Consider the following 56,581-nt stretch of genomic DNA (forward strand, 5'->3'; position numbering starts at 1 on the left):
TGTTTATGAATAGAGAGGCGCTTAGACTGTATCTAGTAACCAATCGCTACCAAGATTCCTTGGAAAGTTTTCTTGAAAAGATTGAGACGGCTTGCCGTTCAGGGGTTACCATAGTTCAATTACGGGAAAAAAATCTTACAACCAATCAATATTATCAACTGGCAAAACAAGTCAAGGAAATAACAGATGCCTATCAGGTACCCTTGATCATCGATGATCGGTTGGATGTTTGTCTTGCGGTTGATGCTGCTGGTCTGCATATCGGAGACGATGAACTACCAGTTTCGGTTGCCCGACAAGTCTTGGGACCTGAAAAAATCCTCGGTGTAACTGCTAAAACAATAAAAAGAGCTCTGGAAGCAGAAACATCAGGTGCAGATTACTTGGGGACAGGAGCCATTTTCCCAACCACCACCAAGGAAAATGCGCCCATTACTCTGATATCGACCTTGAAAACAATTTGCCAAACGGTTGACATTCCAGTAGTTGCTATCGGAGGCTTGACTTCAGAGAACATTGACCAACTTATGGGCACGGGCATAGCTGGAGTAGCTGTAGTGCGTGATTTGATGCAGGCAGAAGATATAGAGGCAAAAACGCAAGTCTTTTTAACAAAGTTGCATGACATTATTTCCTAACTAATACTCAATGAAAATCAAAGAGCAAACTAGGAANNTCGAAGAGTATAAAAACTCTCTAATTCCCTTAAAGTGGGAACTAGAGAGTTTTTTTCTTAATCTTTAAAAGTTGTATGGTTGACTGGGCCAGAACCATGACCAAGTTGAGGAGCGTCTTGAATAGCTTTTGTGATAAAGGCCTTGGCCTTATCAACTGCCTGATAAAGGCTTTTTCCCTTGGCTAGTTCAGCCGTAATGACTGCAGCAAAGGTACATCCAGTACCATGGGTGTGACAGGTTTGAATTCGTGGACTTTCCCAGACAAATTGCTCATCCTTGGTAAAGAGGAAATCCTTGGCACCACCTTCGAGATGGCCGCCTTTGATAACAACAGACTGAGGACCAAACTCTTTTAAAATCAGGTGACCGGCACGCTGCATGTCTTCGGGGTCATGGATTGAAAAACCAACAATCTCTTCTGCCTCAGGAAGATTTGGCGTAATAATCGTTGCTAGAGGTAGTAAGTTTGTTTTGAGATAGTCTCTAGCACTTGAGTCGATCAAGGCATCTCCACTAGTCGCTACCATAACTGGATCTAAAACATAGGGACAATCCAGCTTTTTAAGATAGGGCTGGATGATTTCCATAATTTCGGTAGTTGCCAACATTCCAGTTTTTACAGCCTGAGGTGGAATATCCGAAAAGACACTGTCCAATTGGGCTTTCAACATTTGAGGAGAAACGTGCTCGATTAATTGAACGCCTCTGGTATTTTGAGCGACAAGACTGGTCACAACGGCCATTCCATAGACATCTCTCGCTTGGAATGACTTTAAATCAGCCATAATGCCAGCACCGCCACTTGGGTCAGTTCCTGCAATGGTCAAAGCAACGGGTAAATAAGTCATCTAAAACCTCCCAACCAACTGAAGTTTGTATTCTTAAGAACAAGCTAATCTGTTTCAGGAAGGTAATAGAAGACTGCTAGTCCCCATTATCATTTCCACTTCCATCAGCTAGCATTACCTAGATTGAGTCAGAGGGATCTAACGGTCGTTAATCTCAGCTTTACGCACCCCTAGTGGTTGTTTTCTTTTTTCTTTAGTATAGCATATTTTTATAGTTTATATAGTAAAATTTGATTGAAAATCCTTTATCATAGGGTTAAAATTCTATTTTTCAAAGAAAAGATTGATTTTATAGTTGACAAATGTAGATTTTAGAAGTATACTAATAACTGTAATTGACAAATGTAGATTTAGGAGGTGTGATTATGCAGATTTCAGATGCAGAATGGCAGGTCATGAAGATTATTTGGATGCAAGGAGAGCAGACCAGTACGGATTTGATCAGGGTTCTGGCGGAGAGGTTTGACTGGTCCAAGTCGACCATTCAGACTCTTTTGGCTCGTTTGGTTGAGAAAGAGTGTCTGACAAGGAAAAAAGAAGGCAAGTTCTTTGTCTATTCAGCCCTTTTAACTTTGGACCAAAGTCGGGATTTACTTGTTCAAGATATCAAGGACAAGGTTTGTTCTCGTAGGATTAAGAACTTGTTGGCTGATTTGATTGCTGAATGTGATTTTACTCAGGCTGACTTGGAATACTTGGAAGCTGTGATTTCTGAGAAGAAATCAAGCGCTGTAACAAAAGTAAAATGTAATTGTATGTAAAGGAGACGTCATGTTAAATAGTATTGTAACCATTATTTGTATTGCCCTTATCGCGTTTATCTTGTTTTGGTTTTTCAAAAAGCCTGAAAAATCTGGACAAAAGGCCCAGCAAAAAAAGGGCTACCAAGAGATTCGAGTGGAAGTCATGGGAGGCTATACGCCTGAGTTGATTATCCTCAAGAAATCAGTGCCAGCCCGTATTGTCTTTGACCGTAAGGACCCTTCACCCTGTCTAGACCAAATTGTTTTTCCAGACTTTGGTGTGCATGCGGACCTGCCTATGGGGGAAGAGTATGTAGTGGAAATCACACCTGAGCAGGCTGGAGAGTATGGTTTCTCTTGTGGCATGAATATGATGCACGGTAAGATGATTGTAGAATAGGAGAATGATATGACTGAAATTATAAAAGCAAATCTTGAAAATGGTGTTCAAAAAATCCGTATCACGGCAGACAAAGGCTACCATCCAGCCCACATTCAACTGCAAAAAGGAGTTCCTGCTGAGATCACCTTTCACCGTGTGACACCTTCAAACTGTTATAAGGAAATTCTGTTTGAAGAAGAAGGCATCTTGGAACCAATCGGCGTAGATGAGGAGAAAGTCATTCGTTTTACACCTCAAGAATTAGGTCAACATGAATTTTCTTGTGGCATGAAGATGCAAAAGGGGAGTTATACCGTAGTTGAGAAGACTCGAAAATCTCTATCACTTTTACAGCGTTTTTGGATTACCAGTATCTTCACTGTGCCTCTTGTGATTCTCATGATTGGAATGTCGACAGGAGGAATTAGTCACCAAGTCCTGCGTTGGGGCACCTTTTTAGCCACAACACCGATTATGCTAGTAGCAGGTGGTCCTTATATCCAAAGTGCTTGGGCTAGTTTTAAAAAGCACAATGCCAACATGGATACCTTGGTTGCTCTGGGAACCCTAGTGGCCTATTTCTATAGCTTAGTTGCCCTCTTTGCTGGTCTCCCCGTTTACTTTGAAAGTGCTGCATTTATCTTCTTCTTCGTTCTTATGGGAGCCGTTTTTGAGGAGAAAATGCGGAAAAATACTTCCCAAGCTGTGGAGAAATTACTTGATTTGCAGGCTAAAACTGCAGAAGTCTTGCGTGAGGATAACTATGTTCAAGTCCCTTTGGAGCAAGTCAAGGTAGGTGACCTGGTTCGAGTGCGTCCCGGTGAAAAGATTGCGGTTGATGGTGTCGTAGTGGAAGGTGTGTCCAGTATTGATGAATCCATGGTGACAGGTGAGAGTCTGCCTGTGGACAAGACAGTTGGAGATACCGTCATTGGTTCAACCATCAATAATAGTGGAACTCTTGTCTTTAGAGCAGAAAAAGTTGGTTCAGAGACTGTTTTGGCTCAGATTGTGGATTTTGTGAAGAAAGCTCAGACAAGTCGTGCGCCGATTCAGGACTTGACGGATAAGATTTCAGGGATTTTTGTCCCAGCAGTTGTCATTTTAGGGATTGTGACCTTTTGGGTTTGGTTCGTCTTGCTCAGGGATAGTGTAGTTGTGCTTGGAGCGAGCTTTGTGTCTTCGCTTCTCTATGGAGTAGCAGTTCTGATTATTGCCTGCCCTTGTGCATTGGGACTTGCAACACCGACAGCCCTTATGGTGGGGACAGGTCGCAGTGCCAAGATGGGGGTTCTCCTCAAAAATGGAACGGTTCTACAGGAAATCCAGAAAGTTCAAACTATTGTCTTTGATAAGACCGGGACTTTGACAGAAGGGAAACCTGTGGTAACAGATATCATCGGCGACGAAGCAGAAGTACTTGGATTGGCAGCTTCCTTGGAAGCAACTTCTCAACACCCACTGGCTGAGGCTATTGTTAAGCGAGCGAGTGAAGCTGGATTTGAGCTTCACACTGTTGAAAATTTCCAAGCCTCGCACGGAAAAGGTGTTTCAGGGAAAATCAATGGAAAACAAGTTTTACTTGGAAATGCTAAAATGCTGGATGGCATGAACATTTCTAGCACTTATCAAGATAAACTAGAAGAACTAGAAAAAGAAGCTAAGACAGTTGTGTTCTTAGCTGTTGACAATGAAATCAAAGGCTTGCTTGCTTTGCAAGATATTCCCAAGGAAAATGCCAAGCTTGCCATCAGTCAGTTGAAAAAACGTGGTCTTAAAACAGTCATGCTGACAGGAGATAATGTCGGTGTGGCGCGTGCTATTGCAGATCAGATTGGAATCGAAGAGGTCATTGCAGGTGTCTTACCAGAAGAAAAAGCCCATGAAATCCATAAACTACAAGCGGCTGGCAAAGTAGCCTTTGTTGGGGACGGTATCAATGATGCCCCTGCCCTCAGTGTAGCAGATGTGGGAATTGCTATGGGTGCTGGAACAGATATTGCCATCGAGTCAGCAGATTTGGTGTTGACAACTAATAACCTCCTAGGAGTGGTACGTGCCTTTGACATGAGTAAGAAAACCTTTAATCGAATTCTGCTCAATCTTTTCTGGGCCTTTATCTACAATGTCGCCGGAATTCCGATTGCAGCAGGAGTCTTTTCAGGTGTTGGACTGGCCCTCAATCCAGAACTAGCTGGTCTAGCCATGGCCTTTAGTTCTGTATCTGTTCTGACTAGTTCACTCTTACTAAACTTTAGTAAAATAGACTAAAAGTAATGACTAGATTTCTTTGTTATAAAACAGGAATGGCAGCATTTTCAAAACTGTATTAGAATAGAGAATAGAGAGTTTTGAGCAGATTTTTAGAAAAGTCAACATAAATATGATACAGTGGAATAGTAAAAGTTTGGAGAACGTTTCCAATTCTATGTAATCGTATTCTCCAAGTCTAAAAAAATTGAAGGAGAGTTATCACTATGACTCAAGGGAAAATTACTGCATCTGCAGCAATGCTTAACGTATTGAAAACATGGGGCGTAGACACAATCTACGGTATCCCATCAGGAACACTCAGCTCATTGATGGACGCTTTGGCTGAAGAAAAAGATATCCGCTTCTTGCAAGTTCGCCACGAAGAAACAGGTGCTCTTGCAGCGGTTATGCAAGCTAAATTCGGTGGCTCAATCGGGGTTGCAGTTGGTTCAGGTGGTCCAGGTGCGACTCACTTGATTAACGGTGTTTACGATGCAGCTATGGATAACACTCCATTCCTAGCGATCCTTGGATCACGTCCAGTTAACGAACTCAACATGGATGCTTTCCAAGAATTGAACCAAAACCCAATGTACAACGGTATCGCTGTATACAACAAACGTGTAGCTTACGCTGAGCAATTGCCAAAAGTTATTGACGAAGCTTGCCGTGCTGCAGTTTCTAAAAAAGGTCCAGCTGTTGTTGAAATCCCAGTAAACTTTGGTTTCCAAGAAATCGACGAAAACTCATACTATGGATCAGGTTCATACGAGCGTTCATTCATTGCTCCTGCCTTGAACGAAGTTGAAATCGACAAAGCTGTTGAAATCTTGAACAACGCTGAACGTCCAGTTATCTATGCTGGTTACGGTGGTGTTAAAGCTGGTGAAGTGATTACTGAATTGTCACGTAAAATCAAAGCACCAATCATCACAACTGGTAAAAACTTTGAAGCCTTTGAATGGAACTATGAAGGTTTGACAGGTTCTGCTTACCGTGTTGGTTGGAAACCAGCCAACGAAGTGGTCTTTGAAGCAGACACAGTTCTTTTCCTTGGTTCAAACTTCCCATTTGCTGAAGTTTACGAAGCATTCAAGAACACTGAAAAATTCATCCAAGTTGATATTGACCCTTACAAACTTGGTAAACGTCACGCCCTTGACGCTTCAATCCTTGGTGACGCAGGTCAAGCAGCTAAAGCTATCCTTGACAAAGTGAACCCAGTTGAATCTACTCCATGGTGGCGTGCAAACGTTAAGAACAACCAAAACTGGCGTGATTACATGAACAAACTCGAAGGTAAAACTGAGGGTGAATTGCAATTGTACCAAGTTTACAATGCAATCAACAAACATGCTGATCAAGATGCTATCTACTCAATCGACGTAGGTGACACTACTCAAACATCTACTCGTCACCTTCACATGACACCTAAGAACATGTGGCGTACATCTCCACTCTTTGCGACAATGGGTATTGCCCTTCCTGGTGGTATCGCTGCTAAGAAAGACAATCCAGATCGCCAAGTATGGAACATCATGGGTGACGGTGCATTCAATATGTGCTACCCAGACGTTATCACAAACGTTCAATACGACCTTCCAGTTATCAACGTTGTCTTCTCAAATGGTAAATATGCCTTCATCAAGGACAAATACGAAGACACAAACAAACACTTGTTTGGTTGTGACTTCTCTAATGCTGACTATGCGAAAATCGCTGAAGCGCAAGGTGCTGTAGGATTTACAGTTGACCGTATCGAAGACATCGATGCAGTTGTTGCAGAAGCTGTTAAATTGAACAAAGAAGGTAAAACTGTTGTGATCGATGCTCGCATCACTCCACACCGTCCACTTCCAGTAGAAGTACTTGAGTTGGATCCAAAACAACACTCAGAAGAAGCAATCAAAGCCTTCAAGGAAAAATACGAAGCAGAAGAACTCGTACCATTCCGTCTCTTCTTGGAAGAAGAAGGATTGCAATCACGCGCAATTAAATAATTTCTCTCGTCGAAAATCAAGTGTAAACTGTGTTATCTTCACCTCGCCGTACTCCAGTACTGCCTGCGGTTCGATACCTTGTTTATTCTTTGATTTTCATAGAGAGAAACTTGAAAAGATCGGAGCAATCCGGTCTTTTTATGGAGGAGAGTAAATGGATTTAAATCAATTAGATATTATCGTTTCAGATGTTCCCCAAGTCTGTGCTGACTTGGAGCATATCTTGGATAAAAAGGCAGATTATGCTGATGATGGTTTTGCTCAGTTTACTATTGGCAGTCACTGTTTGATGTTGTCCCAAAATCATTTGGTTCCTTTGGAAAATTTTCAGTCAGGAATCATTCTTCATATCGAGGTTGAGGATGTAGACCAGAATTACCAACGGTTGAAAGAGCTTGGTATCCAGATTGTAAACGGTCCAGCTGTAACCGATTGGGGAACAGAGTCCTTATTAGTTAAAGGTCCAGCTGGTCTAGTGCTTGATTTTTATCGTATGAAATAAGGTGCTTAGTCGTTTGACGTTAACCTTAGCTATTTTTAAAACAGAAATTGAGAATATGAACTATTGAAAAGATCGGAGCAATCCGGTCTTTTTAATATAAAGAAATTGCATATAAATAGTTGACAGCGTTTTCCTAAAATCTTATAATAAAAATATAACAGCAGAAAATAAGACTGATATGGAAAGGAGAAATATGATTAAACAGCTGTAGTAAGTGAATTTTCTTAATTCGTTAGGAGGAAAGAGATGCAAAAAAAGGATGTTTATCTAATCTGTATGACCATGATTATCTGTTCAATTATTATAGGTTTGATTGTAGGAAGTTTTATTTTGCATGGTCTTGAAGATATTGCAGCAATCATTAACCACGGCTTGCTGACAATCAATCAATCTATCCATTGATTGACAAGAGCTATTCATTTTTACATTTTATGGATTAAACAGATCGGAGTCATCCGGTCTGTTTCTTATCACAAGCTTGTGATAGTTCACATTTTTATAATAAAACTCTTAAAGTCTTGCTTATTTTTGTATTAAATTATAAAATAGAAAGTATAAAAGAATAAAAGAGGTTTTGAAAATGTCTGAAAAACAAATGAAAGTGTTGGGCTGGGCAGCGACCTTTATGTCTGTTATGATGTATGTATCATATTTCCCACAAATCATGAATAATCTTGCCGGTCAAAAAGGCAACTTCATTCAACCCCTAGTCGCAGCTATCAACTGTAGTCTCTGGGTTTACTATGGTCTTTTCAAGAAGGAAAGAGATATTCCACTTGCAGCTGCTAATGCACCAGGTATCGTTTTTGGCCTTGTGACGGCTATTACAGCTTTGATTTAAAAAGAAGACTGGTTTCAGTTTTGTTCGTTTATGAAAATAGATGCTTCATTAAAGTAATTTTTGAATGAGAGTTGAGGAAAAAAGTCCAGTGACAGCTAGCTTTACGAGAGTCTTTTATGTTCGTCTCTATCAAAGAAAAAAGTATATCGTTACTATTTTTACAAAATCTTCTCCCTACTTTATAAGATAGGAAAAAGAGTTCAATTCGAACTCTTTTTTTGCTATAATGAGGGGAGAAAAATCAGACAGGAGATCAAGATGTCAGAACCATTATTTTTACAATCAGTTATGCAAGAAAAAATCTGGGGTGGTACCAAGCTACGTGATGAGTTTGGCTACGATATCCCAAGTGAAAAAATCGGAGAATACTGGGCTATCTCAGCCCATCCAAATGGTGTCTCTAAAGTTGCCAATGGTCGTTTCGAGGGAACAGACCTGGCTACTTTATATGCAGAGCACCGTGAATTGTTTGGCAACCGTCCAGAGCCTGTATTTCCACTTTTGACCAAAATTCTCGATGCCAATGACTGGCTCAGTGTTCAAGTTCATCCAGATGATGCTTATGGACTCGAGCATGAAGGCGAGCTTGGAAAAACAGAGTGCTGGTACATCATCGCTGCGGATGAAGGTTCAGAGATTATCTACGGGCATAATGCCAAGTCAAAAGAAGAACTCCGCCAGCAAATCGAAGATAAAAACTGGGATGCCTTGCTGACAAAAGTACCAGTTAAGGCTGGAGATTTCTTCTATGTGCCAAGTGGAACTATGCACGCTATCGGTGCAGGCATCTTGATTCTTGAAACCCAACAGTCTAGTGATACTACCTATCGCGTTTATGACTTTGATCGCAAGGACGACAAGGGCAACTTGCGTGAACTTCACCTTGAAAAATCCATTGATGTCTTGAATATTGGTGAGCCTGCAAATAGCCGTCCTGTAACTGTTAAAGCAGATGATTTGCGTTCCACTCTCCTTGTATCCAATGATTTCTTTGCAGTTTACAAGTGGGAAATTACTGGAGAAGTTGACTTTGAAAAGACAGCTGACTACAGCTTGTTTAGTGTCTTAGCTGGTCAAGGTCAACTGACTGTTGACGGAAAAAACTATCCAATCCAAAAAGGCAGCCACTTTATCCTACCAAGTGATGTTGAAGCTTGGACTCTGGAAGGGCAAGATTTGGAATTGATTGTTAGCCATCCATAAAAAAGAAAGGGCCTGAGTTTACTACTCAAGTCCTTTTTGATTACATAAATTGGGCGATGAAGACCACGATGATGATGATTGGAATGATGAAACGAAGAAGGAAGAGCCAGACTTGGAAAAGTCCTTGTTTCCATGCCGTTTCATCAAGATGGAGTTCCTCCATAGCAAGAGCCTTCTTGAAGATGTAGCCTGTAAAAAGTGAAAGGCAGAGAGCTCCAAATGGCATGAGGAGATTGGAAACCAAGAAGTCCATAGCGTCAAAGAAGGTCTTCCCAAAGATGTGAGCATCCGCCATAACACCGTAAGATAGGGCTGAAGGAATGCCAAAGACAAAGGTCAAAATTCCTAAAATCACACTCCATTTAGCACGCTTGCTGTTGTCCTGGTTGGTGATATTGCCTACATTGATTTCCAGCATCACGACAGAAGAAGTGACCGTCGCAAAGAGGAAGAGCAAGAGGAAAAGGATGTAGAAAATGGTTCCAAAAGGCATCTTGTCAAAGAGTTGAGGCAAGACGATAAAGAGCAGGCTTGGTCCCCCTTCAGACTGGATGTTGAAGGCTGACATGGCTGGGAAAATGGCTAGTCCTGCCATGATGGACACCGAGATGTTCATGGCTACGATGGAGATTCCTGACTGAACTAGATTGGTTTTCTTGTCCAAGTAGGACGCATAGGTCAGCATGGCTGTCACCCCTAGTGAGAGGGCAAAGAAAGATTGTCCCAGAGCATAGAGGAGACCAGCACTTGTCAGTTTTGAAAAGTCTGGTTTGAGGAAGTAAAGAACCCCTTCCATGGCATTTGGCAAACTGAGAGAGCGCCCAATGATGACAACAAAGATGATAAAGAGCAGGGGCATCATAACTTTCGAAGCTCTTTCAATCCCTTTTTGAACACCACGTGATACAATAAAGATATTCAATAAGATAAAGGCTGCTTGAGCTCCAAGGGCAATGGCTGGATTGGAAATAATATCGGTAAAGAGCTGAGCATAGTCACCCGTTCCGCTAAGCTGGAACAATTTTCCAAACTCGATGCCTAGATAAACCAGAATCCATCCTCCGATAACACTGTAGAAAGATAAGAGGATAAAGAGGGCAAAGGCACCAATCCAACCGATAAAGTTGTACTTACTATTCTTGCCTAGTTTTCCAAAGGTTTTGATAGCTGAAACACCAGCACTTCGGCCGAGGGTAAACTCAGCTAGCAAAAGGGGAAAACCGATTAGAATAGTGGAGATGAGAAAGACTAGTAAAAAGCCACCTCCACCGTTAGCAGCAGTCATATAGGGGAATTTCCAAACGGCACCAAGTCCGATGGCTGAACCAGCAGATGCTAGGATAAAGCCCAGTTTAGAACCCCATTGCGATTTTTCAGACATAGTTAAACTCCTAAAATTAGTGTTACAAAAGAAAAAGCTACTGCCCTTGGCAAATAGCCTCATCAGTACTTAAAGTGAGCGTTTCTTTTGATTGATAGACTTGACTATCCTATCATGTTTTCTAAGGTCTGTCAAGAAAACCATTTTCATGTTATGATAAAGTAAAAAAATTTCGCAAAAATGCTTGACTCTGACCTAAGGGGAGGGGTTATACTATCAATGTAGGAGGAAATCATGTACCATATAAAAGAAGCTGCCCAGCTTTCAGGTGTCTCTGTTAAGACCCTACACCACTACGATAAGATAGGACTCTTAGTCCCCTTAAAGTCAGGAAACGGCTATCGAATCTACAGTAAAGAGGATTTGGAACGTCTTCAGGTCATTCTTTACTATAAATATCTAGGCTTTTCTTTAGAAAAAATAGCAGAGCTATTAAAGGAAGAAAGGACAGGTTTATTGTCTCATTTGACCAGGCAGTTGGACTATTTGACTCGAGAAAGGCAACATCTGGATAGCTTGATTTCAACCTTGCAAAAAACCATTCAAGAACAAAAAGGAGAAAGAGAAATGAGCATTCAAGAGAAATTTGCTGGATTTAACTATCAAGACCATCAAAAATACCACCAAGAGGCGGTAGAGAAATATGGACAAGAAGTCATGGACCAAGCGTTAGAGCGCCAAAAAGGTCACGAAGACGAAGCTACGGCTGCTTTCAACCAAGTTTTTCAAGCATTGGCACAAAATCTTCAAGCTGGTCTACCTGTAACAGCAACCGAAAATCAAGAAGAAGCTGCTAAACTCTTGCAAGCCATTCGTACTTATGGATTCGACTGTACTATTGAAGTCTTCGGTCATATCGGTAAAGGCTACGTCTACAACCCAGAGTTTAAGGAAAACATTGACAAATTTGGAATTGGAACAGCTCAGTACACATCAGATGTCATTGCCCATTATGTCCAAACTCAGACAAAATAAAATCGGAGGAGTGATCTTCCGATTTTTACTAAATTCAAGCACTACTTGCTTAATAATTTTTCTACTACATTTAGTTTTCGCATTGTCAAATCTACATTAAAAAGCTTTTCAAGATAGTTGGTATGGAGTTTCTTTTGTTTTGCAGTTCTAGGGAGATAGAGGTAAAGACAATGGTTACCGATACAAATTTCTTCTTCACCGTAATCAATTTTCAATTTTTCTAAAGGGAGACTTTGAATAGATTCTTGATAAAAAATCACGTGTATACGGTCATAAAGATAGTGTTCTCCAAACGGGTTTTCTTGGACAATTTTTTTAAAATCACTTTTATTCTTGATAACCATTTTTAAGTCGGCCCCAATTTTTTCCTTTATCAGAGTATGAACACGTTCTCGTATTTCTTCGAGAGCTAAGTTACTTTCAAGAATAATATTTCCACTTTGAATATAAGTTCGAACTTGTTGAAAACCAGCTTCTGTCAAGATATCTACTAGATAAGACATTTTAGGGATAGCATTTTTTCCATTAGGAGTAACTCCCCTTAACAAGATAATATGTTCCAAAGGACTTCCTTTCTTTTGGGGCTGATTTAGCCATTGAATAATTTAGATTTAGATTGGGTTTGATCCCGCCACCCAGCCGGTACAGAGGGCTGAAGTGATATTAAACCCACCCGTGTGGGCATTGATATCCATGACCTCGCCAGCAAAGTGGAGGCCAGGTACCAGCTTACTTTCAAGGGTTTTAGGGTTGATTTCCTTAAGACTGACGCCACCCTTGGTGACAAAGGACTTGGCAAGGGACATTTTTCCGGTCACAGGGATTTTGAGGGCCTTAATAGACTGGAGAAGTTGTTCTCGTTCCTTTTCAGTCAGTTGTTTGACTTTTTCAGGATAGCTTTGCACAAAAAATTCTGCCAAGCGTTCTGGAAGCAAAGTTTTTAAGGCATTTTTTAGAGATTTTTCCCTATTTTCTTCTAGAAATGCAACCAAGTCATTTTCAGAAAGTTGAGGCAAAACATCGAGTGAGAGAACCTCTCCGCCCTTGACAAAGCTAGACATACGCAGAGCAGCAGGGCCTGACAAACCAAAGTGGGTAAAGAGCAAATCGTGAGTGATGACATGCTTACCATAGCTTAGGGTCACATCGTCCAGCGAAATACCCTGCAAAGCCTTGTGTGGAAAATCTGTCAACAAAGGACTTTCAGCTGCCTCAAGCTCGGTAATGGTGTGCTTAAAATGACGGGCAATCTCATGACCAAAACCAGTCGAACCAGTAGAAGGATAGGATTTACCACCTGTTGTGACAATGAGTTTCTCACAAGTGAAGGTTTGGTCTGCGGACTTAAGGACAAACTGGTTGTCGATTTTTTTAACCGAAACAATTTCGGTTTGAGTGGCAACTTGGCCGCCTAGCTCAGTGATTTTCTTTTCTAAAGCCTCGATAATGGTTCGTGATTTGTCACTGGCCGGAAAGACGCGTCCGTGGTCTTCGACCTTAAGTTTAACACCATTTTCTGTAAAAAAGTTAATGATATCATGGTTATCAAACTGGGAGAAGACACTGTAGAGAAAGCGCCCATTTCCAGGGATGCCAGCTAGCAGGTCGTCCAAGCTACCATTGTTGGTTACATTGCAACGACCACCACCAGTACCAGCTAATTTTTTTCCGAGTTTCCGATTTTTTTCGATGAGGAGGGTTTTCTGTCCATAAAAGCTACTGGAAATCGTAGCCATCATACCAGCAGGTCCCCCACCGATAACAATAGTATCAAAATGTTTCATAGCTCTATTGTACCACAAAAAAACAAGAGATGAAGGTCACCTCTTGTCAAGAATGCAATTAATCAATTTCATATCCCATCAGCAAACCACCATCTTCTGCATAGAAACTGCAGAGACCAGAGGTTGGTAGAATTTTAATATCCGCCTGTGGGAAATTTTCACGAATTCGCTCTGAAAGCTGTTGGCAACATTTCTCGTTATTGCGTTGGGCCATGACAATACGGCCACCAGCATAACCAGCTTTTATTAACTCTTCATAGGCTGCCTGAATCGATTTCTTTGGTCCTCTTGCTTTTTGTAGCAATTCGAGAGTTCCAGTTTCACTAGCTTCTCCGACCATACGGATATTTAGAAGGCCAACGACTGTACCGATAAGCTTGCTCAAACGGCCGTTTTTTACCAAGTTATCGACCTTTGCTAGAACAAAGAGCAACTTGGTTTTTTCTTGATAGGCAGTGATAGTTTCAACCACTTCTTCAAAAGATAGGCCCTGGTCAATCAAGTCATTTAATTTTTCTACAAGCAAGTCAACTTCACCGCCAGCAGACAAACTATCAATTACATGAATTTTAGTGTCAGGATGTTCTTCCAGATAAATATTCTTGGCCAGTTGCGCACTATTGTGACTACCAGAAAGAGTACCTGTGATGGTTACTAGGAAAATGTTTTTGGCACCTTCAAATGCCCGCAAATAATCATCTGGGCTTGGACAAGCTGATTTTGAAGCTTCTGCGGTTGCATACATGGTTTCCATCATTTGGTCAATATCAAGACAGGCATCATCAACAAAGACCTGATCAGCTACTTGAATGGTTAAGGGGACGCTTACAAAGGTTGTGTCAATAGCTGGTGTTGCCAGCTGACGATAATCACAACCAGAGTCAGCAATAATCTTCCAAGTCATAGAAATTCTCCATCTTTGTCAGTTATACATTGACAAAGGTTCTGTCTTTTTTTACAATTATATCATGAAAACCCTTGAAACAAAAGCCTCATCCGTCTGTTGTGACAAGTAGAAAGAAAATGTTATGTCTGAACGTAGAATCTCTGAAAAGTCTCTTGAAAATCTCAGAAAATCAAACCAAGAATCCAATTTATTAACCAGAGAAGCCATTGAAACAGCCCTCTTACAACTCTTGGAAAAAAAGGACTTGACCAAGATTAGTATTTCTGAATTGGTCAAACGTGCAGGCGTTTCGCGTGCAGCCTTTTATCGCAATTATGATTCCAAAGAGGAGATTTTAGAAAGCGTCTTTAAACGAACTGTCCACAATATTATGAAACAGCTGCATCATTACGATTTAAAGACAGACCTTTATCTGGTCTGGGTTCACCTTTTCCGAGAAGCAAGAAAGGAAGCCAGAGTGATTCAACTGGCCTTGGATTACCATTTAGAAAAAATCTTTGTCCAAGCCATGCAGGAATTTTTAGAAAAATACCATGGAAAATCAAAAGGTGTCAGCTCTTATCTTCATTCCTTTTGGAGCTCGGCCATCGTCTCTGTTCTTTTAAAATGGATCAAGGATGGCATGAAGGTACCTGCTGAAAAGATAGCGGATTTACGGTTACCATTTTTTAAAAAATAGAGAAAAAGGAGAAGAGATATGACTGAAAAAAGACTAGCATGGGATGAGTATTTTGCAGCCCAAGCCCTACTAATTGCCAATCGATCCACTTGTAAACGTGCCAAAGTGGGTGCGATTCTGGTAAAAGATAATAAGGTTATTTCCACTGGTTACAATGGTTCGGTATCAGGAACCGAGCATTGTATTGACCACGAATGTCTAGTCATTGAAGGACACTGTGTTCGCACCCTTCATGCTGAGGTCAATGCTATCCTTCAAGGTGCAGAACGTGGTGTTCCTAAAGGCTTTACAGCCTATGTAACCCATTTTCCTTGTCTGAACTGTACAAAACAATTGCTGCAGGTTGGTTGCAAGCGCGTGGTTTATATTAACCAGTATCGAATGGACGACTATGCCCAATACCTTTATCAAGAAAAGGGAACAGAATTAACCCATTTACCACTTGAGACAGTACAGGCAGCTCTTAAAGAGGCAGATCTAATGTAAAAATTATCAAAAATAAATGGTTTAGAAAGATTTTTAAACCGTTTTTTGGTATAATAAGAAGAATAAATTGAAAGAAGGAATTCCAAAAATGGGAAAAATTGAAGTTATTAATCACCCGCTGATTCAACACAAATTGTCAATCTTGCGTCGTACAGATACTTCTACAAAAGCTTTTCGTGAGCTAGTAGATGAGATTGCAATGTTGATGGGGTATGAAGTACTTCGTGATCTTCCACTAGAAGATGTGGAGATCGAAACACCAATCACAAAAACAGTTCAAAAACAATTGGCAGGTAAGAAATTGGCCATCGTTCCAATCTTGCGTGCAGGTATCGGGATGGTTGATGGTCTCTTGAGCTTGGTTCCAGCTGCTAAAGTTGGTCACATTGGTATGTACCGTGATGAAGAAACGCTTCAACCAGTTGAATACTTGGTGAAATTGCCTGAGGACATTAACCAACGTCAAATTTTTGTAGTAGACCCAATGTTGGCAACAGGTGGATCAGCAATCTTGGCCGTTGACTCACTTAAAAAACGTGGTGCATCAAATATTAAATTTGTCTGCCTTGTATCTGCTCCAGAAGGTGTAAAAGCCCTTCAAGAAGCTCATCCGGATGTAGAAATCTTTACAGCAGCCTTGGATGAACGCTTGAACGAACACGGTTACATCGTTCCAGGTCTTGGAGATGCTGGGGACCGCTTGTTCGGTACGAAATAAGATCGAAAAGAAGAATGACTTGGAAAAGAAGTTCCAGTCACGAAAGGAGGTTGAGTTTTTGTTTCTGTCTAATGAAAACAGAGCAAAAATTTGACCTTTTTTGACCAAGATATTATAATAGTCTTATCTTCTGTCATTTGACCAACAAAAATAAAACTCAAAAGGAGAAATGAATGATTCCTGTAGTTATTGAACAAACAAGCCGTGGAGAACGTTCTTACGATATTTACTCACGTCTTCTTAAAGACCGCATCATTATGCTGACAGGTCCCGTTGAAGACAATATGGCCAACTCTGTTATTGCCCAATTGCTTTTCTTGGATGCCCAAGATAGTACAAAAGATATTTACCTTTATGTCAATACACCTGGTGGTTCTGTTTCAGCTGGTTTGGCAATCGTTGATACTATGAACTTTATCAAGGCAGATGTCCAAACCATCGTTATGGGAATGGCTGCATCTATGGGGACTGTTATTGCATCAAGTGGAGCAAAAGGCAAGCGTTTCATGCTTCCAAATGCAGAGTATATGATTCACCAACCGATGGGTGGTACAGGTGGTGGTACTCAACAAACCGATATGGCGATCGCTGCAGAACACTTGCTTAAAACTCGTAATACCTTGGAAAAAATCTTGGCTGAAAATTCAGGTCAGTCAATCGAAAAAGTCCATGCAGATGCAGAACGCGATAACTGGATGAGTGCCCAAGAAACACTCGAATATGGCTTTATTGATGAAATCATGGCCAACAATTCATTGAACTAATGATGATAGAAGGCAAACTCGACTGGGTTTGCTTTTTTTGGTATAATAGGGAGAGATTTCTTAGAAAGAGGATTTATCATGTTTGAAAAAGTCAATCGATCTGGCTTGATTATCTATCTTTACTATAATCGTGATGCCAAAAAACTGCAGGATTATGGAGATATTACCTATCATTCCAAGAAACATCGTTACTTACAACTTTATGTTCCAACTCAAGAAGTGGAGCAATTGGTCGGGCGCTTGAGCAAGGAAAAGTTTATCAAAAAAGTCAGAGTTTGTCATATCCAAGAACTGGAAACACCCTTTGTGGGCAACCTTTACCGAGAAGAAAACGTTATCAGATAAAAATTTAAAGAAAAGTGTTGACAATTTTCTGATAATTCGGTATATTCTTAACAGACTATTTAAGAAATAAGGAGACAAAAAAGATGAAGAAAAAATTTGCCCTATCGTTTGTGGCGCTTGCAAGTGTAGCACTTCTTGCAGCCTGTGGAGAAGTGAAGTCTGGAGCAGTCAACACTGCTGGTAACTCAGTAGAGGAAAAGACAATTAAAATCGGATTTAACTTCGAAGAAACTGGTGCCGTAGCTGCCTACGGAACATCTGAACAAAAAGGTGCCCAACTTGCTGTTGACGAAATCAATGCAGCAGGTGGTATCGATGGAAAACAAATCGAAGTAGTCGATAAAGATAACAAGTCTGAAACAGCAGAGGCTGCTTCAGTAACAACTAACCTTGTAACCCAATCTAAGGTATCAGCAATCGTAGGACCTGCGACATCTGGTGCAACTGCAGCTGCGGTAGCGAATGCTACAAAAGCAGGTGTCCCATTGATCTCACCAAGTGCGACTCAAGATGGATTGACTAAAGGTCAAGATTACCTCTTTATTGGAACTTTCCAAGATAGCTTCCAAGGAAAAATTATCTCAAACTATGTTTCTGAAAAATTAAATGCTAAGAAAGTGGTTCTTTACACTGACAATGCCAGTGACTATGCTAAAGGTATTGCCAAAGCCTTCCGTGAAGCTTACAAGGGTGAGATCGTTGCAGATGAAACTTTTGTAGCAGGTGACACAGACTTCCAAGCAGCCCTTACAAAAATGAAAGGGAAAGATTTTGATGCTATCATCGTCCCTGGTTACTACACTGAAGCTGGTAAAATTGTAAACCAAGCGCGTGGTATGGGAATTGACAAACCAATCGTTGGTGGTGATGGATTCAACGGTGAGGAGTTTGTACAACAAGCAACTGCTGAAAAAGCATCAAACATCTACTTTATCTCAGGCTTCTCAACTACTGTAGAAGTTTCAGCTAAAGCTAAAGCCTTCCTTGACGCTTACCGTGCTAAGTACAATGAAGAGCCTTCAACATTTGCAGCCTTGGCTTATGATTCAGTTCACCTTGTAGCAAACGCAGCAAAAGGTGCTAAAAATTCAGGTGAAATCAAGGATAACCTTGCTAAAACAAAAGATTTTGAAGGTGTAACTGGTCAAACAAGCTTCGATGCAGACCACAACACAGTCAAAACTGCTTACATGATGACCATGAACAATGGTAAAGTTGAAGCAGCAGAAGTTGTAAAACCATAATAGAAAAATGTTGAAATAGGGAATGAGCCTCGGACTCACTCCCTGTTTCGATATTTAATACTCTTCGAAAATCTCTTCAAACTGCGTCAACGTCGCCTTGGATTATATATGTGACTGACTTCGTCAGTCTTANNTTTTCATTGAGTATAAGAACCTATCAAAAAGTGAGGGAAAACCCTCGGAATTATATATAGAAAGAGTGAATCTTATGCTCCAACAACTAGTAAATGGTTTGATTCTAGGTAGTGTTTATGCGCTGTTAGCCCTAGGATATACCATGGTTTACGGAATTATCAAGCTCATCAATTTCGCCCACGGTGATATTTATATGATGGGAGCCTTTATCGGTTATTTCTTGATTAATTCTTTCCAAATGAATTTCTTTGTAGCGCTTATTGTAGCTATGCTAGCGACAGCCATTCTTGGTGTCGTGATTGAGTTCCTTGCTTACCGACCTTTGCGTCACTCTACTCGTATTGCTGTTTTGATTACAGCTATTGGGGTTTCTTTCCTATTGGAGTATGGCATGGTCTATCTGGTTGGTGCCAATACCCGTGCCTTCCCTCAAGCGATTCAAACAGTTCGCTATGATTTGGGACCAGTTAGCCTAACAAACGTGCAGTTAATGATCTTGGCCATTTCCTTGATTTTGATGATTTTGTTACAAGTCATTGTTCAAAAGACCAAGATGGGGAAAGCCATGCGTGCGGTATCAGTAGATAGCGATGCGGCGCAATTGATGGGGATCAATGTAAACCGTACTATCAGCTTTACCTTCGCTTTGGGTTCTGCTCTTGCGGGTGCGGCTGGTGTTCTGATTGCCCTCTATTATAACTCTCTTGAGCCTTTGATGGGAGTTACTCCAGGTCTTAAGTCTTTCGTTGCCGCAGTACTTGGTGGTATCGGAATCATTCCTGGTGCGGCGCTTGGTGGATTTGTAATTGGTCTATTAGAAACCTTTGCGACAGCCTTTGGGATGTCAGACTTCCGTGATGCCATTGTTTATGGAATCTTGTTGTTGATCTTGATTGTCCGCCCAGCTGGTATCCTTGGTAAAAATGTGAAAGAGAAGGTGTAAACGATGAAGGAAAATTTAAAAGTTAATATTCTATGGTTACTCCTTTTGTTAGCTGGTTATGGCTTGATTAGTGTACTGGTTTCAGTTGGAGTACTCAACCTGTTCTATGTACAGATTTTACAACAAATTGGAATCAATATTATTCTGGCTGTTGGTCTCAACTTAATCGTTGGTTTTTCAGGACAATTTTCACTTGGTCATGCTGGTTTCATGGCGATTGGTGCCTATGCAGCAGCTATTATTGGTTCTAAATTACCGACCTACGGTGCCTTCTTTGGAGCTATGCTGATAGGGGCTTTACTTTCAGGAGCGGTTGCCTTGCTTGTCGGCATTCCAACCTTGCGTTTGAAGGGGGACTATCTTGCGGTAGCTACTCTAGGTGTTTCTGAAATTATCCGTATCTTTATCATCAATGGCGGAAGCCTTACAAATGGTGCGGCAGGTATCTTGGGAATTCCAAACTTTACAACTTGGCAAATGGTTTACTTCTTTGTCGTGATTACAACCGTTGCAACCTTGAACTTCTTGCGTAGCCCAATTGGTCGTTCAACCCTCTCTGTTCGTGAGGATGAAATCGCTGCTGAGTCAGTTGGGGTTAATACGACTAAAATTAAAATCATCGCCTTTGTCTTTGGTGCTATTACTGCAAGTATTGCAGGGTCACTTCAGGCAGGATTTATCGGTTCAGTTGTACCGAAAGATTACACTTTCATCAACTCAATCAACGTTTTGATCATTGTTGTATTTGGCGGACTTGGTTCCATTACAGGTGCGATTGTATCGGCTATTGTTCTGGGAATTTTGAATATGCTTCTCCAAGATGTTGCCAGCGTGCGTATGATTATCTACGCTTTGGCCTTGGTATTGGTAATGATTTTCAGACCAGGGGGACTTCTTGGAACGTGGGAATTGAGCCTATCACGTTTCTTTAAAAAATCTAAGAAGGAGGAACAAAACTAATGGCATTACTTGAAGTAAAACAGTTAACCAAACATTTTGGCGGTCTAACAGCTGTTGGAGATGTGACTCTTGAATTGAACGAAGGGGAATTGGTTGGACTAATCGGTCCAAACGGAGCTGGGAAAACCACTCTTTTCAACCTTTTGACGGGTGTTTATGAACCAAGTGAGGGGACAGTAACCCTAGATGGTCACCTTTTAAATGGGAAGGCACCTTATAAGATTGCTTCTTTGGGACTTGGTCGTACTTTCCAAAATATCCGTCTCTTTAAAGATTTAACAGTTTTGGATAATGTTTTGATTGCTTTTGGCAACCATCACAAACAACATGTTTTTGCTAGTTTTTTGCGCTTACCAGCTTTTTACAAGAGTGAAAAAGAATTAAAGGCTAAGGCTTTGGAATTGCTTAAAATCTTTGATTTAGATGGTGATGCAGAAACTCTTGCTAAAAACCTTGCCTACGGACAACAACGTCGTTTGGAAATTGTTCGTGCCCTTGCTACGGAACCTAAAATTCTCTTTTTAGATGAACCAGCAGCAGGTATGAACCCACAGGAAACAGCCGAATTGACTGAGTTAATTCGTCGTATCAAAGATGAATTTAAGATTACGATCATGCTGATTGAACACGATATGAATCTGGTCATGGAAGTTACAGAACGTATCTACGTACTTGAATATGGTCGTTTAATTGCTCAAGGAACTCCAGACGAAATTAAGACCAATAAACGCGTTATCGAAGCTTATCTAGGAGGTGAAGCCTAATGTCTATGTTAAAAGTTGATAATCTTTCTGTACATTACGGTATGATCCAAGCAGTCCGTGATGTAAGCTTTGAAGTGAATGAAGGAGAGGTAGTTTCACTTATCGGTGCCAATGGTGCAGGTAAGACAACCATTCTCCGTACCTTGTCTGGTTTGGTTAGACCGAGTTCAGGAAAAATTGAATTTTTAGGTCAAGAAATCCAAAAAATGCCGGCTCAGAAAATCGTAGCAGGTGGCCTTTCACAAGTACCAGAAGGACGCCACGTCTTCCCTGGCTTGACTGTTATGGAAAATCTTGAAATGGGAGCTTTCTTAAAGAAAAATCGTGAAGAAAATCAAGCTAACTTGAAGAAGGTTTTCTCACGCTTTCCTCGTCTTGAAGAACGGAAGAACCAAGATGCAGCAACTCTTTCAGGGGGGGAACAACAAATGCTTGCCATGGGACGCGCTCTTATGTCAACACCAAAACTTCTTCTTTTAGATGAACCATCAATGGGACTTGCCCCAATCTTTATCCAAGAGATTTTTGATATCATTCAAGATATCCAGAAGCAAGGGACAACTGTCCTCTTGATTGAACAAAATGCCAATAAGGCACTCGCAATCTCTGACCGAGGCTATGTACTGGAAACAGGCAAAATCGTCCTATCAGGAACAGGAAAAGAACTCGCCTCATCAGAAGAAGTAAGAAAAGCGTATCTAGGTGGCTAAAACAATCCAGTGGATTGTTTTAGTCGGCAGATGAAGATTGCGAAGCAATCTTCGCATAGTCTGGGAGACTAGTTTAGGTTGCAAATGAAGATTACGAAGTAATCATCATTATAGTCCGGGGAACCTTTTTAGTCGGCAGATAGAGATTGCGAAGCAATCATCAGAATCCAGTGGATTGTTTTAGTCGGTGGATAAGGATTACGAAGTAATCTTCGCATAGTCTGGGAGACTAGTTTAGGTTGCGGATAGAGATTGCAAAGCAATCTTCATCTACATTGAAAAATTAATTTCTAATAATTGAAAAAACCGAATGAAGCGTACCTATCCTTCATTCACAGAGCTCGATTTTAGAGCTCTTTTTGCTAGCTTATTCATACTTTTCTGAATTTTGAAAAAGAAATGTAAGCGTTTGATAGATTTACAAAAAGATTGTATAATAGGGATAAGAATAGAAAAGGAGAAGTCTCATGGCAGTTAAAGATTTTATGACCCGCAAGGTAGTGTATATTAGTCCAGATACAACAGTATCTCATGCAGCAGATTTGATGAGAGAGCAAGGGTTGCACCGCTTGCCTGTTATCGAAAATGATCAATTAGTTGGTTTGGTGACTGAGGGAACCATTGCCCAAGCAAGTCCATCAAAAGCAACCAGTCTTTCTATCTATGAGATGAATTATCTTCTGAATAAGACAAAAGTAAAAGATGTCATGATTCGCGATGTTGTCACTGTCTCAGGCTATGCGAGTCTAGAAGATGCAACTTATCTGATGTTGAAAAACAAGATTGGTATTCTTCCTGTCGTAGATAACCATCAAGTCTATGGGGTTATTACGGACCGTGACGTTTTCCAAGCCTTTCTCGAAATTGCTGGTTATGGAGAAGAAGGAATTCGTGTGCGCTTTGTTACAGAAGATGAAGTTGGTGTCCTTGGTAAGATTGTTTCTCTAATCGTTGAAGAAAATTTGAATATTTCGCATACAGTCAATATTCCGCGTAAGGATGGTAAGGTGATTATCGAAGTTCAAATCGATGGATCAATTGATTTACCAGCCTTGAAAGAAAAATTTGAAGCAAATGGCATTCAAGTGGAAGAAATCACTCGCACTTCAGCAAAAGTCTTGTAGGAAGGGAAGCCGAAAGGCTTCTTTTTTCATAAAAAGGGACTAGAGCAAAAGATGGAAAGAAATGATAAAATATGCTATAATGAAATGATGTAAAAAAGGAGTATTTATGGACATTTCAGTAATCCGTCAAAAAATTGACGCAAATCGTGAAAAATTAGCTTCTTTCAGGGGGTCTCTTTGACCTAGAAGGTCTAGAGGAAGAGATTGCCATCTTGGAAAACAAGATGACAGAACCTGATTTTTGGAACGATAATATCGCGGCCCAAAAAACGTCGCAAGAATTAAATGAATTAAAAAACACCTATAATACCTTCCATAAGATGGAAGAGTTGCAGGATGAAGTTGAAATTTTATTGGACTTTTTAGCAGAAGACGAGTCGGTTCAAGAAGAACTGGTAGAGCAGTTAGCCGAACTTGATAAGATGATGACCAGCTATGAGATGACGCTTCTCTTGTCGGAACCTTATGACCACAACAATGCCATCTTGGAAATCCATCCAGGTTCTGGTGGTACAGAGGCTCAGGACTGGGGTGATATGTTGCTGCGTATGTATACTCGCTATGGCAATGCTAAAGGTTTTAAAGTAGAAGTATTGGATTATCAAGCAGGTGATGAGGCTGGTATTAAGTCGGTGACCTTATCATTTGAAGGGCCTAATGCCTATGGTCTTCTCAAGTCAGAAATGGGAGTTCACCGTTTGGTGCGAATTTCGCCGTTTGACTCTGCTAAACGTCGCCATACCTCTTTCACATCTGTAGAAGTGATGCCAGAATTGGATGATACTATTGAAGTGGAAATCCGTGAAGATGATATCAAGATGGATACCTTCCGTTCAGGTGGTGCCGGTGGACAAAACGTCAACAAGGTTTCAACAGGTGTGCGTCTGACCCACATTCCAACTGGAATTGTTGTTCAATCAACAGTGGATCGGACCCAGTATGGAAATAGAGATCGTGCCATGAAAATGTTGCAGGCTAAGCTCTATCAAATGGAGCAAGAGAAGAAGGCTGCGGAGGTAGATTCCCTCAAGGGTGAGAAAAAAGAAATCACATGGGGAAGCCAAATCCGTTCTTATGTCTTCACGCCTTATACTATGGTAAAAGATCACCGAACTAGCTTTGAAGTTGCTCAGGTAGATAAGGTTATGGATGGGGACCTAGATGGTTTTATCGATGCCTATCTCAAGTGGCGCATTAGCTAAGATAGAAAGGAAGTCACATGTCAATCATTGAAATGAGAGATGTCGTCAAAAAATACGACAACGGAACGACTGCCCTACGCGGTGTTTCGGTCAGCGTTCAACCGGGGGAATTTGCTTACATCGTAGGACCTTCAGGAGCAGGGAAGTCAACTTTTATTCGTTCTCTGTATCGTGAAGTAAAAATCGATAAAGGAAGCCTATCAGTTGCTGGTTTTAATCTGGTTAAGATTAAAAAGAAAGATGTCCCGCTTCTACGTCGTAGTGTTGGGGTTGTCTTCCAGGATTATAAACTGTTGCCAAAGAAAACGGTTTATGAGAATATTGCTTACGCTATGGAAGTAATCGGGGAAAATCGCCGTAATATCAAAAAACGAGTGATGGAAGTTTTGGACTTGGTTGGCTTGAAGCACAAGGTTCGTTCTTTCCCAAATGAGCTCTCAGGTGGGGAGCAACAGCGGATTGCGATTGCGCGTGCTATTGTAAATAATCCCAAAGTACTGATAGCCGATGAACCAACAGGAAACCTAGATCCGGATAATTCATGGGAAATTATGAATCTTTTGGAACGGATTAACCTACAAGGGACAACTATTTTGATGGCGACTCATAATAGCCAGATTGTAAATACCTTGCGCCACCGTGTCATTGCCATTGAAAATGGCCGTGTCGTTCGTGACGAATCAAAAGGAGAGTATGGATACGATGATTAGTAGATTTTTTCGCCATTTATTTGAAGCCTTAAAAAGTTTGAAACGAAATGGTTGGATGACAGTAGCTGCTGTCAGTTCAGTCATGATTACTTTGACCTTGGTGGCAATATTTGCTTCTGTTATTTTCAATACAGCGAAACTAGCTACAGATATTGAAAATAATGTCCGTGTAGTAGTTTATATCCGAAAGGATGTGGAAGATAACAGTCAGACAATTGAAAAAGAAGGTCAAACTGTTACAAATAATGACTACCACAAGGTATATGATTCTTTGAAGAACATGTCTACGGTTAAGAGTGTTACCTTTTCAAGTAAAGAAGAACAATATGAAAAGTTAACCGAGACAATGGGAGATAACTGGAAAATCTTTGAAGGAGATGCCAATCCTCTCTATGATGCCTATATTGTAGAGGCAAACACTCCAAATGATGTAAAAACTATAGCCGAAGATGCTAAAAAAATTGAAGGTGTCTCTGAGGTTCAAGATGGCGGTGCCAATACAGAAAGACTCTTCAAGTTAGCTTCATTTATCCGTGTTTGGGGACTAGGGATTGCTGCTTTGTTAATTTTTGTCGCAGTTTTCTTGATTTCAAATACCATTCGTATTACCATTATTTCCCGCAGTCGCGAGATTCAAATCATGCGCTTGGTCGGAGCTAAAAACAGTTATATTCGTGGACCGTTCTTGTTAGAAGGAGCCTTTATCGGTTTATTGGGAGCTATCGCACCATCTGTTTTAGTCTTTATTGTTTATCAAATGGTTTACCAATCTGTCAATAAATCGTTGGTAGGACAAAATCTATCCATGATTAGTCCAGATTTATTTAGTCCTTTGATGATTGCCCTACTATTTGTGATTGGAATTTTCATTGGTTCACTGGGATCAGGAATTTCCATGCGCCGATTCTTGAAGATTTAGGTAAAATAATTATTTTTATGAGGAGGTTGTAAAATCTCCTTTTTTGCTACAAGAGTTTTTGAAAAGGGACTTCTAATACTCAATGGAAATCAAAGAGCAAACTAGGTAGCTCGCCACAGGATGCTCAAAATACTGTTTTGAGGTTGTAGATAAGACTGACGAAGTCAGTCCCATATATACGGTAAGGCGACGCTGACGTGGTTTGAAGAGATTTTCGAAGAGTATCAAGAAGTCGCCCGGAGAAGACTTTTTGATGGCTAACTTGAACTTGAAATTTGGCACTAGAAATTTTTTTGAAAAAAGAGTATTTTTTTGAATAAAAGCCTTTACAAAAAAAATTAAAGTGGTATAATTAAATCATAAAAGGTGCAAACGTTTTCGTAAAACGTTTGCCTAAATAAAAATAAAGGAGATTTGAATGATGAAAGATACATTCAAAAATGTCTTGTCTTTCGAATTTTGGCAAAAATTCGGTAAGGCTTTGATGGTGGTTATCGCGGTTATGCCGGCTGCTGGTTTGATGATTTCAATCGGTAAGTCTATCGTGATGATTAACCCAACCTTTGCACCACTCGTTATTACTGGTGGTGTACTAGAGCAAATCGGTTGGGGGGTTATCGTTAACCTTCATATCTTGTTCGCCCTCGCTATTGGAGGAAGCTGGGCTAAAGAACGTGCTGGTGGTGCTTTCGCCGCTGGTCTTGCCTTCATCTTGATTAACCGTATCACTGGTACAATCTTTGGTGTATCAGGCGATATGTTGAAAAATCCAGATGCTATGGTTTCAACACTATTGGGTGGGCAAATCAAAGTTGCTGATTACTTCATTAGTGTTATGGAAGCCCCAGCATTGAACATGGGTGTCTTCGTAGGGATTATTTCTGGTTTTATTGGAGCAACTGCTTACAATAAATACTATAACTTCCGTAAGCTTCCTGATGCACTTTCATTCTTTAACGGAAAACGTTTTGTACCATTTGTAGTTATTCTTCGTTCAATAATTGCTGCAATTGTACTTGCAGCTTTCTGGCCACTTGTGCAAACTGGTATCAATAGCTTTGGTATCTGGATTGCTAACTCACAAGAAACTGCTCCAATCCTTGCACCATTCTTGTATGGTACATTGGAACGTTTGCTCTTACCATTTGGTCTTCACCACATGTTGACTATCCCAATGAACTACACAGCTCTTGGTGGTACTTATGAGGTCCTAACTGGTGCAGCTAAAGGTAGCCAAGTATTTGGTCAAGATCCACTTTGGCTTGCGTGGGTAACAGACCTTGTAAACCTTAAAGGTACTGATGCTAGTCAATACCAACACTTGTTAGATACAGTACATCCAGCTCGTTTCAAAGTTGGACAAATGATTGGTTCATTCGGTATCTTGATGGGTGTGGTTGTGGCTATCTACCGTAATGTTGATGCTGACAAGAAACACAAATACAAAGGTATGATGATTGCGACAGCTCTTGCAACATTCTTGACAGGGGTTACTGAACCAATCGAATACATGTTCATGTTCGTCGCAACACCTATGTATCTTGTTTACTCACTTGTTCAAGGTGCAGCCTTTGCTATGGCTGATGTCGTAAACCTACGTATGCACTCATTCGGTTCAATCGAGTTCTTGACTCGTACACCTATTGCAATCAGTGCTGGTATCGGTATGGATATCATTAACTTCATTTGGGTAACTGTTCTCTTTGCTGTAATCATGTACTTTATCGCAAACTTCATGATTCAAAAATTCAACTACGCAACTCCAGGACGTAACGGAAACTATGAGACTGCTGAAGGTTCAGAAGAAGCTAGCAGTGAAGTGAAAGTTGCAGCAGGTTCTCAAGCTGTAAACATTATCAACCTTCTTGGTGGACGCGCAAACATCGTTGATGTTGATGCATGTATGACTCGTCTCCGTGTTACTGTTAAAGATGCAGATAAAGTAGGAAATGCAGAGCAATGGAAAGCAGAAGGAGCTATGGGTCTTGTCATGAAAGGACAAGGGGTTCAAGCTATCTACGGACCAAAAGCTGACGTATTGAAATCTGATATCCAAGATATCCTTGATTCAGGTGAAATCATTCCTGAAACTCTTCCAAGCCAAATGACTGAAGCACAACAAAACACTGTTCACTTCAAAGGTCTTACTGAGGAAGTTTACTCAGTAGCAGACGGTCAAGTTGTTGCTTTGGAACAAGTAAAAGATCCAGTATTTGCTCAAAAAATGATGGGTGATGGATTTGCAGTAGAACCTGCAAATGGAAATATTGTATCTCCAGTTTCAGGTACTGTATCAAGCATCTTCCCAACAAAACATGCTCTTGGTATTGTGACTGCAGCAGGTCTTGAAGTATTGGTTCACATTGGTTTGGACACAGTAAGTCTTGAAGGTAAACCATTTACAGTTCATGTTGCTGAAGGACAAAAAGTTGCAGCAGGTGATCTCCTTGTCACAGCTGACTTGGATGCTATCCGTGCAGCAGGACGTGAAACTTCAACAGTAGTTGTCTTCACAAATGGTGATGCAATTAAATCAGTTAAATTAGAAAAAACAGGTTCTCTTGCAGCTAAAACAGCAGTTGCTAAAGTAGAATTGTAATATACTTGAGGTTGGAAGCTGTATTCCAACCTCTTATTTTGGGAGAAAAGAATGAAATTTTTAACACTCAATACTCATAGTTGGATGGAGAAAGAAGCAGAGGAAAAATTCCAGATTTTGCTTGAGGATATTCTTGAAAAAGACTATGATTTGATTTGTTTCCAAGAAATCAATCAGGAGATTACTTCGCCAGAGGTGGAGGTTAATGATCTCTATCAAGCTTTGCCAGCAGCTGAGCCTATTCATCAAGACCACTATGTTAGACTCTTGGTTGAAAAGTTGTCAGAGCAAGGGAAAAATTACTACTGGACCTGGGCTTATAACCATATCGGTTATGATTGCTACCACGAAGGTGTGGCTATCTTGTCTAAAACACCTATTGAAGCCAGAGAAATTTTAGTTTCAGATGTGGATGATCCAACTGACTATCATACTCGCCGTGTTGCCTTGGTTGAAACTGTAGTTGATGGAAAGGAGCTTGCAGTTTCAAGTGTCCACCTTTCTTGGTGGGATAAAGGTTTCCAAGAAGAATGGGCACGATTTGAGGCTGTCTTGAAAGAATTGAACAAGCCGCTTTTGCTAGCTGGAGATTTCAACAATCCGGCTGGACAGGAAGGCTACCAAGCTATTTTAGCTAGTCCATTAGGCTTACAAGATGCATTTGAAGTTGCTCAAGAGAAAAGTGGTAGTTATACTGTTCCACCAGAAATAGATGGATGGAAAGGGAACACTGAACCCCTTCGGATCGACTATGTTTTTACTACCAAAGAGTTAGCGGTGGAAAATTTACATGTCGTATTTGATGGTAACAAGAGTCCGCAAGTTAGTGATCACTATGGCTTGAGTGCTATTTTAAACTGGAAATAATAACTGAAAAGAGGTTGGGATTCACAAATTCCAGCCTTTTTCTTATTAGAGAAGCTACTGGAAATAGCCTAATACTCTTCGAAAATCAAATTCAAACCACGTCAGCTTCACCTTGCCGTACTCAAGTACAGCCTGCGGCTAGCTTCCTAGTTTGCTCTTTGATTTTCATTGAGTATAAATAAGTGAGGCTACTGAAATGGAATAAAATATGGTATAATTGGTAAGATAGATAGAATCGAGGATATTATGTCATTTACGAAATTTCAATTTAAAAACTATATTAGAGAAGCCCTGCAGGAGTTGAAATTTACAACTCCAACAGAGGTACAAGATAAGTTGATTCCCATTGTCCTGTCAGGCCGAGATTTGGTTGGAGAATCAAAAACAGGTTCGGGTAAGACTCACACTTTCCTATTGCCGATTTTCCAGCAATTAGATGAAGCCAGCGATAGTGTTCAAGCAGTCATTACTGCACCGAGTCGTGAATTAGCTACTCAAATTTACCAAGCAGCTCGTCAGATTTCAGCTCACTCAGAAGTGGAAGTTCGTGTGGTTAATTATGTGGGGGGGACAGATAAGGCTCGCCAGATTGAGAAATTGGCAAGTAAGCAGCCTCATATTGTTATCGGAACGCCTGGCCGTATTTATGACTTAGTTAAGTCTGGTGACCTAGCTATTCACAAGGCTAAGACCTTTGTGGTCGATGAGGCAGATATGACCTTGGATATGGGATTCTTGGAAACTGTTGATAAGATTGCTGGCAGTCTTCCAAAGGACCTGCAATTCATGGTCTTCTCAGCGACTATTCCACAAAAGTTGCAACCATTCTTGAAAAAATACTTGTCAAATCCTGTCATGGAGAAAATCAAGACCAAAACGGTCATTTCTGATACCATTGATAATTGGTTGATTTCTACTAAGGGACGTGACAAGAATGCTCAAATTTATCAATTGACTCAGTTGATGCAGCCTTATTTGGCAATGATTTTTGTTAACACTAAAACGCGTGCTGATGAATTGCATTCTTACTTGACTGCTCAAGGCTTGAAGGTGGCAAAGATTCATGGAGATATTGCCCCTCGTGAACGTAAGCGAATCATGAATCAGGTGAAAAATCTGGATTTTGAGTACATTGTCGCAACAGACTTGGCAGCGCGTGGGATTGATATTGAAGGTGTCAGTCATGTCATCAATGATGCCATTCCGCAAGACTTATCTTTCTTTGTGCACCGTGTTGGTCGTACTGGACGCAATGGCCTACCAGGTACAGCTATTACCCTTTACCAGCCAAGCGATGACTCGGATATCCGTGAGTTGGAGAAATTGGGAATCAAGTTTACTCCTAAGATGGTCAAAGACGGGGAATTTCAAGATACTTATGACCGTGATCGTCGTGCTAATCGTGAGAAGAAGCAAGATAAGCTTGATATTGAAATGATTGGTCTGGTCAAAAAGAAAAAGAAAAAAGTCAAACCGGGTTATAAGAAGAAAATTCAATGGGCGGTTGATGAAAAGCGCCGCAAAACCAAACGCGCTGAAAATCGTGCTCGCGGTCGTGCAGAGCGTAAAGCTAAACGCCAAACATTTTAATAGAAATTGTTGGAGTACTGAGCTCCAACTTTTTGCTTTATGAGAACGAACTATCTAAACCGAAACACTACATTAAATACTGCAAATTGTGTTTAAAAATGGTATAATGATAAAGTTATATAGTCCCGATAAGATGGTAGGTATTCATTACTAAGAGTTTTCAGTACTTTGTAAATCGCAAAGACTGACGGCTCCAAAGTAGTCGCTCGTCATTCTACGGTTGTCGCTATAAGTCGGTCACCCTATGCGCCTTACTAGCTTCAGAAATAAAAAAGTATCGTTTTTATTTCTTTCGCGTCGTAACTCTTAGAAAATGAAAATACCTATCAGTACTTTGTAACTCTATAACACTATTTTTAAGGGGGGACATTTTTATGTCAGAACGTAAATTATTCACGTCTGAATCTGTATCTGAGGGGCATCCAGATAAGATTGCAGACCAAATTTCAGATGCGATTTTGGATGCTATTTTAGCAAAGGATCCAGAGGCGCACGTTGCTGCTGAGACAGCTGTATATACTGGTTCTGTCCATGTTTTTGGTGAAATTTCTACAAATGCCTATGTGGATATTAACCGTGTGGTTCGTGATACCATTGCAGAGATTGGCTATACCAATACAGAGTATGGATTTTCTGCAGAGACGGTGGGAGTCCATCCGTCACTTGTTGAGCAGTCACCGGATATCGCCCAAGGGGTTAATGAAGCCTTAGAAGTTCGTGGAAATGCAGACCAAGATCCGCTGGACTTAATTGGTGCTGGAGACCAAGGTCTCATGTTTGGATTTGCAGTGGATGAAACAGAAGAGCTCATGCCATTGCCAATTTCACTCAGCCACAAGTTAGTTCGTCGTTTAGCAGATCTTCGTAAATCTGGGGAAATCAGCTATCTTCGCCCAGATGCTAAATCACAAGTTACAGTTGAGTATGATGAAAATGACCGTCCAGTACGTGTGGACACAGTTGTTATTTCAACTCAGCACGATCCAGAAGTCAGCAACGAGCAAATTCACAATGATGTCATTAATAAGGTTATCAAAGAGGTTATTCCAGCCTCTTACTTGGATGAGCAAACAAAATTCTTCATCAATCCTACTGGTCGTTTTGTAATCGGTGGACCTCAAGGAGACTCAGGTTTGACTGGTCGTAAGATTATCGTGGATACCTATGGTGGCTACTCTCGTCATGGTGGCGGTGCCTTCTCTGGTAAAGATGCGACTAAGGTGGACCGTTCTGCCTCTTATGCAGCTCGTTATATTGCAAAGAATATCGTTGCAGCAGGTCTGGCTAAGAAAGCGGAAGTGCAATTGGCCTACGCTATCGGTGTTGCCCAACCTGTTTCTGTTCGTATCGATACCTTTGGTACAGGAAGAGTAGCTGAAAGCAAGCTTGAAAAAGCGGCTCGTCAAATCTTTGACCTTCGTCCTGCAGGAATTATTCAAATGCTGGACCTCAAGCGCCCAATTTACCGTCAAACAGCGGCTTACGGACACATGGGACGTACAGATATTGACCTTCCATGGGAACGCTTGGACAAGGTAAACGCTTTGAAAGAAGCAGTCAAATAAATGAATTGAAGAAAGAGGGAATCTCCCTCTTTTTTATGGTTTTTAACTATACTGGGATACTGTTCTGAAAATCCATTTTGCGAAAGTAGAGATTTACATGTATTTCTTTAAAAATGATAATGGTTGAGATTTCTCCTCGTAATAGATAATCATGGGGATATTTCAATCCAAAGTTTTATTCGTTATCACTTGACTATTGCAAGGTTTTCTAGAGCAACAGAGTCATGGAATGGACTCATGGTTGAGATTTCTCCTTGTTGCTTGGACTTCATTCAAAAGTCTGTTACCCAAACCTTGTTCAAACTTCCAATACACTAGCTGTTTCCATAGCATGACTTCTGCACTAGACTTTCTTTTCCGAATAAATAGATAGAACCATAGAATCTAGTAAACCTAGAATTAAAACTGTGGTATAATATTAGCAATAAAAGGAATCTGGAGGATTAGAATCATGGTATCAACGAAAACACAAATTGCTGGTTTTGAGTTTGATAATTGCTTGATGAATGCAGCAGGTGTGGCTTGTATGACGATAGAGGAGCTAGAAGGGGTTAAAAACTCAGCGGCAGGAACCTTTGTCACTAAGACAGCAACCTTGGACTTCCGTCAGGGAAATCCTGAGCCACGCTATCAAGATGTCCCACTTGGTTCTATCAACTCTATGGGCTTGCCGAATAAGGGCTTAGACTATTATTTGAACTATCTTTTGGACTTGCAGGAAAAAGAGCCGAACCGAACTTTCTTTTTATCTCTAGTTGGCATGTCTCCAGAGGAAACCCATACTATTTTGAAAAAAGTCCAAGAGAGTGATTTTCGTGGTCTGACTGAGCTAAACCTCTCCTGTCCAAATGTTCCAGGAAAACCTCAGATTGCCTATGATTTTGAGACAACAGACCGGATTTTGGCAGAAGTATTTGCTTACTTTACAAAACCTCTTGGAATTAAGCTTCCACCTTATTTTGATATTGTTCACTTTGACCAAGCGGCAGCTATTTTTAACAAGTATCCGCTCAAGTTTGTCAACTGCGTCAACTCAATCGGAAACGGACTGTATATAGAAGATGAATCTGTCGTTATTCGCCCTAAAAATGGTTTCGGTGGGATTGGTGGGGAGTATATCAAACCGACTGCTCTAGCTAATGTTCACGCCTTTTATCAACGCTTAAACCCTCAAATCCAAATCATCGGAACAGGAGGAGTTCTGACTGGTCGTGATGCCTTTGAACACATCCTCTGTGGTGCCAGTATGGTACAGGTGGGAACCACCCTTCACAAAGAAGGCGTCGGTGCTTTCGAACGTATTACCAATGAACTAAAAGCTATCATGGCGGAAAAAGGGTACGAGAGCTTAGAAGATTTCCGTGGGGAATTGCGCTATATTGATTAAATTCATTAAAAAATCAGAAGAAAGGAGAGAAGATGCTAACCATTGAAGAAAGTCAGAAGTTGACTTTATCAAATTTACCTAGTCTAAGCCTATTTACAGGGACAGATCAGGGTCAGTTTGAAGTGATGAAGAGTCAAGTATTGAAACAGATTGGCTATGATTCTGCCGACCTCAACTTTGCCTACTTTGATATGAAAGAAGTAGTTTACAAGGATGTGGAACTGGAGTTAGTCAGCCTTCCTTTCTTTGCGGATGAGAAAATCGTGATATTGGATCATTTTGTTGATATGACAACAGCCAAGAAACGCTTTTTAACAGATGATGAGCTTAAGTCGTTTGAGGAATACCTTGACAATCCTTCGCCAACAACCAAGTTGTTGATCTTTGCGGAAGGAAAACTGGATAGTAAAAGACGGTTGGTTAAATTACTGAAGCGTGATGCCAAGGTTTTTGACGCAGTAGAAGCCAAAGAACAAGAATTGCGCCAGTATTTCCAAAAGTGGAGCCAGAAACAAGGTCTGCAGTTTGCCAATAATTCTTTTGAAAATCTCCTTATCAAATCTGGTTTTCAATTTAGCGAAATTCAGAAAAATCTCCTCTTTTTACAGTCCTATAAGGCAGATTCTGTTATCGAAGAAGAGGATATTGTCAACGCTATTCCCAAGACCTTGCAGGACAATATCTTTGACTTAACTCAGTTTATTCTGACTAAAAAGATGGATCAGGCGCGTGACTTGGTTAGAGACTTGACCTTGCAAGGTGAAGATGAAATCAAACTGATTGCAGTCATGCTAGGACAATTTCGGACTTTTACTCAGGTGAAGATTTTGGCGGAGTCTGGGCAAACAGAATCTCAGATTGCAAATAGTCTAGGAAGTTTTCTCGGACGCAATCCTAATCCCTATCAAATCAAGTTTGCGCTGAGAGATTCAAGAGGACTTTCCTTGAGCTTTTTGAAGCAAGCTATTTCCTATTTGATTGAGACAGACTATCAGATTAAGACAGGTCTTTATGAAAAAGGTTTCCTTTTTGAAAAGGCACTCCTACAGATTGCTAGTCAGGTAAATTGAAATTATTTTTGAAACTATAACCCGTGTCAATATTATTATTTTGTCGTGGGTTTCTTGCTGATTTGCTTGTTTTATACTCAATGAAAATCAAAGAGCAAACTAGGAAACTAGCCGCAGGTTGCTCAAAGTACTGCTTTGAGGTTGTAGATAAGACTGACGAAGTCAGCTCAAAACATGTTTTTGAGGTTGCGGATGAAACTGACGAAGTCAGTAACCATATCTACGGCAAGGAGACGTTGACGCGGTTTGAAGAGATTTTCGAAGAGTATTAGTTAGAAAGTATTTCAGTGATTTCTTCATCTATAAGCAAAAAACTTGAAAAAAGTGAATGTTTGCGTTATCATTTTCATATAGAAAGAAAAAGAGGTATTACAGATGGCTATTATCTTACCAGATCTTCCATATGCATACGACGCTTTGGAACCATACATCGATGCGGAAACAATGCATTTGCACCATGACAAACACCATCAAACTTATGTCAACAATGCCAATGCAGCTTTAGAAAAACACCCTGAAATTGGTGAAGACCTTGCAGCCTTGCTTGCTGATGTAGAATCTATCCCAGCTGATATCCGTCAAGCGCTTATCAACAATGGTGGCGGACACTTGAACCACGCTCTTTTCTGGGAATTGATGACTCCCGAGAAAACAGCTCCTTCAGCAGAACTGGCAGCAGCAATCGATGCAACATTTGGTTCATTTGAAGAATTCCAAGCAGCCTTCACTGCAGCAGCAACAACTCGTTTTGGTTCAGGTTGGGCATGGTTGGTTGTCAACAAAGAAGGGAAACTTGAAGTGACTTCAACAGCAAACCAAGACACACCAATCTCAGAAGGTAAAAAACCAATCTTAGGCTTGGACGTTTGGGAACATGCTTACTATGTGAAATACCGCAACGTGCGTCCTGACTACATCAAAGCTTTCTTCTCAGTGATCAACTGGAACAAAGTAGATGAATTGTACGCAGCTGCTAAATAATGATAGTTGGAGGGAAGAATTGTTCTTCTCTTTTTAAGGTTATATTATTTTGGTCTGACAAAATCGTCAGACTTTTTTCATTTTTATGAGAAACGTGCTAACTGCTAGAAATTATGGTAGAATAAAGTATTAAGTAATCGTGGAAAAAGGATATCTATGCGAAAAGAAATTGCACCTGAATTATACAACTATAACAAGTTTCCTGGTCCTGAGTTTCATTTACATGGGGACAAGGTAGAAACGGAAGGGATAGCTTTTTCCTTGGTGGAAAACATCAAGGATGCCTTCGATGTGACGGCTTTTAATCAGCGTTTTTCAGAAGTCTTAACCAAGTTTGATTATATCGTGGGAGATTGGAGCAACGAACAGCTTCGCCTACGAGGTTTTTACAAGGATGATCGAACAGAAGAAAAACTTGAAAAAATCAGTCGTTTACAAGACTACCTTTTAGAGTATTGTAGTTACGGTTGTGCCTATTTTGTCCTGGAAAATGAAGATCCTAAGCGAGCATCATTTGACAAGAAAATGCGTAAGAAGGAAGAAGAAACATCTTCTAAAAAAGGAAAGAAACCGGTTCAAACCAAACGAAAACCGAATGCAGATAAGAAAAATAGACGTCGTCAGAAAGATCAGCATTCTCAGAAAGAGGACAAGGGACAACGTCATTTTGTCATTCGTCAGAAGTGAGTAGAGAATAAGGAGAAAAAATGAAACCGTCAATTTATAGTTTAACACGTCAAACCATGCAGGAATGGGTTTTGGAGCAGGGAGAAAAGAAATTCCGTGCAGATCAAATCTGGGAATGGCTCTACCGTAAACGTGTCCAGTCATTTGAAGAGATGACCAACCTTTCCAAGGATTTGATTGCTAAACTTAATGACCAGTTTGTGGTCAATCCCTTGAAACAACGTATCGTTCAAGAGTCTGCTGATGGGACAGTTAAATATCTTTTTGAATTGCCAGATGGAATGCTGATTGAGACAGTACTCATGCGTCAACACTACGGTTTGTCTGTCTGTGTGACCACTCAGGTCGGATGTAATATCGGTTGTACCTTCTGTGCTTCTGGTTTGATTAAGAAACAACGTGACCTCAATAACGGTGAAATCGTAGCGCAAATCATGCTGGTTCAGAAATACTTTGATGAGCGTGGTCAGGACGAACGCGTCAGCCATATCGTTGTCATGGGAATCGGTGAACCATTTGATAACTATAACAATGTCTTAAATTTCGTTCGTACTATCAACGATGACAAGGGAATGGCTATCGGTGCTCGTCACATTACGGTTTCAACCTCAGGTTTGGCCCATAAAATTCGTGATTTTGCTAATGAAGGAGTTCAGGTCAATCTTGCCGTTTCCCTTCACGCACCCAACAATGAATTACGCTCAAGTATCATGAAGATTAACCGTGCCTTTCCGATTGAAAAACTTTTCGCAGCCATTGAGTATTACATTGAAACAACCAACCGTCGTGTAACATTTGAGTATATTATGCTTAATGAAGTCAACGACGGTGTAGAACAAGCCTTGGAATTGGCTGAATTGCTCAAGAACATCAAGAAATTGTCTTATGTAAACTTGATTCCTTACAACCCAGTTAGTGAGCATGACCAATATAGCCGTAGTCCTAAAGAGCGCGTCCTTGCCTTCTATGATACGCTTAAGAAAAAAGGAGTCAACTGTGTGGTTCGTCAAGAACATGGTACAGATATTGATGCAGCTTGTGGACAATTGCGCTCTAATACAATGAAACGTGACCGCCAGAAAGCAGTCGCAGCAGTCAATCCTTAATGATGAAGAAGAGTTATAATCATGTTTTGATCTGGGGAGTCATTTTTTATAGCATTTGCATTGTCTATTTTTGCTTTACTCCTCAAGAACATTCTCCCGTGGGGGTGGAAACTCCAGGTATTCAGCATCTTGGACGCCTGGTTTTTCTTTTGACTCCTTTCAATTCTCTCTGGAAACTGGGAGAAGTGACTAGTTTGGGGCAAGTCATTTGGATCTTTTTGCAGAACATTTTAAATGTCTTTTTGCTCTTCCCTCTGGTCTTTCAACTCATCTATCTGTTTCCTTCCTTAAGACAGACAAAAAAAGTCATTGTTTTCAGTTTTCTCTTAAGTCTTGGAATTGAATGTACGCAGTTAGTCTTGGACTTTTTCTTTGATTTTAATCGCGTCTTTGAGATTGATGATTTGTGGACCAATACCTTGGGTGGTTATCTGGCTTGGCTACTTTATAAACGATTACATAATACTCAATGAAAATCAAAGAGCAAACTAGGAAGCTAGCCGCAGGCTGTACTTGAGTACGGCAAGGTGAAGCTGACGTGGTTTGAATTTGATTTTCGAAGAGTATAAAAACAAGATAAGGAATTAAAATGAGTATTTTAGAAGTTAAAAATCTGAGTCACGGTTTTGGTGACCGTGCAATTTTTGAAGATGTGTCCTTCCGTCTCCTCAAGGGTGAACATATCGGCCTGGTCGGTGCCAATGGTGAAGGGAAATCAACCTTTATGAGTATTGTGACTGGTAAGATGCTGCCAGATGAAGGGAAGGTTGAGTGGTCTAAATATGTGACTGCTGGTTACTTAGACCAACACTCTGTCCTTGCTGAAGGCCAGTCGGTGCGCGATGTTCTCCGTACGGCTTTTGATGAGCTTTTCAAAGCAGAAGTCCGTATCAATGATCTTTATATGGAAATGGCTGAAGATGGAGCGGATGTTGATGCTCTCATGGAAGAAGTGGGAGAACTTCAAGACCGTTTAGAGAGTCGTGATTTCTATACTTTGGATGCTAAGATTGATGAAGTAGCGCGTGCCCTTGGTGTCATGGACTTTGGCATGGATACGGATGTAACCTCTTTGTCAGGTGGGCAAAGAACCAAGGTACTTTTGGCTAAACTCCTCCTTGAAAAGCCCGATATCTTGCTTTTGGACGAGCCAACCAACTACTTGGATGCTGAGCATATTGACTGGCTCAAGCGCTATCTCCAAAACTATGAGAATGCCTTTGTCCTTATTTCGCACGATATTCCATTCCTGAACGATGTGATTAATATTGTCTACCATGTGGAGAATCAACAGCTGACGCGTTATTCTGGTGACTACTACCAGTTTCAAGAAGTCTATGCTATGAAGAAATCTCAGCTAGAGGCAGCCTACGAACGTCAGCAGAAAGAGATTGCAGACCTTAAAGATTTTGTCGCTCGAAACAAAGCGCGTGTTGCAACACGAAACATGGCCATGTCCCGTCAGAAGAAATTGGATAAGATGGATATTATCGAACTGCAAAGTGAGAAACCAAAGCCATCCTTTGATTTCAAATCGGCTCGTACACCAGGGCGCTTTATCTTCCAAGCCAAGGACTTGCAGATTGGTTACGACCGTCCTCTGACTAAGCCTTTAAACCTTACCTTTGAACGCAATCAAAAGGTTGCTATTATCGGTGCTAATGGTATTGGAAAAACGACTCTCTTGAAGAGTCTCTTGGGCATTATTCCACCAATCGCTGGGGAAGTGGAGCGTGGAGATTATTTAGAACTTGGTTACTTTGAGCAGGAAGTAGAAGGAGGCAATCGCCAAACACCACTTGAGGCTGTTTGGAATGCCTTTCCAGCTCTCAACCAAGCAGAAGTCCGTGCAGCTCTTGCCCGTTGTGGTTTGACAACCAAGCATATTGAAAGTCAAATTCAGGTCTTGTCAGGTGGGGAACAAGCCAAGGTTCGTTTCTGTCTCTTGATGAATCGTGAAAACAACGTTTTAGTGCTGGACGAGCCGACCAACCACTTGGATGTGGATGCCAAGGATGAACTCAAACGTGCTCTTAAAGAATACAAGGGATCTATTCTTATGGTCTGCCACGAACCAGACTTCTATGAAGGCTGGATGGACCAAATCTGGGATTTTAATAATTTAACTTAAGAATGAGTATAAAAGAAATACAGTACCGAATGTGGATACTGTATTTCTTTGGTTTTTAAGATTTAAAATCGTAGTCTTTCACCACTTCGATGCTATCGATAGTAATAGCAGTCGTTGGTTTGTCTTTTTCATCTTTTTCGGCTTTGGCAATCTTATCCACAACATCCATACCGTCAATCACTTGACCAAAGACTGGGTGTTTGCCATCTAGACTAGGGTTTCCCCCTTCTTTATAGGCTTCGATGATTTTCTTTGGATACTTGCTTGTAGGGAGTTTAGCAGAGGTATCTGTAGAGTTTTGGTTGATGAAGAACTGGCTTCCATTGGTGTTTGGTTGACCAGTATTAGCCATAGAAAGAGCACCACGGATATTATAGAGATAAGGAGTAATCTCGTTTTTGAAACCAGTTCCCTTGTCTTTAGTCTTATCCTTGTCATGCCAGATGGACTGACCACCTGTACCGTCCCCTTTTGGATCTCCAGTTTGGACCATAAAGCCATCGATGACACGATGGAAGGTAATGCCGTTATAGTAGCCTTCTTTGGCATGAGTGAGAAAGTTTTCAACTGCTAGAGGAGCGAGTTTGGGGAAGAGTTTAATGCGAATATCACCTTGGCTCGTGTGGAGAATCACTTCAGCCTCGTCTTCAGCAACTTCCTTAGAAAGTTGTGGGAAATTGGCATTCTCGTTTGTTAAAGCATCGTTTAACTCCTTAGCAGATTGGGCTGCTACTTTGGAGCTTTCCTCAGCAGCAAGACTGGAATCAACATAGTCATCACCACGTAGACTGCGTTGGATGCTGCTACATCCAGCTAGAGCTACAGTGGATAGTAAAAGAAGGGTTGCTAGTTTTTTCATTCTATTCCTCTCAAAAATTCATTTCTACCATTGTACCCTAAAAGGAAGTGGATTTCAAATGTTAGTAACAAGGCAGTTTTACAGTCAACAATCAAAAAATCGCTTGTTTAGAGATTTTTCTTTGGATGACGGTCGACAATGTCCTGGTACTGTTCCAGTATTTCCTCTCCCTTTGGAGTCAATTTGTAGCCACGATTGCTAATTCTTCTTCTGAAAAATGCTCATGAAGGGCTTGGTTCAGGTTGGTAGCTTTCATTTTAGAAAGTCCTGTAATTCCCTTCTTCTTTAGGATATTCTTTTTCATGGTAGCGTATTAGATGGTCAAGTGAGTAAAAAGCAGTTTCAATGACAGCATAATCTTTTTCCACCAGAGTTTTTAGATGCTTAGGGGCATCAATACCATAAGTATACTCAAAGTATTTAGGAAACCAGATCTTAAGAAAGCTCGTAAAGTTTCACAATTAGTAAAGGTTAATTCAAAAGAATTACTGTATTTTAAAAGAGCACATTTTCAATGGATTTTTTCTTTTGGCTTCAATTCCTAATTAATCAATGAACTTAATACTAGGTCTCGAAAAGAATTATGCTTCCTTTTTCTGTCTGAGTTCAAAGAGGTCTTCTACTTTCAGATTAAAAACTTGAGCAATTTTAAGAGCCATTTCTAGCGAAGGGTTGTAACGGTTATTTTCCAAGTGCAGAATTGTCTCGCGTCGCATGCCGATGAGGTCGGCTAACTCCTGCTGGGTCATGCCTGTGGACTCACGAACAGATTTGAGATTAGTAATAATCTTGCTTTCTTTGGCCATGTTTATCCTCTACGTTCCAAGATAAGATAGACAACCGAAAAGATGAAAATCAAGGCAGCTATGCTAATAAATATCTGTCCCATGTAAAGAGTGAGAGACCCCATATACCCAATGATAACTGCTAGGATCATCAGTGTGCCTAGTATAAAAACAAACATCAAGCTAGCTGCCTTGGCTAAATTAGCATAAAAGCGTTCGTCCGGAGTTTCCTTGACATTTTTCCAACAGAAAAAACCAAATACAATCACTTCAATAACGAGGCCAATTCCCAAAATCCATTCTTTAATACCAGAACTTACGCTTGGGGTCGCAACCCAAATCCCTACTGTATAAAAAATGCTTGCTGCAAAAAAAAGTATCGTGTAAAGCTTAGCAGACAAGTCAAAAATAGTCTTTCCCTTACTTTTCTGACTCTTATGAGGCCATGGTTTCATATGTAGCCAGCCCCAAATAGCTACAATCTGACCTAACACTGAAATACCAGCAATAACTAACTTGGGTCCCCAACTAAGATTAGAACCAAATAAAACAATAAAATCAATAAAGAGAGCTACGGCAATCATTGCAATGAGGCCACGCATTTTTTGACTTTTTTTCATGATAGACTCCTTTTTATGTTATAAATATATAACACTTAAATTTTATGTTATAAATATATCACATTTAAATTTAGAAAGCAAGAATTTTATGTGTCAAGGTGGTAATTATTTGAAAAAATTTTTTAATAAAAGCCCTCGATAGTCAAACAATTAAAGAATTCTTTGAAGCAATACATCGGATTTGGTTTGGATAGTTTTGTTAATAATATTTGATGATAAAAAATTTTTGGAAAATCTAGATACTGTATGAATCTCTACTTTTTTCTTAGACTGTTATAAAGTCTTTCAGAATAAGCTTTGTAGGTGTAGAAGTTAATTTTTACAGAACTAAATTATTCCCCTATTTAGAATCTATTGATTCATATTTTATAAACTAATTAGTAGATATTATTTTTAAAATCCTTGATATTTCGTTTGGGAACGGGCTTGGAATTTAGAAGCCAAGCATCCAAATCTCGTTCAGGAGAGATGAAGTGCTTAACTTGGTGGTCTTTATAAAATGTTTCTAAAATAGTATTCACGGATAGCCTCTTTCAAACATTTATTTCCTACTTCTATCAAATTTCTAAAAGGTTTAAGAATTTTATAGTCTGTCAAGTTTTTTTCTTGACACCTGCTAGAAATCTGCTATAATAGAACATGTGCTAAATAGCTCAGCTATTTCACCGAAATAAAAAATAAGAAAAGAGACTTTAAAAATGGCAGTTAAAATTCGTTTGACTCGTATGGGTTCTAAGAAAAAACCTTTCTACCGTATCAACGTAGCAGATTCACGTTCACCACGTGACGGACGTTTCATCGAAACAGTTGGAACTTACAACCCACTTGTTGCTGAAAACCAAGTAACTTTGAAAGAAGACCGCGTTCTTGCATGGTTGGCTGATGGAGCTCAACCTTCAGATACAGTTCGCAACATCCTTTCAAAAGAAGGTGTATTGAAGAAATTCCACGATTCTAAATTCTCAAAATAAGTTTAAAGTAGGTTGACAGATGGATACGATTGAAAATCTCATTATTGCGATTGTGAAACCCTTGATTTCACAACCAGATGCCTTAACTATCAAGATTGAAGATACACCAGAGTTTTTGGAATATCATTTGGATCTTGATCAAAGCGATGTGGGTCGTGTAATCGGTCGTAAGGGTCGCACTATTTCTGCGATAAGAACGATTGTCTACTCTGTCCCAACTGAAGACAAAAAAGTAAGAATCGTTATTGACGAAAAATAAGAAGGGCGGGACGGATGTCTCGCTTTTTTTGTGTGGAGCAGGATATGAAGGATTTAACGTTTAGACAATTACAAGACTATCTACTGGAACATTACCAGCAGTCTCGGACTGAGGAAGGTCTTTTTATCAAGCTAGTGGAGGAAGTCGGAGAAGTAGCTGAGGTTTTGAATGGTCGTTCTGGTAGAAAAGAGGGCGTTCAGGATTCGAACGAGGAACTAGCAAAAGAACTGGCTGATATTATTCACTACACTGTCGCAATCGCTGCCATCAACCATATTGACCTTACCAAGACTATCTTTGAGAAAGACAAGACTGCAGCCATTAAGTACCAACATGAACGTGATTTGGAAGAATTTTTGAAGGTGAAGGAGAATTGATGTCCTCTTCCTCCAACTTGAGAAAATCCCTGGAACGTGATAGAATAAAAGATAAGGATTTTTAATAATTCATTATATAGAGCGAGTGGATTTCTTTATGAAGAGGTTTGAAGTATCTACAGAAATTGGTAGCCTCTCTGTTACTTATCAAAAGCAAAAGAAAGTGCTAGTTTGTCTAAACGGAGCAGGTTTGCTACCAAGTTATGAAAATTTTTCACTTATACTTGAAAAACCTCCTCCTACAATTGGTTATTTGACAATTGATTTTCCGAACACAGGTAGGAGTCCGATTCATGACCAAGCTGGAAAAAATCTAGATAATCTTGCAGATGCGGTTTATGAAGTACTTGAAGAATTAGGAATTTCTGAATATATACTTTGTGCACATAGTTGGAGTGGAATTTTAGCTTGCAAATTACTCGAGAAACCAATTAAGCGTCAGACTTTAGTAGCAATTGAACCGACAACTAAAAAAGTCATGTTTGCTGATTTTTCAGAAAATCCTTATCCAGAAATGGAAGAGCAGATGAGGCTGATTGACGAGTGTGGTCCTGAACTTTATTTTAAGAACTTAACTCAAGCAACATTTAGTCCTGAAACGAATAAAAAATCTGGGAAATAATGCAAGAAAAAGGCTCAGAGTTGGAAAATCAAGATCCAGAGTTTCAGATATCTGGAGAGATTACTGAGGAAGATTTTGAGGATGTATCTATAGAAGCTCATATTCCTGTATTTGTTTTTTGTCAGCCTTATAGAGAAAAAGAGTACAGAGAATCAGAATATTGGACTTCCAATACTAAACTCATTTTAGGAGGGAATCACCATTATTTACAATGGTCAGAATCGGAAAAAATTGCGGCTATTATTCGAGAATTGTCAGAATAAGATGGAAAAAAGGAGATTACAGGAGACAAGATGAACTACTTTAATGTTGGGAAAATCGTTAATACGCAGGGATTACAGGGTGAGATGCGAGTCTTGTCTGTGACGGATTTTGCAGAAGAACGGTTTAAAAAAGGAGCTGAGCTGGCTCTGTTTGATGAAAAAGATCAGTTTGTCCAAACAGTGACCATCGCTAGCCACCGTAAACAGAAGAACTTTGACATTATTAAATTCAAAGATATGTACCATATCAATACTATCGAAAAGTACAAGGGATATAGTCTCAAGGTCGCTGAGGAAGATTTGAATGACCTAGACGATGGTGAATTTTACTATCACGAGATTATCGGTTTGGAAGTCTATGAGGGTGATAGCTTGGTTGGAACCATCAAGGAAATCCTGCAACCAGGTGCCAACGATGTGTGGGTGGTCAAGCGAAAAGGTAAACGTGACTTGTTATTGCCTTATATCCCACCAGTGGTTCTCAATGTTGATATTCCGAATAACCGTGTCGATGTGGAAATTTTAGAAGGGTTAGACGATGAAGATTGATATTTTAACCCTCTTTCCGGAGATGTTTTCTCCACTGGAGCACTCAATCGTTGGAAAGGCTCGAGAAAAAGGACTCTTGGATATTCAGTATCATAATTTTCGAGAAAATGCTGAAAAGGCCCGCCATGTAGACGACGAGCCATATGGAGGCGGTCAGGGGATGTTGCTCCGAGCCCAACCCATTTTCGATGCCTTTGATGCTATTGAAAAGAAAAATCCGCGCGTCATTCTCCTCGATCCTGCAGGGAAGAAATTTAATCAGGCTTATGCTGAGGATTTGGCTCAAGAGGAAGAGTTAATCTTTATCTGCGGTCACTACGAAGGGTATGATGAGCGTATTAAGACCTTGGTGACAGATGAGATCTCCCTGGGCGACTATGTCTTGACTGGTGGAGAGTTGGCAGCCATGACCATGATTGATGCTACGGTACGCCTGATTCCAGAAGTGATTGGCAAGGAGTCTAGCCACAAAGATGATAGTTTTTCTTCTGGCCTTCTCGAATACCCTCAGTACACACGTCCCTATGATTATCGAGGTATGGTTGTACCAGATGTATTGATGAGTGGTCACCATGAAAAGATTCGTCAGTGGCGCCTGTATGAGAGTTTAAAGAAAACCTACGAGCGCAGACCGGATTTGCTTGAACATTATCAACTGACAGCAGAAGAAGAAAAAATGCTGGCAGAAATCAAAGAAAACAAAGAATAAAGGAGAAACCTATGCAAGTAATCAAACGTGATGGAGAAATTGCTGAATTTAATCCAGATAAGATTTACCAAGCTATCTTAAAGGCAGCCCAGACTGTCTATGTATTGACAGATGATTTACGTCAAAACCTTGCACAAGTCACTAAGAAAGTGGTTTTGGATTTGGAAGAGGCCAAGGTGGAACGTGCTACCATTAGCATGATTCAGTCTATGGTTGAACATCGTTTGCTGGGTGCAGGTTACATTACCATCGCAGAACACTACATTTCCTATCGTCTACAACGTGACTTGGAAAGAAGTGGTTATGGAGATCATATCGCCGTTCATTTACATTTTGAACAAGTTCGCTAAGAAAAAAGAGTGGGATGAAGCAACTACATCTCACTCTTTCTTAAATCTATTTTTTTGGGCTGTTTGGACAGTTGACGGGACAAATCGCAGGCGTTGAATATCGCTTATGCGGATAATACGGGTCACATTTTTGGCAAAATTTTTCACGATAATTTGCTGGCTTTGCTGATCGTATTTGATGATGTCACCTGTAAAGCTTGCCTCAGACAAGATAAGGTGAACAGCGGTTTGTTTCTGGATAGCCTCTTCAATAGTGGCTGTAAGGGAGTTGGTTTCAGTATGGTCAGGTTGGTCATGTCCATTTAAAAAGTCATGTATTTTACCTAGAACTTGCTGGAATTTATGTCTCATATTGGCCTCCCTTCTTTTATATCAATATTATATAAAATTTTCCTAAAATCTACAAGATTTTACGAATAATCAAATGAAAGCTAAAAAAGGAGAAGAAAATGGCAGAATTTACATTTGAAATCGAAGAGCACTTGTTGACTCTTTCTGAAAACGAAAAAGGTTGGACCAAGGAAATCAACCGTGTGAGCTTTAATGGTGCCCCTGCAAAGTTTGATATTCGTGCTTGGAGTCCAGATCATACTAAAATGGGCAAAGGGATTACTCTCTCCAATGAAGAATTTCAAACAATGGTGGATGCCTTTAAAGGCAACTAAGTTTTCAAAATAAAAGAAAGGGATACCGAGTCATGACAACTCGATATCCTTTTTTAGTTAGCAAAGTAAGCCTGATTTTTAAGGCGTTGAAGTAGGGGACGGCTAATAAAACTAATAGCCAGAAGTTTACCAAGGTCTGGAATGATAAAGGGAATGACCCCCACAACAAGAGCTTTTTCAAATGCCATTCCAGCTAGGAAATGCAAGCTGAGAATCCCGCCGACAAAGACAAGGGCATCACCCAAGAGGTTTGCAAGAAAAATCTTGACAACACCACTCTTGCTGTTGGTTAGAGAGGAAGTCAGTCCAGAGTAAACGAGATAAAACCAAAGATAGCCTGCAGTAGGGCCAACTAAAGCCTGAAAACCAGCTCCACCTCCTGCAAAGACAGGAAGACCGATAGCACCTAGAAGAAGATAAAATCCAACAGAAAGTACAGCCTCTCTCGGTCTAAAGATAGTAGCAATCAAGCCGATTGCAAAGTTTTGCAGAGTGAAGGGAACAGGTCCAATTGGAAGACTGATTTGTGCCAAAACAGCAATGAGAGCAGCCCCAATAGCAGGGATAGCATAAACGTGAGCTTTTTTCAAAATAGCTAACCTCTTTTCTGATATATAGTAACTATTATACTCGTAGAGGAATCATTGTCAACCTATTTTTAAAAACAAGGTAACAAAAATTGTAACAGCCGATTTGATTCACAAGAGAAGTTGGATAATTGTTTTTTATCGATTTGTAAATCGCCTTTATAGATAATCTCATTTTATCAATAAAAAATATACTATAAATACTTGACAAACTAAAATATTAGTATTAAATTAATATTATAAACGCTTACAAATAAATGTGTTCAATTTTAAAATAGAGAATTATTACTGAGTTTTTGTCAAATATTATAATTCAAGGAGAAGTAAAATACAAAAAATTTACTAAGAAGAAGTTCATTTTGCTGGCTACAAGTTTTTTCAGTTTTGGATTTGCTACTACAGCTAGTGTTGGTAGTGAAACTACAGCAATCCCAGTTCTATATCCGATTATTGATTTATGGAAGTATGGTGTAAGTGATAGCTATGGTTATTCGAATTACTTTGTTAGTTCTTCAAATAATATTAGTTCAGAGTCATCAGTAACGAATATTTTGGGAACGTTAAAGTTCACGATAAAAAAGATTATAGATGGACATTTTCAAGCAAAAAATTTGAAATGATGTTCGATTAAATGCACATTGGGGTTATTATAGATTTTAAAAAATAATTTATGAAAACAAGAGACCCAATTATAAAATAGAGTCTTTTGTCATATGGTAATTGCTTATGAAATTAAAATTATGTATCATTGGATTCTTCTTTTGTTTGATTGCTACAATTGGTCTGGTCACTATTAGTGATACCGAAATCCCCATACCTTTACCAATTGATGGTGCTTTTTCTATCCAAGGAAAAAGTAATCTTTCTAATAACGAAATATACGAAATGGTTCGTGACTTATCAAAAACGGAAAAGGTTACCATTTACAAGCCAATCGTTCAGAGTTCGGGTCAGTTGAAGTATGTAAACTTTGATGATGTAAATAATGAACAATTAAAGTCAGCACCAATAGTAGGGATGTATTACACACTTGGGAAAATAGATGTAGACAGTTTGAAACCACTTACGATGACTGGACTACAAACAGTATATATGGCTTATCCTTGGTATATAGGAGGAATATTACAATTTACTGGAACTTTAAGAATACTGTTAATGGGTTCAATTTACTTAACTTTATTAGTTGTTTTATTTGTTGTTAGGACGAGGCAGATCAAAGAAGGAGTGATACGACGTTCTTTGGGCTTGCCTGTATACGACCTTAGAAGAGAGTATGTCATTTCTCTTATTTTTGAACTGATTATGATGGCTTTATTGATGATTTCTTATAGTTCTTTTTTGGGTAATGGTTTCTTCACCTATAGTTCTAAGTTATTTTTCTCTCTGCTTTTAACGAATTTTATACTATTTCAAATCATTGATCTTATTACTTTTGTTTTATTTTGGTTGACGATTCAGATTGAAAAGCCCATTGAAATTATCAAAAACAAGGCGAAAAATAAACTTATTTTTGTAGTATGGCTTGTCATCATTTCGATTATCATCCTTGTCTCAGGAATTTTTTTACAAGAAACAAAGAGTAGTCAATCTAGTATTAACATACAAATACAGAATTTAGTACCATGGGACACAGTAAAAGACTGGAGAAGGATTGAGTTCCTTGGAATTGAAAGTAACTCTGCTAAAAATGGAGAAGTTAGTGATTCAGATGGTCAGTATCTACAGATAGTTGCTGCCTTAAAAAACTTAGATTTTTTATATATAGAACGATCTTCGGCATATGTTCCAGATTTCATGAAAACTTCACATGTTATAGAAAATTTTTCTAAACAATTAGAAAATGACGGGATAACGAATCCAGAAATAAATAAAGAGTTAATTTATATTAATCAAACAGGTGCTAACCTACAAAATAAAGTGAATGGGACAAACTATCATCTTTTAGATAATAAGATAGCAACCATCTATATTCCTGAGAAGTGGAAAGAAAACCAGAAATCTATTGAGAATACAGTTGTAGCAGAACAATTTATTGGAACACACTATACAAAGGAACAGCTTGCAGTACAAATAATTCCTGATGGGGAAAAAATTTTTTATTTCAATGAGGATGCTGATATCGATCATAAAAATAAAGATATTTTACCGCTGGCAAATGTAGCAGATAGCAAAGATAATATAGTTGTTGTGTTAGATACGGACAAAATGATGGAAAATAATAAGTTTTCTTTGGCTAGTAACATACTATATAAATCTCTTTTTAGTCCTGAAGCGGTAAAAAAAATAAATGAGATGACTGTCCCGTTGAATTTCTCAATGAATCCAGTAGATGTTTACCAAATTGTGAAATTAAAGATCCAATCCTTAGAGCACCAAATTTTACTTTCACAAATCTTGCAGAAGATAATTTACAGTATTGTCTTTATACTCATTTATCAATATGTCCAACTTTTTATTACTCTAAAACAGAATGAATATGTGAAAAAAATCATTTTGGGTCTGTCAAAAACATATATAGCAATTTCAAGTCTCAAATATTTTATGATGACTATTACAATGGTTATTCTATTTACATTTCTTATGACAGGGCAAATAGAGTTGCTATATATTGGAGTGGCTTCTCTGCTAGTTTTGATGTTGTCAATCATAATGAGTTTTAGGAAATTATCTGAAAGCTACACTAAAATTTTAAAAGGAGATGAATCATGACAATTGACCTTTTGAACGTTTCAAAGAGTTTCGGCTCAAAGAAGATCTTTACAGACTTAAATTTAATATTTGAATCTGGAAAAAGCTATGCATTGATTGGAGGTTCTGGCTCCGGTAAAAGTACCCTTCTTAATATTATAGGAAGATTAGAAAAAATTGACAGTGGGAATGTTTTAGTTGATAAACAAGATATTTGGAATATAAAAGAAAGAACTTTTTTTAAAAATACTGTTGGATATGTATTTCAGAATTATTCTTTAATAGATAACAAAACAGTATATGATAATCTGAGCCTTATCACTAAAGACAAAAAAACAATAACTGACGTACTTGAAAAAGTAGGACTGTCAAGTGACTATTTACATCAAAAAATATACGAATTGTCTGGTGGGCAGGCTCAACGTGTAGCTATTGCCAGAATGTTAATGAAACCACGTAAAATTATTTTAGCAGATGAGCCCACAGGAGCTTTAGATGGTGAGATTGGAAAAGAAATCATTCGTTTGTTATTAAATGAAAAAGATGAAGACAAATATGTTATAATAGCGACGCATGATCCAGCTGTCTATAACGAAGTTGATGTGATAATTGACATGAAAGATATAGGGTATAATGTATGAAAAAGATAATTTATATTGCTTTGATCTTTGTAGCTGGGTTACTTGCCTTCTTCTTTTTTGGAAAACAAATGATTACAAAAGAAAATATCAATAAGCCAACGGTAGAGTTAACAGTCTATACGCTTTCTTCTAGTGATACAGAAAAATGGAATAAAGTGAGACAAGTAGAAACGGAAGAGGCTATATACTTCATAACTGTGAAAGAAGTAGAGTCTTCTGAAGAAGTATTTTCAAACATCATTGCAAATGGAGCTGCTACGGGGTTCGGAGTTCGTGAAGAAGAAGTGAAGAAATTCAATAATGATTTAGGAGACACTATAGAGGATTCTAAGCATAATAAACTAATTGAAATAGAGTTTTTTACTTTTTCTGATGCTGACGAGGGATTTGTAGTAGCAAACTTTGACTACGGTAAAGAAGAGTTGAATTCTCAGAAAAAAGATATAAAAGAGTTATATAAAAAAATATATGAATCTTTTAAAGAAAAGAATAAATGATTGTATTATAATCCTTGTATTTTGCTATGGTTTGTTAATTGATTTTTGCATATCTTATTTCAACATACTATAAAATAAAACATAAGAAAACGAGTATCTCCAACTACGGAAATACTCGCTTTTTGATATTTAGAAGTGTTTTTTGCTATGCTTCTTTTATTTCGATTAACGCATAGTTACAAATTCTTCAGATGCAGTTGGGTGAATCGCCACAGTTGCATCAAAGTCTGCCTTGGTTGCTCCCATTTTGATAGCAACAGCAAATCCCTGAATCATTTCATCAACGCCGTAGCCAATTCCATGAAGTCCAACAACTTTTTCTTCTGAACCAGCTGTGATCAATTTGAAACGTGTTTCTTGACGGTTGCCAGTGCAAGCAGAGTACATAGAAGTAAAGCTTGATTTGTAAACCTTGATTTGCTCTTGACCGTATTCTTTAATAGCTTGCTCTTCTGTCAAACCAACAGTTCCGATAGCAGGGTGTGAAAAGACAACAGTTGGAATAGTTGTGTAGTCCATTTTTGCAGTTGTTTTTCCGTTAAAGAGACGTTCAGATAGGGTACGCCCAGCCTTGATTGCAACTGGGGTCAGTTCTTTCTCGCCCGTTACATCACCTAGAGCGTAAATTCCTTCAACAACAGTATTTTGATATTCATCCACTTGGATAAAGCCACGTTCGTTCAGAGTTACTCCAGCTTTTTCAAGTTGCAAGCCCTTAACGTTTGGACGGCGACCAGTAGCCCAGATAACTTGGCTAGCTGTGTGACTAGTACCATCTTCGAAATGAATGGTAATGCCTTCAGCAGTTTTTTCTAACTTGGCAGGGACTTTGTGAGTATGAAGTGGCAAGTTTGTTCTTTCCATTTCCTTGACCAGACCTTCAACGATGTAAGAATCAAAACCACGTAAAGGACGATCGCGGCGAACAAAGAGGTCTGTCTTAACACCAAAAGTGTGGAGTACGCCAGCCAATTCAACGGCAATATAACCCGCGCCTAGAATAGCAACTGACTCTGGCAATTCTTCCCAAGCAAATACATCATCAGAAGAGCCACCTAGCTCAGCACCAGGAATATTTGGAATACTTGGATGGGCACCTGTAGCAATCACGATATGTTTAGCACGAATGAGTTCACCATTTACGCTAACAGTATGAGAATCTACAAATTCAGCATGGCCTTCAATCAAGTCTACACCGTTGCGTTTAAAACTGCCATCATAAGAAGAACGAGCGCGATCAATGTAGGCTTCACGATTGCGACGTAGGGTTGCAAAGTCAAAGTTAAGATCAGTAGTCTTAAAGCCGTAGTCTTCTCCAAATTGATGGAAAGTCTCAGCGATTTGTGCTCCGTACCACATGATTTTTTTAGGAACACAGCCGACGTTGACGCAGGTTCCACCTAGTTTCTTTTCCTCAATAACGGCCGCTTTGGCTCCGTGTTCACCAGCACGGTTCATGGTAGCAATTCCTCCGCTACCTCCACCGATAGCAATGATATCGTATTCTCTCATTGAAAACTCCTTTGTACTCTTTTAAATAGTCGAGTGTCTTTTTTTGATAGTCATATTCTATCTTTTTTTTGATTTGATTGCAAAAATCTGCTACGTTCAAAAAATTTAAAGAAAAGGCTTGCAAAAAATAAAAATAAAGTGTATTATATATCTAGTACAATAACTAAACAAAAATTCCGAACAATAATTAAATCCTGAAATGTCATTATTTCGTTCTGAAATGTTATTGTTTCAAATTGATAATTTTTGTATAATATTGTTAAGAACTTTAAATCAAAAAGGAGTTTCATTATGAAAAAGAATGGTAAAGCTAAAAAGTGGCAATTGTATGCAGCAATTGGTGCTGCAAGTGTAGTTGTATTGGGTGCTGGGGGGATTTTACTCTTTAGACAACCTTCTCAGACTGCTGTAAAAGATGAGGCTACTCATCTTGTTGTTGCCAAGGAAGGAAGCGTGGCATCCTCTGTATTATTGTCAGGGACAGTAACAGCAAAAAATGAACAATATGTTTATTTTGATGCTAGTAAGGGAGATTTAGACGAAATCCTTGTTTCTGTGGGCGATAAGGTCAGCGAAGGGCAGGCTCTAGTCAAGTACAGTAGTTCAGAAGCCCAGGCGGCCTATGATTCAGCTAGTCGAGCAGTTGCGAAGGCAGATCGTCATATCAATGAACTCAATCAAGCACGAAATGAAGCCGCTTCAGCTCCGGCTCCTCAAACCTCTGCGCCAGCAGGAGGAGAAGATGCAACGGTGCAAAGCCCAACTTCAGTGGCTGGAAATTCTGTTGCTTCTATTGACGCTCAGTTGGGTGATGCCCGTGATGCTCGTGCAGATGCAGCAGCACAATTAAGTAAGGCTCAAAGTCAGTTAGATGCAATGACGGTTCTCAGTACCCTAGAGGGAACTGTGGTCGAAGTCAACCACAATGTTTCTAAATCTCCAACAGGAGCTAGCCAAGTAGTCGTTCATGTCGTAAGTAATGAAAACTTGCAAGTTAAGGGAGAACTATCTGAATATAACCTCGCCAACCTATCTGTAGGTCAAGAAGTAAGCTTTACTTCTAAAGTGTATCCTGATAAAAAATGGACTGGGAAATTAAGCTATATTTCTGACTATCCTAAAAACAATGGTGAAGTAGCTAGTCCAGCTGCCGCAGCAGGTGGTAATTCTGGTTCTAAATATCCATACACTATTGATGTTACAAGTGAAATCGGTGATTTGAAACAAGGATTCTCAGTAAGTGTTGAGGTCAAAAATAAGAGTAAAGCCATTTTGGTTCCTCTAACAAGTGTTGTGACTGAAAATGATAAGAACTATGTCTGGGTGCTTGACGAGCAGAAAAAGGCCAAGAAAGTGGAAGTTGGTTTGGGTAATGCTGATGCAGACAACCAAGAAATCACTTCAGGTCTGACAAATGGAGTCAAGGTCATCAGTAACCCAACGTCTTCTCTAGAGGAAGGAAAAGAGGTGAAGGCTGATGAAGCAACTAATTAGTCTAAAAAATATCTGCAGAAGTTACCGTAACGGTGACCAAGAACTGCAGGTTCTCAAAAATATCAACCTAGAAGTGAATGAGGGTGAATTTGTTGCCATCATGGGACCATCTGGTTCGGGTAAGTCTACTCTGATGAATACGATTGGCATGTTGGATACACCAAGTAGTGGAGAGTATTATCTTGAAGGCCAAGAAGTGGCTGGACTTGGTGAAAAACAACTAGCCAAGGTCCGCAATCAACAAATCGGTTTTGTTTTTCAGCAGTTCTTTCTTCTATCTAAACTCAATGCTCTGCAAAATGTAGAATTGCCCTTGATTTACGCAGGAGTTTCGGCTTCAAAACGGCGCAAGTTAGCTGAGGAATATCTAGATAAGGTTGAATTGACTGAGCGTAGTCACCATTTACCTTCGGAATTATCTGGTGGTCAAAAGCAACGTGTGGCTATTGCGCGTGCCTTGGTAAACAATCCTTCTATTATCCTAGCAGACGAACCGACAGGAGCCTTGGATACCAAAACAGGTAACCAAATCATGCAACTATTGGTTGACTTGAACAAAGAAGGAAAAACTATTATCATGGTAACGCATGAGCCTGAAATCGCTTCTTATGCTAAACGCCAGATTGTCATTCGAGATGGAGTTATTTCATCTGATAGTGCACAGTTAGAAAAGGAGGAAAACTAAGATGCAGAATCTGAAATTTGCCTTTTCATCTATCATGGCTCATAAGATGCGTTCTTTGCTTACCATGATTGGGATTATTATAGGTGTTTCATCAGTTGTTGTGATTATGGCTCTAGGTGACTCCCTATCTCGTCAACTCAACAAAGATATGACCAAATCTCAGAAGAATATTAGTGTCTTTTTCTCTTCTAAAAAAAGTAAAGATGGGTCTTTTACTCAGAAACAATCAGCTTTTACGGTTTCTGGAAAAGAAGAGGAAGTTCATGTTGAACCACCAAAACCGCAAGAATCTTGGGTCAAGGAGGCAGCCAAACTCAAGGGAGTGGATAATTACTATGTAACCAACTCAACGAACGCCATCTTGACTTATAAAGATAAAAAGGTTGAAAATGCCAATTTGACAGGCGGGAATAGAACCTATATGGAGGCTGTTAACAATGAAATTCTTGCAGGTCGTAGTCTGAGAGAGCAAGATTTCAAAGAGTTTGCAAGTGTCATTTTACTTGATGAAGAATTGTCCATTAGTTTATTTGGCTCTCCTCAAGAGGCTATTAACAAGGTTGTAGAAGTCAATGGATTTAGTTACCGGGTTATTGGGGTTTATACTAGTCCAGAGGCTAAACGTTCAAAAATATATGGTTTTGGTGGCTTGCCCATTACCACAAATACTTCCCTTGCTGCGAATTTTAATGTAGATGAAATAGCTAATATTGTCTTTCGAGTGAATGACACCAGTTTAACTCCAACTCTGGGTCCAGAACTGGCACGAAAAATGACAGAGCTTGCTGGCTTGCAACAGGGAGAATATCAAGTATCAGATGAGTCAGCTGCATTTGCAGAAGTTCAACAAACGTTTAGTTTTATGACGACGATTATTAGTGCCATTGCAGGTATTTCTCTCTTTGTTGGAGGAACTGGTGTTATGAATATCATGCTGGTTTCGGTGACAGAGCGTACCCGTGAAATTGGTCTCCGTAAGGCTTTGGGTGCAACTCGTGCTAATATTTTAATCCAGTTTTTGATTGAATCCATGATTTTGACCTTGTTAGGTGGATTAATTGGCTTGACAATTGCAAGTGGTTTAACTGCCTTAGCAGGTTTGTTACTGCAAGGTTTGATTGCGGGTATAGAAGTGGGAGTATCGATCCCAGTTGCCCTATTTAGTCTTGCAGTTTCAGCTAGCGTGGGTATAGTTTTTGGGGTCTTGCCAGCCAACAAGGCATCGAAACTTGACCCAATCGAAGCCCTTCGTTATGAATAAAATAA

At 39.7% G+C, this 56,581-nt stretch carries 64 protein-coding genes, 1 pseudogene and 1 riboswitch (1 of these 66 cut by a window edge); of the genes and pseudogenes, 52 read left to right on the forward strand and 13 right to left on the reverse strand.

Annotated elements, in window-relative coordinates; all coding sequences use genetic code 11:
- Positions 1-13, forward strand: the end of a protein-coding gene (locus HT721_RS08250) for a hydroxyethylthiazole kinase (RefSeq protein ID WP_173229562.1). It extends 791 nt beyond the left edge of the window; the window shows 13 of its 804 coding nt (coding positions 792-804); its start codon lies beyond the left edge, outside the window; its stop codon occupies positions 11-13.
- Positions 6-638 carry a thiamine phosphate synthase gene (thiE, locus tag HT721_RS08255; protein WP_173229564.1) on the forward strand — a complete coding sequence of 211 codons (633 nt, stop codon included), beginning with the start codon at positions 6-8 and terminating at the stop codon, positions 636-638. The genes HT721_RS08250 and thiE overlap by 8 nt, the downstream gene beginning before the upstream one ends.
- Positions 639-733: 95 nt before the next feature.
- On the opposite strand, the gene thiD is transcribed toward thiE, so the two are convergent.
- Positions 734-1,525 (reverse strand): bifunctional hydroxymethylpyrimidine kinase/phosphomethylpyrimidine kinase, encoded by a 792-nt coding sequence (gene thiD, locus HT721_RS08260; protein ID WP_173213774.1) that lies wholly within the window; start codon positions 1,523-1,525, stop codon positions 734-736.
- Between the two features lie 83 nt (positions 1,526-1,608).
- Positions 1,609-1,707: riboswitch (TPP riboswitch) on the reverse strand.
- 183 nt (positions 1,708-1,890) lie between these two features.
- Here thiD and HT721_RS08265 point away from each other — a divergent pair.
- The 8 genes from HT721_RS08265 to manA all read left to right on the forward strand — a co-directional run bounded on the left by HT721_RS08265 (position 1,891) and on the right by manA (position 9,449).
- Positions 1,891-2,286, forward strand: a complete 396-nt coding sequence (locus tag HT721_RS08265) for a CopY/TcrY family copper transport repressor (RefSeq protein WP_173213772.1) — start codon at positions 1,891-1,893, stop codon at positions 2,284-2,286.
- Positions 2,287-2,296: 10 nt separating this feature from the next.
- Positions 2,297-2,668, forward strand: a complete 372-nt coding sequence (locus HT721_RS08270; RefSeq protein WP_000935055.1) for a cupredoxin domain-containing protein — start codon at positions 2,297-2,299, stop codon at positions 2,666-2,668.
- A gap of 9 nt (positions 2,669-2,677) precedes the next feature.
- Entirely contained in the window at positions 2,678-4,921 is a 2,244-nt protein-coding gene (locus tag HT721_RS08275) for a heavy metal translocating P-type ATPase (protein WP_173229566.1), read from the forward strand.
- 206 nt (positions 4,922-5,127) lie between these two features.
- The gene (spxB, locus tag HT721_RS08280) at positions 5,128-6,903 is read left to right on the forward strand and encodes a pyruvate oxidase (protein ID WP_112443465.1); all 1,776 of its coding nucleotides are present in this window, start codon (positions 5,128-5,130) and stop codon (positions 6,901-6,903) included.
- Between the two features lie 154 nt (positions 6,904-7,057).
- Positions 7,058-7,405 carry a VOC family protein gene (locus HT721_RS08285; RefSeq protein ID WP_173213768.1) on the forward strand — a complete coding sequence of 116 codons (348 nt, stop codon included), beginning with the start codon at positions 7,058-7,060 and terminating at the stop codon, positions 7,403-7,405.
- A 246-nt stretch (positions 7,406-7,651) separates the two neighbouring features.
- Entirely contained in the window at positions 7,652-7,807 is a 156-nt protein-coding gene (locus tag HT721_RS08290) for a hypothetical protein (protein ID WP_173213766.1), read from the forward strand.
- Between the two features lie 178 nt (positions 7,808-7,985).
- Positions 7,986-8,246 (forward strand): SemiSWEET family transporter, encoded by a 261-nt coding sequence (locus HT721_RS08295; RefSeq protein WP_004261618.1) that lies wholly within the window; start codon positions 7,986-7,988, stop codon positions 8,244-8,246.
- Between the two features lie 258 nt (positions 8,247-8,504).
- A complete protein-coding gene (manA, locus tag HT721_RS08300; RefSeq protein ID WP_138700161.1) occupies positions 8,505-9,449 on the forward strand; it encodes a mannose-6-phosphate isomerase, class I in 945 nt (314 codons plus the stop codon).
- 40 nt (positions 9,450-9,489) lie between these two features.
- Here the strand turns inward: manA and HT721_RS08305 are convergent, their stop codons facing one another.
- The gene (locus tag HT721_RS08305) at positions 9,490-10,830 is read right to left on the reverse strand and encodes a sodium-dependent transporter (protein ID WP_173213764.1); all 1,341 of its coding nucleotides are present in this window, start codon (positions 10,828-10,830) and stop codon (positions 9,490-9,492) included.
- 234 nt (positions 10,831-11,064) lie between these two features.
- Between HT721_RS08305 and HT721_RS08310 the strand changes: the two genes are divergently transcribed.
- Positions 11,065-11,805: a MerR family transcriptional regulator gene (locus tag HT721_RS08310; RefSeq protein WP_050973141.1), complete on the forward strand. Its 741-nt coding sequence runs from the start codon at positions 11,065-11,067 to the stop codon at positions 11,803-11,805.
- Between the two features lie 41 nt (positions 11,806-11,846).
- Here HT721_RS08310 and HT721_RS08315 read toward each other — a convergent pair whose 3' ends face one another.
- From HT721_RS08315 to HT721_RS08325, 3 genes are read right to left on the reverse strand one after another with little or no spacing between them, the layout of a single operon-like run.
- Positions 11,847-12,368, reverse strand: coding sequence for a DUF1697 domain-containing protein (locus HT721_RS08315; RefSeq protein ID WP_173213762.1), 522 nt, complete (start codon positions 12,366-12,368; stop codon positions 11,847-11,849).
- Positions 12,369-12,416: 48 nt separating this feature from the next.
- Positions 12,417-13,589: an NAD(P)/FAD-dependent oxidoreductase gene (locus tag HT721_RS08320; RefSeq protein WP_050973144.1), complete on the reverse strand. Its 1,173-nt coding sequence runs from the start codon at positions 13,587-13,589 to the stop codon at positions 12,417-12,419.
- Positions 13,590-13,647: 58 nt separating this feature from the next.
- Positions 13,648-14,493: a DegV family protein gene (locus HT721_RS08325; RefSeq protein WP_050973139.1), complete on the reverse strand. Its 846-nt coding sequence runs from the start codon at positions 14,491-14,493 to the stop codon at positions 13,648-13,650.
- A gap of 124 nt (positions 14,494-14,617) precedes the next feature.
- Between HT721_RS08325 and HT721_RS08330 the strand changes: the two genes are divergently transcribed.
- From HT721_RS08330 to HT721_RS08455, 26 genes are all read left to right on the forward strand, one after another.
- A complete protein-coding gene (locus tag HT721_RS08330) occupies positions 14,618-15,175 on the forward strand; it encodes a TetR/AcrR family transcriptional regulator (RefSeq protein ID WP_173213760.1) in 558 nt (185 codons plus the stop codon).
- A gap of 18 nt (positions 15,176-15,193) precedes the next feature.
- On the forward strand, positions 15,194-15,661 hold the full coding sequence (locus tag HT721_RS08335) for a cytidine/deoxycytidylate deaminase family protein (protein WP_000136973.1): 468 nt from the start codon (positions 15,194-15,196) through the stop codon (positions 15,659-15,661).
- An 88-nt stretch (positions 15,662-15,749) separates the two neighbouring features.
- Positions 15,750-16,379, forward strand: a complete 630-nt coding sequence (gene upp / locus HT721_RS08340; protein ID WP_000515975.1) for a uracil phosphoribosyltransferase — start codon at positions 15,750-15,752, stop codon at positions 16,377-16,379.
- A 173-nt stretch (positions 16,380-16,552) separates the two neighbouring features.
- Positions 16,553-17,143 carry an ATP-dependent Clp protease proteolytic subunit ClpP gene (gene clpP / locus HT721_RS08345; protein WP_000613475.1) on the forward strand — a complete coding sequence of 197 codons (591 nt, stop codon included), beginning with the start codon at positions 16,553-16,555 and terminating at the stop codon, positions 17,141-17,143.
- 78 nt (positions 17,144-17,221) lie between these two features.
- Positions 17,222-17,488 carry a YlbG family protein gene (locus tag HT721_RS08350; protein WP_050223575.1) on the forward strand — a complete coding sequence of 89 codons (267 nt, stop codon included), beginning with the start codon at positions 17,222-17,224 and terminating at the stop codon, positions 17,486-17,488.
- 83 nt (positions 17,489-17,571) lie between these two features.
- Positions 17,572-18,732, forward strand: coding sequence for an ABC transporter substrate-binding protein (locus HT721_RS08355; RefSeq protein ID WP_050236908.1), 1,161 nt, complete (start codon positions 17,572-17,574; stop codon positions 18,730-18,732).
- A 208-nt stretch (positions 18,733-18,940) separates the two neighbouring features.
- Entirely contained in the window at positions 18,941-19,810 is an 870-nt protein-coding gene (locus tag HT721_RS08360; RefSeq protein WP_000941427.1) for a branched-chain amino acid ABC transporter permease, read from the forward strand.
- Positions 19,811-19,813: 3 nt separating this feature from the next.
- Positions 19,814-20,770 carry a branched-chain amino acid ABC transporter permease gene (locus HT721_RS08365; RefSeq protein WP_173213758.1) on the forward strand — a complete coding sequence of 319 codons (957 nt, stop codon included), beginning with the start codon at positions 19,814-19,816 and terminating at the stop codon, positions 20,768-20,770.
- Positions 20,770-21,534: an ABC transporter ATP-binding protein gene (locus HT721_RS08370; protein WP_001185995.1), complete on the forward strand. Its 765-nt coding sequence runs from the start codon at positions 20,770-20,772 to the stop codon at positions 21,532-21,534. The genes HT721_RS08365 and HT721_RS08370 overlap by 1 nt, the downstream gene beginning before the upstream one ends.
- A complete protein-coding gene (locus HT721_RS08375) occupies positions 21,534-22,244 on the forward strand; it encodes an ABC transporter ATP-binding protein (protein WP_000062200.1) in 711 nt (236 codons plus the stop codon). Before HT721_RS08370 ends, HT721_RS08375 begins: the two co-directional genes overlap by 1 nt.
- Before the next feature lie 467 nt (positions 22,245-22,711).
- Positions 22,712-23,368: a CBS domain-containing protein gene (locus HT721_RS08380; protein WP_000268665.1), complete on the forward strand. Its 657-nt coding sequence runs from the start codon at positions 22,712-22,714 to the stop codon at positions 23,366-23,368.
- A 106-nt stretch (positions 23,369-23,474) separates the two neighbouring features.
- Positions 23,475-24,570, forward strand: a protein-coding gene (gene prfB / locus HT721_RS08385) for a peptide chain release factor 2 (RefSeq protein WP_100127798.1) whose coding sequence is annotated in 2 segments (ribosomal slippage) — positions 23,475-23,546 and positions 23,548-24,570 — 1,095 coding nt in all. Because the reading frame shifts where the segments join, the coding sequence is not laid out codon by codon here.
- A 17-nt stretch (positions 24,571-24,587) separates the two neighbouring features.
- A complete protein-coding gene (gene ftsE / locus HT721_RS08390) occupies positions 24,588-25,280 on the forward strand; it encodes a cell division ATP-binding protein FtsE (RefSeq protein ID WP_000022265.1) in 693 nt (230 codons plus the stop codon).
- A complete protein-coding gene (ftsX, locus tag HT721_RS08395; protein ID WP_000625541.1) occupies positions 25,273-26,199 on the forward strand; it encodes a permease-like cell division protein FtsX in 927 nt (308 codons plus the stop codon). Before ftsE ends, ftsX begins: the two co-directional genes overlap by 8 nt.
- A 418-nt stretch (positions 26,200-26,617) precedes the next feature.
- Positions 26,618-28,798, forward strand: coding sequence for a PTS transporter subunit IIBC (locus HT721_RS08400; RefSeq protein WP_173213756.1), 2,181 nt, complete (start codon positions 26,618-26,620; stop codon positions 28,796-28,798).
- A 51-nt stretch (positions 28,799-28,849) separates the two neighbouring features.
- On the forward strand, positions 28,850-29,665 hold the full coding sequence (locus tag HT721_RS08405) for an endonuclease/exonuclease/phosphatase family protein (RefSeq protein WP_173213754.1): 816 nt from the start codon (positions 28,850-28,852) through the stop codon (positions 29,663-29,665).
- A gap of 246 nt (positions 29,666-29,911) precedes the next feature.
- Complete coding sequence (locus tag HT721_RS08410) at positions 29,912-31,255, forward strand: DEAD/DEAH box helicase (protein ID WP_173229568.1); 1,344 nt, start codon at positions 29,912-29,914, stop codon at positions 31,253-31,255.
- 374 nt (positions 31,256-31,629) lie between these two features.
- On the forward strand, positions 31,630-32,820 hold the full coding sequence (gene metK, locus HT721_RS08415) for a methionine adenosyltransferase (RefSeq protein WP_173229570.1): 1,191 nt from the start codon (positions 31,630-31,632) through the stop codon (positions 32,818-32,820).
- A 451-nt stretch (positions 32,821-33,271) separates the two neighbouring features.
- The gene (locus HT721_RS08420) at positions 33,272-34,207 is read left to right on the forward strand and encodes a dihydroorotate oxidase (protein ID WP_173213748.1); all 936 of its coding nucleotides are present in this window, start codon (positions 33,272-33,274) and stop codon (positions 34,205-34,207) included.
- Positions 34,208-34,239: 32 nt separating this feature from the next.
- The gene (holA, locus tag HT721_RS08425; protein ID WP_164226919.1) at positions 34,240-35,277 is read left to right on the forward strand and encodes a DNA polymerase III subunit delta; all 1,038 of its coding nucleotides are present in this window, start codon (positions 34,240-34,242) and stop codon (positions 35,275-35,277) included.
- 80 nt (positions 35,278-35,357) lie between these two features.
- Entirely contained in the window at positions 35,358-35,549 is a 192-nt protein-coding gene (locus tag HT721_RS11190; RefSeq protein ID WP_239499816.1) for a hypothetical protein, read from the forward strand.
- Between the two features lie 103 nt (positions 35,550-35,652).
- Entirely contained in the window at positions 35,653-36,258 is a 606-nt protein-coding gene (gene sodA, locus HT721_RS08435; protein ID WP_164226921.1) for a superoxide dismutase SodA, read from the forward strand.
- A 156-nt stretch (positions 36,259-36,414) separates the two neighbouring features.
- Positions 36,415-36,945 carry a YutD family protein gene (locus tag HT721_RS08440; RefSeq protein ID WP_173213741.1) on the forward strand — a complete coding sequence of 177 codons (531 nt, stop codon included), beginning with the start codon at positions 36,415-36,417 and terminating at the stop codon, positions 36,943-36,945.
- 20 nt (positions 36,946-36,965) lie between these two features.
- The gene (gene rlmN, locus HT721_RS08445; RefSeq protein WP_000804760.1) at positions 36,966-38,051 is read left to right on the forward strand and encodes a 23S rRNA (adenine(2503)-C(2))-methyltransferase RlmN; all 1,086 of its coding nucleotides are present in this window, start codon (positions 36,966-36,968) and stop codon (positions 38,049-38,051) included.
- On the forward strand, positions 38,051-38,524 hold the full coding sequence (locus HT721_RS08450; protein WP_173213739.1) for a VanZ family protein: 474 nt from the start codon (positions 38,051-38,053) through the stop codon (positions 38,522-38,524). The genes rlmN and HT721_RS08450 overlap by 1 nt, the downstream gene beginning before the upstream one ends.
- Positions 38,525-38,640: 116 nt before the next feature.
- Positions 38,641-40,182 carry an ABC-F family ATP-binding cassette domain-containing protein gene (locus HT721_RS08455; RefSeq protein ID WP_049499635.1) on the forward strand — a complete coding sequence of 514 codons (1,542 nt, stop codon included), beginning with the start codon at positions 38,641-38,643 and terminating at the stop codon, positions 40,180-40,182.
- A gap of 55 nt (positions 40,183-40,237) precedes the next feature.
- On the opposite strand, the gene HT721_RS08460 is transcribed toward HT721_RS08455, so the two are convergent.
- The 5 genes from HT721_RS08460 to HT721_RS08475 all read right to left on the reverse strand — a co-directional run bounded on the left by HT721_RS08460 (position 40,238) and on the right by HT721_RS08475 (position 42,967).
- Complete coding sequence (locus HT721_RS08460) at positions 40,238-41,041, reverse strand: peptidylprolyl isomerase (RefSeq protein ID WP_173213737.1); 804 nt, start codon at positions 41,039-41,041, stop codon at positions 40,238-40,240.
- A gap of 178 nt (positions 41,042-41,219) precedes the next feature.
- The gene (locus tag HT721_RS11315; protein ID WP_262081709.1) at positions 41,220-41,345 is read right to left on the reverse strand and encodes a hypothetical protein; all 126 of its coding nucleotides are present in this window, start codon (positions 41,343-41,345) and stop codon (positions 41,220-41,222) included.
- 277 nt (positions 41,346-41,622) lie between these two features.
- Positions 41,623-41,847, reverse strand: a complete 225-nt coding sequence (locus HT721_RS08465; RefSeq protein WP_173213735.1) for a helix-turn-helix transcriptional regulator — start codon at positions 41,845-41,847, stop codon at positions 41,623-41,625.
- 2 nt (positions 41,848-41,849) lie between these two features.
- Positions 41,850-42,446 carry a DUF3796 domain-containing protein gene (locus tag HT721_RS08470; RefSeq protein ID WP_173213733.1) on the reverse strand — a complete coding sequence of 199 codons (597 nt, stop codon included), beginning with the start codon at positions 42,444-42,446 and terminating at the stop codon, positions 41,850-41,852.
- A 377-nt stretch (positions 42,447-42,823) separates the two neighbouring features.
- Complete coding sequence (locus HT721_RS08475; RefSeq protein WP_173229572.1) at positions 42,824-42,967, reverse strand: hypothetical protein; 144 nt, start codon at positions 42,965-42,967, stop codon at positions 42,824-42,826.
- A 177-nt stretch (positions 42,968-43,144) separates the two neighbouring features.
- On the opposite strand from HT721_RS08475, the gene rpsP reads away from it, so the two are divergent.
- The 7 genes and pseudogenes from rpsP (at position 43,145) to HT721_RS08510 (ending at position 46,546) form a co-directional block, all read left to right on the forward strand.
- Positions 43,145-43,417 carry a 30S ribosomal protein S16 gene (gene rpsP, locus HT721_RS08480; RefSeq protein WP_000268760.1) on the forward strand — a complete coding sequence of 91 codons (273 nt, stop codon included), beginning with the start codon at positions 43,145-43,147 and terminating at the stop codon, positions 43,415-43,417.
- Between the two features lie 19 nt (positions 43,418-43,436).
- Positions 43,437-43,676, forward strand: a complete 240-nt coding sequence (gene kphA, locus HT721_RS08485; RefSeq protein WP_000379617.1) for an RNA-binding protein KphA — start codon at positions 43,437-43,439, stop codon at positions 43,674-43,676.
- A gap of 44 nt (positions 43,677-43,720) precedes the next feature.
- A complete protein-coding gene (locus HT721_RS08490; protein ID WP_173229585.1) occupies positions 43,721-44,053 on the forward strand; it encodes a MazG nucleotide pyrophosphohydrolase domain-containing protein in 333 nt (110 codons plus the stop codon).
- A 97-nt stretch (positions 44,054-44,150) separates the two neighbouring features.
- Positions 44,151-44,938: pseudogene (locus HT721_RS08495) on the forward strand (alpha/beta hydrolase).
- 30 nt (positions 44,939-44,968) lie between these two features.
- Positions 44,969-45,487 (forward strand): ribosome maturation factor RimM, encoded by a 519-nt coding sequence (gene rimM, locus HT721_RS08500; protein WP_138022032.1) that lies wholly within the window; start codon positions 44,969-44,971, stop codon positions 45,485-45,487.
- Positions 45,477-46,196, forward strand: a complete 720-nt coding sequence (gene trmD, locus HT721_RS08505; protein ID WP_173229574.1) for a tRNA (guanosine(37)-N1)-methyltransferase TrmD — start codon at positions 45,477-45,479, stop codon at positions 46,194-46,196. The genes rimM and trmD overlap by 11 nt, the downstream gene beginning before the upstream one ends.
- Before the next feature lie 11 nt (positions 46,197-46,207).
- On the forward strand, positions 46,208-46,546 hold the full coding sequence (locus HT721_RS08510; RefSeq protein WP_001196041.1) for an ATP cone domain-containing protein: 339 nt from the start codon (positions 46,208-46,210) through the stop codon (positions 46,544-46,546).
- A gap of 30 nt (positions 46,547-46,576) precedes the next feature.
- Here the strand turns inward: HT721_RS08510 and HT721_RS08515 are convergent, their stop codons facing one another.
- Positions 46,577-46,897 (reverse strand): hypothetical protein, encoded by a 321-nt coding sequence (locus HT721_RS08515; protein ID WP_173229576.1) that lies wholly within the window; start codon positions 46,895-46,897, stop codon positions 46,577-46,579.
- A 98-nt stretch (positions 46,898-46,995) separates the two neighbouring features.
- Here HT721_RS08515 and HT721_RS08520 point away from each other — a divergent pair, with 98 nt between their 5' ends.
- Positions 46,996-47,211, forward strand: a complete 216-nt coding sequence (locus HT721_RS08520; protein WP_000807422.1) for a YdbC family protein — start codon at positions 46,996-46,998, stop codon at positions 47,209-47,211.
- 53 nt (positions 47,212-47,264) lie between these two features.
- Here HT721_RS08520 and HT721_RS08525 read toward each other — a convergent pair whose 3' ends face one another.
- Positions 47,265-47,801, reverse strand: a complete 537-nt coding sequence (locus tag HT721_RS08525; protein WP_173229578.1) for a biotin transporter BioY — start codon at positions 47,799-47,801, stop codon at positions 47,265-47,267.
- Between the two features lie 293 nt (positions 47,802-48,094).
- On the opposite strand from HT721_RS08525, the gene HT721_RS08530 reads away from it, so the two are divergent.
- The 4 genes from HT721_RS08530 to HT721_RS08545 all read left to right on the forward strand — a co-directional run bounded on the left by HT721_RS08530 (position 48,095) and on the right by HT721_RS08545 (position 51,624).
- Positions 48,095-48,418 (forward strand): hypothetical protein, encoded by a 324-nt coding sequence (locus HT721_RS08530; RefSeq protein WP_240149617.1) that lies wholly within the window; start codon positions 48,095-48,097, stop codon positions 48,416-48,418.
- Between the two features lie 106 nt (positions 48,419-48,524).
- Positions 48,525-50,507 carry an ABC transporter permease gene (locus tag HT721_RS08535; RefSeq protein WP_173229580.1) on the forward strand — a complete coding sequence of 661 codons (1,983 nt, stop codon included), beginning with the start codon at positions 48,525-48,527 and terminating at the stop codon, positions 50,505-50,507.
- Positions 50,504-51,127: an ATP-binding cassette domain-containing protein gene (locus HT721_RS08540; protein WP_173217624.1), complete on the forward strand. Its 624-nt coding sequence runs from the start codon at positions 50,504-50,506 to the stop codon at positions 51,125-51,127. The genes HT721_RS08535 and HT721_RS08540 overlap by 4 nt, the downstream gene beginning before the upstream one ends.
- The gene (locus HT721_RS08545; RefSeq protein WP_173229581.1) at positions 51,124-51,624 is read left to right on the forward strand and encodes a hypothetical protein; all 501 of its coding nucleotides are present in this window, start codon (positions 51,124-51,126) and stop codon (positions 51,622-51,624) included. Before HT721_RS08540 ends, HT721_RS08545 begins: the two co-directional genes overlap by 4 nt.
- A 165-nt stretch (positions 51,625-51,789) precedes the next feature.
- On the opposite strand, the gene gor is transcribed toward HT721_RS08545, so the two are convergent.
- Positions 51,790-53,136, reverse strand: a complete 1,347-nt coding sequence (gene gor, locus HT721_RS08550; RefSeq protein WP_173229583.1) for a glutathione-disulfide reductase — start codon at positions 53,134-53,136, stop codon at positions 51,790-51,792.
- A 288-nt stretch (positions 53,137-53,424) separates the two neighbouring features.
- Here gor and HT721_RS08555 point away from each other — a divergent pair, with 288 nt between their 5' ends.
- Genes HT721_RS08555 through HT721_RS08565 form a run of 3 tightly spaced genes read left to right on the forward strand, consistent with a single transcriptional unit; the run spans position 53,425 to position 56,576 of the window.
- Positions 53,425-54,630, forward strand: a complete 1,206-nt coding sequence (locus HT721_RS08555) for an efflux RND transporter periplasmic adaptor subunit (protein ID WP_173229587.1) — start codon at positions 53,425-53,427, stop codon at positions 54,628-54,630.
- Entirely contained in the window at positions 54,614-55,315 is a 702-nt protein-coding gene (locus HT721_RS08560) for an ABC transporter ATP-binding protein (protein WP_173213720.1), read from the forward strand. The genes HT721_RS08555 and HT721_RS08560 overlap by 17 nt, the downstream gene beginning before the upstream one ends.
- A gap of 1 nt (position 55,316) precedes the next feature.
- Positions 55,317-56,576: an ABC transporter permease gene (locus HT721_RS08565; RefSeq protein WP_173213718.1), complete on the forward strand. Its 1,260-nt coding sequence runs from the start codon at positions 55,317-55,319 to the stop codon at positions 56,574-56,576.
- Positions 56,577-56,581 lie beyond the last annotated feature (5 nt).

This window comes from Streptococcus sp. 4094, assembly GCF_013277125.1.
Lineage (GTDB): Bacteria > Bacillota > Bacilli > Lactobacillales > Streptococcaceae > Streptococcus.

Coding starts and splice junctions, on each gene's coding strand:
- thiE (WP_173229564.1), top strand. CDS start 6: ATGAATAGAGAGGCGCTTAGACTGTATCTAGTAACCAATCGCTACCAA.
- thiD (WP_173213774.1), bottom strand. CDS start 1,525: ATGACTTATTTACCCGTTGCTTTGACCATTGCAGGAACTGACCCAAGT.
- HT721_RS08265 (WP_173213772.1), top strand. CDS start 1,891: ATGCAGATTTCAGATGCAGAATGGCAGGTCATGAAGATTATTTGGATG.
- HT721_RS08270 (WP_000935055.1), top strand. CDS start 2,297: ATGTTAAATAGTATTGTAACCATTATTTGTATTGCCCTTATCGCGTTT.
- HT721_RS08275 (WP_173229566.1), top strand. CDS start 2,678: ATGACTGAAATTATAAAAGCAAATCTTGAAAATGGTGTTCAAAAAATC.
- spxB (WP_112443465.1), top strand. CDS start 5,128: ATGACTCAAGGGAAAATTACTGCATCTGCAGCAATGCTTAACGTATTG.
- HT721_RS08285 (WP_173213768.1), top strand. CDS start 7,058: ATGGATTTAAATCAATTAGATATTATCGTTTCAGATGTTCCCCAAGTC.
- HT721_RS08290 (WP_173213766.1), top strand. CDS start 7,652: ATGCAAAAAAAGGATGTTTATCTAATCTGTATGACCATGATTATCTGT.
- HT721_RS08295 (WP_004261618.1), top strand. CDS start 7,986: ATGTCTGAAAAACAAATGAAAGTGTTGGGCTGGGCAGCGACCTTTATG.
- manA (WP_138700161.1), top strand. CDS start 8,505: ATGTCAGAACCATTATTTTTACAATCAGTTATGCAAGAAAAAATCTGG.
- HT721_RS08305 (WP_173213764.1), bottom strand. CDS start 10,830: ATGTCTGAAAAATCGCAATGGGGTTCTAAACTGGGCTTTATCCTAGCA.
- HT721_RS08310 (WP_050973141.1), top strand. CDS start 11,065: ATGTACCATATAAAAGAAGCTGCCCAGCTTTCAGGTGTCTCTGTTAAG.
- HT721_RS08320 (WP_050973144.1), bottom strand. CDS start 13,589: ATGAAACATTTTGATACTATTGTTATCGGTGGGGGACCTGCTGGTATG.
- HT721_RS08325 (WP_050973139.1), bottom strand. CDS start 14,493: ATGACTTGGAAGATTATTGCTGACTCTGGTTGTGATTATCGTCAGCTG.
- HT721_RS08330 (WP_173213760.1), top strand. CDS start 14,618: ATGTCTGAACGTAGAATCTCTGAAAAGTCTCTTGAAAATCTCAGAAAA.
- HT721_RS08335 (WP_000136973.1), top strand. CDS start 15,194: ATGACTGAAAAAAGACTAGCATGGGATGAGTATTTTGCAGCCCAAGCC.
- upp (WP_000515975.1), top strand. CDS start 15,750: ATGGGAAAAATTGAAGTTATTAATCACCCGCTGATTCAACACAAATTG.
- clpP (WP_000613475.1), top strand. CDS start 16,553: ATGATTCCTGTAGTTATTGAACAAACAAGCCGTGGAGAACGTTCTTAC.
- HT721_RS08350 (WP_050223575.1), top strand. CDS start 17,222: ATGTTTGAAAAAGTCAATCGATCTGGCTTGATTATCTATCTTTACTAT.
- HT721_RS08355 (WP_050236908.1), top strand. CDS start 17,572: ATGAAGAAAAAATTTGCCCTATCGTTTGTGGCGCTTGCAAGTGTAGCA.
- HT721_RS08360 (WP_000941427.1), top strand. CDS start 18,941: ATGCTCCAACAACTAGTAAATGGTTTGATTCTAGGTAGTGTTTATGCG.
- HT721_RS08365 (WP_173213758.1), top strand. CDS start 19,814: ATGAAGGAAAATTTAAAAGTTAATATTCTATGGTTACTCCTTTTGTTA.
- HT721_RS08370 (WP_001185995.1), top strand. CDS start 20,770: ATGGCATTACTTGAAGTAAAACAGTTAACCAAACATTTTGGCGGTCTA.
- HT721_RS08375 (WP_000062200.1), top strand. CDS start 21,534: ATGTCTATGTTAAAAGTTGATAATCTTTCTGTACATTACGGTATGATC.
- HT721_RS08380 (WP_000268665.1), top strand. CDS start 22,712: ATGGCAGTTAAAGATTTTATGACCCGCAAGGTAGTGTATATTAGTCCA.
- ftsE (WP_000022265.1), top strand. CDS start 24,588: ATGTCAATCATTGAAATGAGAGATGTCGTCAAAAAATACGACAACGGA.
- ftsX (WP_000625541.1), top strand. CDS start 25,273: ATGATTAGTAGATTTTTTCGCCATTTATTTGAAGCCTTAAAAAGTTTG.
- HT721_RS08400 (WP_173213756.1), top strand. CDS start 26,618: ATGATGAAAGATACATTCAAAAATGTCTTGTCTTTCGAATTTTGGCAA.
- HT721_RS08405 (WP_173213754.1), top strand. CDS start 28,850: ATGAAATTTTTAACACTCAATACTCATAGTTGGATGGAGAAAGAAGCA.
- HT721_RS08410 (WP_173229568.1), top strand. CDS start 29,912: ATGTCATTTACGAAATTTCAATTTAAAAACTATATTAGAGAAGCCCTG.
- metK (WP_173229570.1), top strand. CDS start 31,630: ATGTCAGAACGTAAATTATTCACGTCTGAATCTGTATCTGAGGGGCAT.
- HT721_RS08420 (WP_173213748.1), top strand. CDS start 33,272: ATGGTATCAACGAAAACACAAATTGCTGGTTTTGAGTTTGATAATTGC.
- holA (WP_164226919.1), top strand. CDS start 34,240: ATGCTAACCATTGAAGAAAGTCAGAAGTTGACTTTATCAAATTTACCT.
- HT721_RS11190 (WP_239499816.1), top strand. CDS start 35,358: ATGAAAATCAAAGAGCAAACTAGGAAACTAGCCGCAGGTTGCTCAAAG.
- sodA (WP_164226921.1), top strand. CDS start 35,653: ATGGCTATTATCTTACCAGATCTTCCATATGCATACGACGCTTTGGAA.
- HT721_RS08440 (WP_173213741.1), top strand. CDS start 36,415: ATGCGAAAAGAAATTGCACCTGAATTATACAACTATAACAAGTTTCCT.
- rlmN (WP_000804760.1), top strand. CDS start 36,966: ATGAAACCGTCAATTTATAGTTTAACACGTCAAACCATGCAGGAATGG.
- HT721_RS08450 (WP_173213739.1), top strand. CDS start 38,051: ATGATGAAGAAGAGTTATAATCATGTTTTGATCTGGGGAGTCATTTTT.
- HT721_RS08455 (WP_049499635.1), top strand. CDS start 38,641: ATGAGTATTTTAGAAGTTAAAAATCTGAGTCACGGTTTTGGTGACCGT.
- HT721_RS08460 (WP_173213737.1), bottom strand. CDS start 41,041: ATGAAAAAACTAGCAACCCTTCTTTTACTATCCACTGTAGCTCTAGCT.
- HT721_RS11315 (WP_262081709.1), bottom strand. CDS start 41,345: ATGAAAAAGAATATCCTAAAGAAGAAGGGAATTACAGGACTTTCTAAA.
- HT721_RS08465 (WP_173213735.1), bottom strand. CDS start 41,847: ATGGCCAAAGAAAGCAAGATTATTACTAATCTCAAATCTGTTCGTGAG.
- HT721_RS08470 (WP_173213733.1), bottom strand. CDS start 42,446: ATGAAAAAAAGTCAAAAAATGCGTGGCCTCATTGCAATGATTGCCGTA.
- rpsP (WP_000268760.1), top strand. CDS start 43,145: ATGGCAGTTAAAATTCGTTTGACTCGTATGGGTTCTAAGAAAAAACCT.
- kphA (WP_000379617.1), top strand. CDS start 43,437: ATGGATACGATTGAAAATCTCATTATTGCGATTGTGAAACCCTTGATT.
- HT721_RS08490 (WP_173229585.1), top strand. CDS start 43,721: ATGAAGGATTTAACGTTTAGACAATTACAAGACTATCTACTGGAACAT.
- rimM (WP_138022032.1), top strand. CDS start 44,969: ATGAACTACTTTAATGTTGGGAAAATCGTTAATACGCAGGGATTACAG.
- trmD (WP_173229574.1), top strand. CDS start 45,477: ATGAAGATTGATATTTTAACCCTCTTTCCGGAGATGTTTTCTCCACTG.
- HT721_RS08510 (WP_001196041.1), top strand. CDS start 46,208: ATGCAAGTAATCAAACGTGATGGAGAAATTGCTGAATTTAATCCAGAT.
- HT721_RS08515 (WP_173229576.1), bottom strand. CDS start 46,897: ATGAGACATAAATTCCAGCAAGTTCTAGGTAAAATACATGACTTTTTA.
- HT721_RS08520 (WP_000807422.1), top strand. CDS start 46,996: ATGGCAGAATTTACATTTGAAATCGAAGAGCACTTGTTGACTCTTTCT.
- HT721_RS08535 (WP_173229580.1), top strand. CDS start 48,525: ATGAAATTAAAATTATGTATCATTGGATTCTTCTTTTGTTTGATTGCT.
- HT721_RS08540 (WP_173217624.1), top strand. CDS start 50,504: ATGACAATTGACCTTTTGAACGTTTCAAAGAGTTTCGGCTCAAAGAAG.
- HT721_RS08545 (WP_173229581.1), top strand. CDS start 51,124: ATGAAAAAGATAATTTATATTGCTTTGATCTTTGTAGCTGGGTTACTT.
- gor (WP_173229583.1), bottom strand. CDS start 53,136: ATGAGAGAATACGATATCATTGCTATCGGTGGAGGTAGCGGAGGAATT.
- HT721_RS08560 (WP_173213720.1), top strand. CDS start 54,614: ATGAAGCAACTAATTAGTCTAAAAAATATCTGCAGAAGTTACCGTAAC.
- HT721_RS08565 (WP_173213718.1), top strand. CDS start 55,317: ATGCAGAATCTGAAATTTGCCTTTTCATCTATCATGGCTCATAAGATG.